The organism is Mycobacterium sp. ST-F2 (genome assembly GCF_001905655.1).
In the GTDB taxonomy this organism is placed as follows: domain Bacteria; phylum Actinomycetota; class Actinomycetes; order Mycobacteriales; family Mycobacteriaceae; genus Mycobacterium.
In genome coordinates this window covers 1-46767 of sequence record NZ_JMHT01000059.1, presented here as the reverse complement: position 1 = coordinate 46767, position 46767 = coordinate 1, and the positions used below count along the sequence as shown (strand labels likewise).

The 46767-nt window shown below is 66.0% G+C and carries 51 protein-coding genes and 2 pseudogenes; 27 read left to right on the top strand and 26 right to left on the bottom strand.

Features of this window, described 5'->3' with window-relative positions; all coding sequences use genetic code 11:
* The first annotated feature begins 452 nt into the window (after nt 1-452).
* The 7 genes from nrdH (at nt 453) to EB75_RS20585 (ending at nt 7353) form a co-directional block, all read left to right on the top strand.
* A complete protein-coding gene (nrdH, locus tag EB75_RS20615; protein WP_020104016.1) occupies nt 453-692 on the top strand; it encodes a glutaredoxin-like protein NrdH in 240 nt (79 codons plus the stop codon).
* 31 nt (nt 693-723) lie between these two features.
* Nucleotides 724-1176: a class Ib ribonucleoside-diphosphate reductase assembly flavoprotein NrdI gene (gene nrdI / locus EB75_RS20610; RefSeq protein WP_073697126.1), complete on the top strand. Its 453-nt coding sequence runs from the start codon at nt 724-726 to the stop codon at nt 1174-1176.
* On the top strand, nt 1143-3311 hold the full coding sequence (nrdE, locus tag EB75_RS20605; protein ID WP_073697125.1) for a class 1b ribonucleoside-diphosphate reductase subunit alpha: 2169 nt from the start codon (nt 1143-1145) through the stop codon (nt 3309-3311). Before nrdI ends, nrdE begins: the two co-directional genes overlap by 34 nt.
* 142 nt (nt 3312-3453) lie before the next feature.
* Complete coding sequence (locus EB75_RS20600; RefSeq protein ID WP_286150269.1) at nt 3454-4116, top strand: NUMOD3 domain-containing DNA-binding protein; 663 nt, start codon at nt 3454-3456, stop codon at nt 4114-4116.
* 157 nt (nt 4117-4273) lie between these two features.
* The gene (gene dctP, locus EB75_RS20595; protein WP_073697123.1) at nt 4274-5320 is read left to right on the top strand and encodes a TRAP transporter substrate-binding protein DctP; all 1047 of its coding nucleotides are present in this window, start codon (nt 4274-4276) and stop codon (nt 5318-5320) included.
* Nucleotides 5320-6216 (top strand): GGDEF domain-containing protein, encoded by an 897-nt coding sequence (locus EB75_RS20590; RefSeq protein ID WP_073697122.1) that lies wholly within the window; start codon nt 5320-5322, stop codon nt 6214-6216. Before dctP ends, EB75_RS20590 begins: the two co-directional genes overlap by 1 nt.
* Nucleotides 6217-6228: 12 nt before the next feature.
* Complete coding sequence (locus EB75_RS20585) at nt 6229-7353, top strand: threonine synthase (RefSeq protein ID WP_073697135.1); 1125 nt, start codon at nt 6229-6231, stop codon at nt 7351-7353.
* A gap of 45 nt (nt 7354-7398) precedes the next feature.
* Here EB75_RS20585 and EB75_RS20580 read toward each other — a convergent pair whose 3' ends face one another.
* From EB75_RS20580 to EB75_RS20555, 6 genes are all read right to left on the bottom strand, one after another.
* Nucleotides 7399-7815: a cupin domain-containing protein gene (locus tag EB75_RS20580; RefSeq protein ID WP_073697121.1), complete on the bottom strand. Its 417-nt coding sequence runs from the start codon at nt 7813-7815 to the stop codon at nt 7399-7401.
* Nucleotides 7816-7903: 88 nt separating this feature from the next.
* Complete coding sequence (locus EB75_RS20575; RefSeq protein ID WP_073697120.1) at nt 7904-8296, bottom strand: VOC family protein; 393 nt, start codon at nt 8294-8296, stop codon at nt 7904-7906.
* Nucleotides 8297-8388: 92 nt separating this feature from the next.
* Nucleotides 8389-9273 (bottom strand): exodeoxyribonuclease III, encoded by an 885-nt coding sequence (locus EB75_RS20570; RefSeq protein ID WP_073697119.1) that lies wholly within the window; start codon nt 9271-9273, stop codon nt 8389-8391.
* Nucleotides 9260-9931: a response regulator transcription factor gene (locus EB75_RS20565; RefSeq protein WP_073697118.1), complete on the bottom strand. Its 672-nt coding sequence runs from the start codon at nt 9929-9931 to the stop codon at nt 9260-9262. The genes EB75_RS20570 and EB75_RS20565 overlap by 14 nt, the downstream gene beginning before the upstream one ends.
* Nucleotides 9921-11564 carry a sensor histidine kinase gene (locus EB75_RS20560; RefSeq protein ID WP_083612468.1) on the bottom strand — a complete coding sequence of 548 codons (1644 nt, stop codon included), beginning with the start codon at nt 11562-11564 and terminating at the stop codon, nt 9921-9923. Before EB75_RS20560 ends, EB75_RS20565 begins: the two co-directional genes overlap by 11 nt.
* A gap of 39 nt (nt 11565-11603) precedes the next feature.
* A complete protein-coding gene (locus EB75_RS20555) occupies nt 11604-12992 on the bottom strand; it encodes a CitMHS family transporter (protein WP_073697117.1) in 1389 nt (462 codons plus the stop codon).
* A 287-nt stretch (nt 12993-13279) separates the two neighbouring features.
* Between EB75_RS20555 and EB75_RS20550 the strand changes: the two genes are divergently transcribed.
* Nucleotides 13280-13519 (top strand): hypothetical protein, encoded by a 240-nt coding sequence (locus tag EB75_RS20550; protein WP_073697116.1) that lies wholly within the window; start codon nt 13280-13282, stop codon nt 13517-13519.
* Between the two features lie 139 nt (nt 13520-13658).
* Here EB75_RS20550 and EB75_RS20545 read toward each other — a convergent pair whose 3' ends face one another.
* The 3 genes from EB75_RS20545 to EB75_RS20535 all read right to left on the bottom strand — a co-directional run bounded on the left by EB75_RS20545 (nt 13659) and on the right by EB75_RS20535 (nt 15421).
* A complete protein-coding gene (locus EB75_RS20545; RefSeq protein ID WP_073697115.1) occupies nt 13659-14345 on the bottom strand; it encodes a cation efflux transmembrane domain-containing protein in 687 nt (228 codons plus the stop codon).
* Nucleotides 14345-14686 (bottom strand): ArsR/SmtB family transcription factor, encoded by a 342-nt coding sequence (locus EB75_RS20540; RefSeq protein WP_073697114.1) that lies wholly within the window; start codon nt 14684-14686, stop codon nt 14345-14347. Before EB75_RS20540 ends, EB75_RS20545 begins: the two co-directional genes overlap by 1 nt.
* 150 nt (nt 14687-14836) lie before the next feature.
* On the bottom strand, nt 14837-15421 hold the full coding sequence (locus tag EB75_RS20535; protein WP_073697113.1) for a DUF1942 domain-containing protein: 585 nt from the start codon (nt 15419-15421) through the stop codon (nt 14837-14839).
* Nucleotides 15422-15842: 421 nt separating this feature from the next.
* On the opposite strand from EB75_RS20535, the gene EB75_RS20530 reads away from it, so the two are divergent.
* Nucleotides 15843-16238 carry a BlaI/MecI/CopY family transcriptional regulator gene (locus EB75_RS20530; protein ID WP_073697112.1) on the top strand — a complete coding sequence of 132 codons (396 nt, stop codon included), beginning with the start codon at nt 15843-15845 and terminating at the stop codon, nt 16236-16238.
* A complete protein-coding gene (locus tag EB75_RS20525; RefSeq protein ID WP_073697111.1) occupies nt 16235-17197 on the top strand; it encodes a M56 family metallopeptidase in 963 nt (320 codons plus the stop codon). Before EB75_RS20530 ends, EB75_RS20525 begins: the two co-directional genes overlap by 4 nt.
* Before the next feature lie 91 nt (nt 17198-17288).
* Here the strand turns inward: EB75_RS20525 and EB75_RS20520 are convergent, their stop codons facing one another.
* The 7 genes from EB75_RS20520 to EB75_RS30050 form a co-directional block, all read right to left on the bottom strand.
* Complete coding sequence (locus tag EB75_RS20520) at nt 17289-17849, bottom strand: hypothetical protein (protein ID WP_073697110.1); 561 nt, start codon at nt 17847-17849, stop codon at nt 17289-17291.
* A complete protein-coding gene (locus EB75_RS20515) occupies nt 17846-18439 on the bottom strand; it encodes a class I SAM-dependent methyltransferase (RefSeq protein WP_083612459.1) in 594 nt (197 codons plus the stop codon). Before EB75_RS20515 ends, EB75_RS20520 begins: the two co-directional genes overlap by 4 nt.
* A 68-nt stretch (nt 18440-18507) precedes the next feature.
* Nucleotides 18508-18714, bottom strand: a complete 207-nt coding sequence (locus EB75_RS20510) for a hypothetical protein (RefSeq protein ID WP_073697108.1) — start codon at nt 18712-18714, stop codon at nt 18508-18510.
* Between the two features lie 97 nt (nt 18715-18811).
* A complete protein-coding gene (locus tag EB75_RS20505; protein ID WP_073697107.1) occupies nt 18812-19012 on the bottom strand; it encodes a hypothetical protein in 201 nt (66 codons plus the stop codon).
* A gap of 106 nt (nt 19013-19118) precedes the next feature.
* Nucleotides 19119-19526, bottom strand: coding sequence for a heavy metal-responsive transcriptional regulator (locus EB75_RS20500; protein ID WP_073697133.1), 408 nt, complete (start codon nt 19524-19526; stop codon nt 19119-19121).
* Between the two features lie 211 nt (nt 19527-19737).
* On the bottom strand, nt 19738-20274 hold the full coding sequence (locus EB75_RS20495) for a hypothetical protein (protein WP_142239732.1): 537 nt from the start codon (nt 20272-20274) through the stop codon (nt 19738-19740).
* Nucleotides 20275-20277: 3 nt separating this feature from the next.
* Nucleotides 20278-20409, bottom strand: a complete 132-nt coding sequence (locus tag EB75_RS30050) for a hypothetical protein (protein ID WP_286150268.1) — start codon at nt 20407-20409, stop codon at nt 20278-20280.
* A gap of 24 nt (nt 20410-20433) precedes the next feature.
* Here EB75_RS30050 and EB75_RS20490 point away from each other — a divergent pair, with 24 nt between their 5' ends.
* The 4 genes from EB75_RS20490 (at nt 20434) to EB75_RS20475 (ending at nt 25180) form a co-directional block, all read left to right on the top strand.
* Nucleotides 20434-23034, top strand: coding sequence for a heavy metal translocating P-type ATPase (locus tag EB75_RS20490; RefSeq protein ID WP_083612457.1), 2601 nt, complete (start codon nt 20434-20436; stop codon nt 23032-23034).
* Nucleotides 23035-23149: 115 nt separating this feature from the next.
* Nucleotides 23150-24202, top strand: a complete 1053-nt coding sequence (locus tag EB75_RS20485; protein WP_286150267.1) for a sulfite exporter TauE/SafE family protein — start codon at nt 23150-23152, stop codon at nt 24200-24202.
* Nucleotides 24203-24220: 18 nt separating this feature from the next.
* Nucleotides 24221-24439 (top strand): heavy-metal-associated domain-containing protein, encoded by a 219-nt coding sequence (locus EB75_RS20480; RefSeq protein ID WP_073697105.1) that lies wholly within the window; start codon nt 24221-24223, stop codon nt 24437-24439.
* 33 nt (nt 24440-24472) lie between these two features.
* Entirely contained in the window at nt 24473-25180 is a 708-nt protein-coding gene (locus EB75_RS20475) for a hypothetical protein (RefSeq protein WP_073697104.1), read from the top strand.
* Between the two features lie 198 nt (nt 25181-25378).
* On the opposite strand, the gene EB75_RS20470 is transcribed toward EB75_RS20475, so the two are convergent.
* The 4 genes from EB75_RS20470 to EB75_RS28530 form a co-directional block, all read right to left on the bottom strand.
* Complete coding sequence (locus tag EB75_RS20470; protein WP_073697103.1) at nt 25379-25786, bottom strand: hypothetical protein; 408 nt, start codon at nt 25784-25786, stop codon at nt 25379-25381.
* On the bottom strand, nt 25773-27911 hold the full coding sequence (locus EB75_RS29745; RefSeq protein WP_073697102.1) for a hypothetical protein: 2139 nt from the start codon (nt 27909-27911) through the stop codon (nt 25773-25775). The genes EB75_RS20470 and EB75_RS29745 overlap by 14 nt, the downstream gene beginning before the upstream one ends.
* Complete coding sequence (locus EB75_RS20460) at nt 27908-29641, bottom strand: hypothetical protein (protein WP_142239731.1); 1734 nt, start codon at nt 29639-29641, stop codon at nt 27908-27910. Before EB75_RS20460 ends, EB75_RS29745 begins: the two co-directional genes overlap by 4 nt.
* A 137-nt stretch (nt 29642-29778) precedes the next feature.
* Complete coding sequence (locus EB75_RS28530) at nt 29779-31191, bottom strand: tyrosine-type recombinase/integrase (protein WP_286150266.1); 1413 nt, start codon at nt 31189-31191, stop codon at nt 29779-29781.
* Between the two features lie 233 nt (nt 31192-31424).
* On the opposite strand from EB75_RS28530, the gene EB75_RS29615 reads away from it, so the two are divergent.
* The gene (locus EB75_RS29615; RefSeq protein ID WP_073697101.1) at nt 31425-31607 is read left to right on the top strand and encodes a hypothetical protein; all 183 of its coding nucleotides are present in this window, start codon (nt 31425-31427) and stop codon (nt 31605-31607) included.
* 39 nt (nt 31608-31646) lie between these two features.
* Here EB75_RS29615 and EB75_RS20440 read toward each other — a convergent pair whose 3' ends face one another.
* On the bottom strand, nt 31647-32033 hold the full coding sequence (locus tag EB75_RS20440; protein WP_073697100.1) for a DUF5997 family protein: 387 nt from the start codon (nt 32031-32033) through the stop codon (nt 31647-31649).
* A 29-nt stretch (nt 32034-32062) separates the two neighbouring features.
* Here EB75_RS20440 and EB75_RS20435 point away from each other — a divergent pair, with 29 nt between their 5' ends.
* From EB75_RS20435 to EB75_RS20415, 5 genes are all read left to right on the top strand, one after another.
* Entirely contained in the window at nt 32063-32791 is a 729-nt protein-coding gene (locus tag EB75_RS20435; protein ID WP_073697099.1) for a LysR family substrate-binding domain-containing protein, read from the top strand.
* 209 nt (nt 32792-33000) lie between these two features.
* A complete protein-coding gene (locus EB75_RS20430) occupies nt 33001-33735 on the top strand; it encodes a TetR/AcrR family transcriptional regulator (protein WP_073697129.1) in 735 nt (244 codons plus the stop codon).
* A gap of 96 nt (nt 33736-33831) precedes the next feature.
* Nucleotides 33832-35343 (top strand): flavin-containing monooxygenase, encoded by a 1512-nt coding sequence (locus EB75_RS20425; RefSeq protein WP_073697098.1) that lies wholly within the window; start codon nt 33832-33834, stop codon nt 35341-35343.
* Between the two features lie 134 nt (nt 35344-35477).
* Nucleotides 35478-36440: a class 1b ribonucleoside-diphosphate reductase subunit beta gene (gene nrdF / locus EB75_RS20420; protein ID WP_073697097.1), complete on the top strand. Its 963-nt coding sequence runs from the start codon at nt 35478-35480 to the stop codon at nt 36438-36440.
* 114 nt (nt 36441-36554) lie between these two features.
* Entirely contained in the window at nt 36555-36791 is a 237-nt protein-coding gene (locus EB75_RS20415) for a hypothetical protein (RefSeq protein WP_142239730.1), read from the top strand.
* A gap of 10 nt (nt 36792-36801) precedes the next feature.
* Here EB75_RS20415 and EB75_RS20410 read toward each other — a convergent pair whose 3' ends face one another.
* Entirely contained in the window at nt 36802-37269 is a 468-nt protein-coding gene (locus tag EB75_RS20410; RefSeq protein ID WP_073697095.1) for a hypothetical protein, read from the bottom strand.
* 203 nt (nt 37270-37472) lie between these two features.
* Nucleotides 37473-37667 (bottom strand): hypothetical protein, encoded by a 195-nt coding sequence (locus tag EB75_RS20405; protein WP_142239729.1) that lies wholly within the window; start codon nt 37665-37667, stop codon nt 37473-37475.
* A 61-nt stretch (nt 37668-37728) separates the two neighbouring features.
* Here EB75_RS20405 and EB75_RS20400 point away from each other — a divergent pair.
* A pseudogene (locus EB75_RS20400) lies at nt 37729-37860 on the top strand (DUF3349 domain-containing protein); the annotation flags it as partial.
* A 66-nt stretch (nt 37861-37926) separates the two neighbouring features.
* On the opposite strand, the gene EB75_RS20395 reads toward EB75_RS20400, so the two are convergent.
* The 3 genes from EB75_RS20395 to EB75_RS20385 form a co-directional block, all read right to left on the bottom strand.
* Nucleotides 37927-38976 carry an NAD(P)-dependent alcohol dehydrogenase gene (locus tag EB75_RS20395; RefSeq protein ID WP_073697094.1) on the bottom strand — a complete coding sequence of 350 codons (1050 nt, stop codon included), beginning with the start codon at nt 38974-38976 and terminating at the stop codon, nt 37927-37929.
* 156 nt (nt 38977-39132) lie between these two features.
* The gene (locus EB75_RS20390; protein ID WP_073697093.1) at nt 39133-39408 is read right to left on the bottom strand and encodes a YciI family protein; all 276 of its coding nucleotides are present in this window, start codon (nt 39406-39408) and stop codon (nt 39133-39135) included.
* A gap of 1 nt (nt 39409) precedes the next feature.
* Nucleotides 39410-40096: a TetR/AcrR family transcriptional regulator gene (locus EB75_RS20385; protein ID WP_073697127.1), complete on the bottom strand. Its 687-nt coding sequence runs from the start codon at nt 40094-40096 to the stop codon at nt 39410-39412.
* Between the two features lie 224 nt (nt 40097-40320).
* On the opposite strand from EB75_RS20385, the gene EB75_RS20380 reads away from it, so the two are divergent.
* The 6 genes and pseudogenes from EB75_RS20380 to EB75_RS20355 form a co-directional block, all read left to right on the top strand.
* The gene (locus EB75_RS20380; protein ID WP_073697092.1) at nt 40321-42303 is read left to right on the top strand and encodes a dipeptide ABC transporter ATP-binding protein; all 1983 of its coding nucleotides are present in this window, start codon (nt 40321-40323) and stop codon (nt 42301-42303) included.
* Nucleotides 42303-43169: an ABC transporter permease gene (locus tag EB75_RS20375; RefSeq protein WP_073697091.1), complete on the top strand. Its 867-nt coding sequence runs from the start codon at nt 42303-42305 to the stop codon at nt 43167-43169. The genes EB75_RS20380 and EB75_RS20375 overlap by 1 nt, the downstream gene beginning before the upstream one ends.
* Nucleotides 43170-43180: 11 nt before the next feature.
* Nucleotides 43181-44185: an ABC transporter permease gene (locus EB75_RS20370; protein WP_073697090.1), complete on the top strand. Its 1005-nt coding sequence runs from the start codon at nt 43181-43183 to the stop codon at nt 44183-44185.
* A complete protein-coding gene (locus EB75_RS20365; RefSeq protein ID WP_073697089.1) occupies nt 44186-44842 on the top strand; it encodes a cysteine hydrolase family protein in 657 nt (218 codons plus the stop codon).
* A complete protein-coding gene (locus tag EB75_RS20360; RefSeq protein ID WP_073697088.1) occupies nt 44842-46449 on the top strand; it encodes an ABC transporter substrate-binding protein in 1608 nt (535 codons plus the stop codon). The genes EB75_RS20365 and EB75_RS20360 overlap by 1 nt, the downstream gene beginning before the upstream one ends.
* Nucleotides 46449-46767 (top strand): annotated as a pseudogene (locus EB75_RS20355) (N-acyl homoserine lactonase family protein); the annotation flags it as partial. The gene EB75_RS20360 and the pseudogene EB75_RS20355, both read left to right, overlap by 1 nt.

Here is a 46767-nt window from a genome sequence, read left to right as displayed (position 1 = left end):
TCGGTGGGTTCGGCCGTCCGCGAGCACTCACCCAATCTAAATGTCGGTGGCTGGTGCTAAACCAGTAGTTGGAGCGCGACACGCCCCCGGGTGTGATGTGCGACACGCCGAGAAGTTGTCTCGGTGTCGGCCTTACGACCTGGGAATTTCACGAATGTTGTTCAGAACATCTTGTATCTGCTGGCTTTGTCGGCCACTAGGTGTAGTGTTTGACGGACCGACAGGCCCCAACAACTTGAGGGTCGGCCGGGGCCGGAAAAGTCGGTCGGACGGGGATTCGCAGTGATTCTTCGACCTACTGACAACGCGGCCCGGGACGACCGGAGACGCGGGAATTTCAGGGGTTGCCGGGCCGCTGATCCAGATGGGGATATCAGCGGAAAGCGCTACCCCGTCAGTTGCCAGCCACGTTCAGTTCAGCTTCCAGGCGTTCGAAGAGGAGTCGTACCGAGATGACCGTCACCGTGTACACCAAGCCGGCATGTGTGCAGTGCAACGCCACCTACAAGGCGCTGGACAAGGCGGGCATCGCGTACGAGAAGGTCGACATCAGCATCGATGACGAGGCCCGTGAGTACGTGCTGGCGCTCGGTTACCTGCAGGCCCCGGTCGTCGTGACCGACAGCGAGCACTGGTCGGGCTTCCGCCCGGACCGGATCAAGGCGCTCAGCACCGTGGCGGTCACCGCCTAGAAACAACCAACCCGGGGGAGGAGAAGGAACAGTGAGCAATCTCGTCTACTTCTCCAGCGTGTCGGAGAACACCCACCGCTTCGTCCAGAAGCTGGACATCCCGGCCATTCGTATCCCCATTCATGGACGTATCGAAGACGGGGCCATCGAAGAGCCCTACGTCCTGGTGCTCCCGACCTACGGCGGCGGACGGGTCACCCCGGACATCAATGACGGTGGCTACGTCCCGAAGCAGGTCATCGCGTTTCTGAACAATGAACACAACCGGTCGTTGATCCGCGGCGTCATTGCCGCGGGCAACAACAACTTCGGTGCTGAATTCGCCTACGCGGGCAACGTGGTTTCCCGCAAGTGCGGCGTTCCGTACCTCTACCGCTTCGAACTTATGGGAACCCCTGACGACGTCGCTGCCGTCCGTGAGGGGTTGGAACACTTCTGGGAGGAACTGTCGTGCCACCAACCGTCACAGCTGCAGAACCGGTAGCCGCCACCACGCACGCGCTGCCCGGTGAGAGCGACTACCACGCTCTCAACGCGATGCTCAACCTGTACGACGCGGACGGCAAGATCCAGTTCGACAAGGATGTGCTCGCGGCGCGGGAGTACTTCCTGCAGCACGTGAACCAGAACACGGTGTTCTTCCACTCTCAGGACGAGAAGCTCGACTACCTGATCGAGAAGGAGTACTACGAGCGCGAGGTGCTCGACCAGTACAGCCGCAACTTCGTCAAGGGCCTGCTGGACCGGGCGTACGCCAAGAAGTTCCGTTTCCCAACGTTTTTGGGCGCGTTCAAGTACTACACCAGCTACACACTGAAGACGTTCGACGGGAAGCGCTACCTCGAGCGCTTCGAGGACCGCGTCGTGATGGTGGCGCTCACCCTGGCCGCCGGCGATACCGAGCTCGCCGAGAAGCTCGTTGACGAGATCATCGACGGCCGGTTCCAGCCGGCCACCCCGACGTTCCTCAACTCGGGCAAGAAGCAGCGCGGCGAGCCTGTGTCGTGCTTCCTGCTGCGCATCGAGGACAACATGGAGTCCATCGGCCGCTCCATCAACTCGGCGCTGCAGCTGTCCAAGCGCGGCGGCGGAGTTGCGTTGCTGCTCAGCAACATTCGCGAGCACGGCGCGCCGATCAAGAACATCGAGAACCAGTCCTCGGGCGTCATCCCGATCATGAAGCTGCTGGAGGACTCGTTCTCCTACGCCAACCAGCTCGGTGCCCGTCAAGGCGCAGGTGCGGTGTACCTGCACGCGCACCACCCGGACATCTACCGCTTCCTCGACACCAAGCGCGAGAACGCCGACGAGAAGATCCGCATCAAGACGCTCTCGCTGGGCGTCGTCATCCCGGACATCACGTTCGAGCTGGCGAAGAAGAACGAGGACATGTACCTCTTCTCGCCGTACGACGTCGAGAAGGTCTACGGGCTGCCGTTCGCCGACGTCAATGTCACCGAGAAGTACTACGAGATGGTCGACAACGGCGCCATCCGCAAGACGAAGATCAAGGCGCGCGAGTTCTTCCAGACCCTCGCCGAGCTGCAGTTCGAGTCGGGCTATCCGTACATCATGTTCGAGGACACGGTGAACCGGGCCAACCCGATCGACGGCAAGATCACGCACTCGAACCTGTGCTCGGAAATCCTGCAGGTGTCGACGCCGTCGCTGTTCAACGAGGACCTGTCCTACGCCAAGGTCGGCAAGGACATCTCGTGCAACCTGGGCTCGCTGAACATCGCGAAGGCCATGGACTCGCCGGACTTCGCGCAGACCATCGAGGTGTCGATCCGTGCCCTGACCGCGGTATCGGATCAGACGCACATCTGGTCGGTGCCGTCGATCGAGCAGGGCAACAACGACTCGCACGCCATCGGCCTGGGGCAGATGAACCTGCACGGCTACCTGGCCCGTGAGCAGATCTACTACGGCTCCGAAGAGGGCATCGACTTCACCAACATCTACTTCTACACCGTGCTGTTCCATGCGTTGCGCGCCTCGAATCGCATTGCGATCGAACGCGGTTCGAAGTTCGGTGGGTTCGAGAAGTCGAAGTACGCCTCGGGCGAGTTCTTCGACAAGTACACCGAGCAGGCGTGGGTGCCCAGGACCGACAAGGTCCGTCAGATCTTCGCCGACGCCGGCATTCACATTCCGACGCAGGACGATTGGCGTTCGCTGAAGGAATCGGTGCAGGCGCACGGCATCTACAACCAGAACCTGCAGGCCGTTCCGCCGACGGGCTCGATCTCGTACATCAACCACTCGACTTCGTCGATCCACCCGGTGGCGTCGAAGATCGAGATCCGCAAGGAAGGCAAGATCGGCCGCGTTTACTACCCGGCGCCGTACCTGACCAACGACAACCTGGAGTACTACCAGGACGCGTACGAGATCGGCTACGAGAAGATCATCGACACGTACGCCGCGGCCACTCAGCATGTGGACCAAGGACTTTCGCTGACGTTGTTCTTCAAGGACACCGCCACGACGCGTGATGTCAACAAGGCCCAGATCTACGCGTGGCGCAAGGGCATCAAGACGCTGTACTACATCCGGTTGCGCCAGATGGCTCTGGAAGGCACGGCCGTGGAGAATTGCGTCAGTTGCATGTTGTAGTGATTGTTCGCTGACAGCGGGTTTCATGACTGGTAGAACTCCGACCGGAGGCCTGATCTATGGGGTCAGGCTCCGGTCGGAGTCCGTTTATCGCTATGTCGGCCTCACGACGAAGACCGCGCAGGTACGCCTACGGCAGCACTTGAAGGCTGCCGCCGCCGGGACGAAAACGCCGTTCTATGACTGGCTGCGAAAGCAGCAGCGCGAAGATCTGATCGTGGATCCGCTGGACTGGACAGACGGACTCGACGAGCTTGGTGAGGCCGAAATCGCATGGATAGCTCTCCTGCGGCAGGAAGGGCATCGTCTGCTGAACCTCGCGGACGGCGGGCTCGGACCGACGGGTGTTGTGTGGACCGCGGAGATGCGGGAGGCCGCGAGGCTTCGATCGACCGGGCGGAAGGTTCCCAGCCGATTCGGTGAGGAGAATCCGTTCTATCGAAGAGAGCACTCCGCCGAGCAACGGGCGAAGTGGTCGGCCGCACGTAAGGGCACGAACGTAGGTGCTGACAATCCGAATTATGGGAAGTTCGGCGCTGACCACCCCAGTTTCGGTCATGTGATGTCGGAAGAGGCCAAGGCCAAGCTTTCAGAGCAGCGGAAAGGCGCTGGAAACCCCAATTTTGGTCGAAGTGCGAGTGAAGAAACGCGCGCCAAAATGTCAGCGGTCCGAAAAGGCCGGCCTATGCCGTCGAGTCGACGTAGCGCTCATACGAGATACCACACAAACCGGGGAATACAGAAAGACACCTGCCAGTACTGCATTGAAGACTCGGGTCGGCCTGATATCGGCGAAACGACTTGAATAGCACTGGATTTTCTCCGGACTAAGTAACGACGTACCGCTGTCGCACCTGCGGTGTGACAGCGGTAGTGGCTGGTCCGGGCGATCGAGCGGCAAGCCTTCGGGCAAACGCGCCGACTTGTGCCACGGGCTCCTATATTCGGTCTAGTATCCGGACGTGGTCCTGCGCGTCGCGTTTGCTGTAATCCTTGCCGCGGGGTTCGTTTATGGGTGGAACCGGCTCGACCAAATCCCGATTCTCGTGGTCGGACAGCCGACGTCGGTCGGTCCGATCCAGTCCGAGCTCGAAGCGCCGTTCTTCAAGAACCTTGCTGCAAACACAGGACTTCCGATCACCGTGACCTACCAGTCGAACGATGAACTCGGCCTCAAAGACACCTTCCAATTGAAACTCCTGAAAACGGGATCGCTTGATCTGGTGTCACTGCGGATGCCGCAGAACGTGGCGACGGAGCCGACGCTGCTGGGACTCGACCTCGTGGGTTTCACCACTGACGTCTCGAAGGCCCGTGCCGCTGCCCAGGCCTATTCTCCGATCGTCGATGCGCGCATCGACGACAAGTATCACGCGAAGCTGCTCGGCGTTTGGTCGTTCGGCCCGCAGGTCATCTTCTGTGGGAAGCCGGTCACCAAGCTTGCCGATCTCGCAGGCCTCAGGATTCGGGTGCCCAACGACACATTCGCTCCGATGCTCCGGTCGGTAGGTGCTCTCCCCATGGTGATCCCCTTCGAGGACGTCCAGAGCAACCTCCAGAACGGCGCCGTCGACTGCGCGATATCCAGTGCCGCATCGGGCTATTCGGCAGGTTGGGCTGACTACTCGACCCACCTCTATCTGCTCACCTTGGAGTTCGGCGTCAACGCATATGTGATCAGCGACAAAATCTGGGACAAGCTCACCGGCCCGCAACAACGCGTACTGACGGACGCTTTCGCACGTCACGTGGACAACATTTGGGATGAAGCGAAGCGTCTGGACGGCCAGGCGACGGCATGTCTGACCGGTGGACCCTGCCAGCTGGGCCCACCACGGCATCTGATTGCGACAGTTCCATCGGCATCCGACACTGCTGTCGTTGCACAGCGTTTCGACGATGTCACCTTCCGGGAATGGGCGGCCCGCTGCGACGCTGTCAACCCAGGATGTGCAGATCGGTGGCGGGCTGCGGTCGGCCCGGTGGTCTCGGCGAAGCCAGGAAAATAATGAAATTGCATCTGCGAATGGCGCCGAGCCTCGATGTGGCGGCAATGCTGTGTGCCTTGATTTTTGCACTCAACTTCTGTGTCGAAGTGTTGGTGCTGCGGGGCGAAGAGCGGAGCCGTCTGATCCTGCTGGTGGTCCTCGGAATTGTCTTGGCGCTGTGGGCCGGGGCGGAAGTCGCAATGTATGCGCGTGCCGGCAGGAACGGTTCCACTCGCCGAATTCTGGTATTGATCACCATCCAACTTGCAGTCGAGTGCTCGCGACTGGGATTGCTGGTGTGGGCGCCCGATTCCGACGTCAATCGTCCCAACTGGCAGGGACCCCCTGACAGTCGTCTCGAGATCGCATTGTTCCTCGTCTACGTCGTGATCTTCCTTGCGATCCTGCGCGCCATCCTGCGTCTGCATACCGAAGAGCTGCGGCAGATGGCTGTCGTCGACGCGCTGACCGGCGTCTTCAACCGCGGGCACTTGGAGACGCGTTTTCGTGACACCATCGCCCGCGGCGTTCATCCGATCTCGATGCTGCTCATCGACATCGACAACTTCAAGAAAGTCAACGATGTGTACGGCCATCGAGTCGGCGACCTCGTCCTCGTGGAGCTGGCCGCCCTTGTGGCGGAGAACGTGCGCTCGATCGATGCGCTCGGTCGGTGGGGCGGCGAGGAATTCGCGGTATTGCTGCCGGCCTGCTCGGCGTCCGACGCCCATCGTGTGGCCGAAGCCCTCCGAACGCACATCGCCGACCACGATTTCGCCACCGCTGGGTCCGTGACTGCGAGCTTCGGCGTCGCGGAGGCGCAGCCGGGCGAAGAATTCGAGAGTTGGTTCCAGCGCACCGATGCCGCTCTGTACCGAGCGAAGCAGGCGGGTAGAAATGTCATAGAGGTGGACTAACAGGGGGTGCTCGTGAGCACGGTCGGATCGAGCCTGGTCGACCGCAGCGGCCGCCGGTATCCCACTGACCAACCCCGATGGTGCGGTGACGACGGCAGCCCGCTGGTCTTCGAACCGCTGCCGGGCATCGGCCGCGAGCACATCGACACCGCGGTCAACTCGCAGTGGCGTTATCGCGCGGCGCTGCCAAATCCCTTGGCGCACATCGAGCCGGTAACCCTCGGTGAGGGGCGGACACCGCTGATTACCCGGACCGTCGACGGCATCGACGTCCGACTGAAGGTCGAGTCGATGAACCCGACCGGCAGCTTCAAGGACCGCGGCGTCTCGGTGATGACGACCGTCCTCCGCCACCAGGGGATCGACCGGGCTCTCGAGGATTCCAGTGGCAACGGCGGATCCTCGGTCGCGGCGTACTTCGCGGCAGCGGGGATCGAAGCCCACATCCTCGTGCCCGCTGCCACCTCGCCGAACAAGATCGTCCAGAGCCGGTGGCACGGTGCGCATATCGAATTGGTCTCCGGCACCCGGCAGGACGTGGCAGACGAAGCCGTGCGCCGCGCCGAAACAACGTTCTACGCAAGCCACAACTGGCACCCGTACTTCCTGCAGGGCATCAAACTGATCGCCTACGAGATCTGGGAAGACCTCGGATTCCGTGCTCCCACTGCGGTTCTGGTTCCTGCCGGTGCCGGCAGCCTGGTCCTCGGCTGCGCTATCGGATTCGGCGAATTGCACCGAGTCGGTGCGATCGACCATGTGCCACGAATTCTCGTCAGCCAGCCGGAGAGCTGCTGTCCGTTCGTCGCGTCCATCGAGCAGGGCCGGGACGAGGTCGCCGAAAAGCACTGGTCGACGACCGTCGCCGAGGGGACGGCCATCGCGAAGCCGGTGCGGGATCGCGAAGTGCTGCAAGCGATCCGGGGCACCGGAGGGACTGCCGTCGCGGTCCCGGAAGGCGAGTTGCTGCCCGCGGTAGGGGAGCTCGCCAGGACTGGGCTGTTCGTCGAACCCACCAGCGCCCAGGTCCTGCCGGCGCTGCGTCGACTGCTGGCGGCCGGAGAGATCACTGCCGCAGACACGGTCGTCGCAGTGCTTACCGGCTCAGGTCTGAAAGCCGGTCACCTGCTCACGTGACGCCACCGAACCGAAGGTCTGGCCCTTTCAGTGCGCGAAGCTTGATCAGGACCGTCGGATCGTCGCAACCAGGCGACGTGCCGTCCGCACGGCCACACGAGACACCCGGATCAACTGCCTGGGGAGCGGCGTACGCAGGGTGGCGTGCTTGCGGACGTAGTCCGGGACGTGCCACCGGTGGGTGGTACCGGCCTCGAACACCGCGGAATCGCCAGGGCGGAGCCAGATTCCGGTCTCCGGATCGCCGATGCGGACCTCACCGGCGACGATGTGCACCGTCTCCTCGGCGAAGAAGGTCCAGTCGAAGGTTCCGGCCGAGCAGTCCCAGATGTAGAACTCGACTGCCGAGTCGCCACTGGTGTGCCAGCGCCGCGACCGTGCCCGTGGCTGGCCCTCGACGACCCACGACGGATCGATCGGGCTATCCGTCAGGTCGTCGTCGGATGCGCGTGCTGACTGCATGGTGGGGAATCGTAGCGGTGGGCAAGATTCGCCGAGGTCAGTTGTTCGACTACCGGGACACCACGTATTCGGAGGCGCCGTTCTTTTTCTAGGTGGTGGGCTCCATCGCGAAGATCTGCCAGGAGTGCCCGTCGAGGTCGTTGTAGCTGCGGCCGTACATGAAGTCCTCGTCGTCGGTATCGCCCACAGTCGCGCCTGCGGCGATGGCGCCGTCCACGAGCTTGTCCACGCACTCACGGCTGTCGACAGCCAGGCACACGACGCACTCTTTCGTCTTCGACGCATCGGCAGTCTCGGCCGGGTGGAGGGAGTCGAAGACATCGCGCCGCGTCAGCATCGCGAACTGGTTCTCGCCCAGCACCAGCGTTACCGCGTTGTCGCTGCTGAAGGTCTCGTTGAACGAATAGCCGAGGCCGGAGAAGAACTTTCGCGAGCGCGCGACGTCGGCGACGGGCAGGTGGACGAAAATCATGGCGTGCATCAGGGAGCTCCTGTGGTCTGCGGCGCCTGGAGGCCGGCGCCGTCACAGGGATAGACAGCCGGTTCGCGCATAACTCATCGCGTAATCGGCGTTCAGGGGAAGGCGTACTGCACGACGACGGGCGCGTGGTCTGACAGACGCGCGTCGGGTGCGGCTTCCTTGTCGACGGCCACCGATACGGCGGTCCGTGCGAGCCGCGGCGTGGCCAGGTGGTGATCGATGCGCCAGCCCACGTCCTTGACGAACGACTCGCCGGCCCAGCTCCACCAGGACAGCGGCCCGGGGCGATCACCGTGCAGCGTCCGGACCACGTCGACGAGTGTGCGTGGCCCGATCTGCGCGTCGAGCCAGGCGCGTTCCTCGGGAAGGAAGCCCTCCATCTTCTGCGCGGGCCGCCAATTGGTCACGTCGTGCCGAAGATGGGCCAGGTTCAGGTCACCGAGCAGCAGGAACTCCCGGCCCGCCGCGAGCGCCGCCCGGCGGTTGCGGCTCAGCTCGCGCGCGAACGCCCCGAGGAAGCGCATCTTCCGGTCGTACTTGACGCCGCCGTCAGGCAGGTCGCGCATGTTGCCGGGCCGCTGCAGATGCGCGGGCAGGCCCCCCTTCGGCAGGTAGAGGCACGCCACGGTGAGGGGCGCGCCCGCAAGGTCGACCTCGAGATACCGGCCCTCGTTCGCAAACACCCCGAGGCCGCGGGTACGCGGCGGATGCGAGACCCAGGTCCGCACGTCCGACGGTGCGTCGCGCGTCAGGATCGCGACGCCGTTGCGGCCCGGAAGCGAGCCGCAGTCCATTGCGGCGTGATAACCGTCGAACACGCCGACCTGCTCGGGCGGGCAGCGCAGCTCCTGCAGGGCCACCACGTCGAGCTCCCGCCCGGCGAGCCAGGTGTCGAAGCCGCGCCGGCGCGCCGCCCGGATCCCGTTGACGTTGAACGTGGCGACGCCCAGCGGAGGGCGGGAGCTATGCGGGGGCATACCGCTGGCGGGGCCGGCCGGTGGATCCGTACTGCAGGGCCATCGTGAGGGTGCCGGCCCGCACCAGATCCGCGAGGTAGCGCCGTGCGGTCGCCGGCGCGATGCCGACCCGCTGCGCGATATCGTCCGCCAGCAGCGGCTCGCCGGCCTCCCGGAGCGCAGCCACGATGCGGCGTTCGGTCAGCGAGGCGTCATCTCGTTTGGCGGCCGGTCGTTCCGACCGGAGTACTGCGGCGGCCGAATCAACCTGCTCCTGCGTCACGTGTGAGCCATGGAGGATCCGCCGGTATGCCGCGTATGCGGCCAGGCGGCGCGCCAATTCCGTATTCGGAAACGGCTTGATCAGGTACTGCAGGGCACCCGCGGCGAACCCGGCGCGGACGTTGGCTGCCTCGTCCGCCGCGCCCAGGATGAATGAGTCGCAGCGCAGACGGCGCACCAGGTCGATGCCGGAGCCGTCCGGCAGGTAGACGTCGACCAGCGCCAGGTCCACCGGCGCCTTCGCCGCGTCGGCCCGGGCCACGATGGCCTCCGCCTCCGCGATGGTCCGTGCGGAGCCGACGGTCACCAGCCCGGCCATCGTGTCCACCACCGAGGCGTGCAGCGCGGCGACGCGGAAGTCGTCGTCCACCACAAGAACCCGAAGGTCATGCGCCATCGTCGACTACACCTCCCGGAATTGTGGCGAGCACCGTCGTCGGCTCGCCGCTCGTGCCGCCGCGCGCGGCGACGGTGACATCCCCACCATGTCCGCGCGCCACTTGCCGGGCAATGGCCAGACCCATCCCGCGCCCACCCGGCACTGTCGGGTCGGATCGAGTGGTGACCCCTTCCACGAAGGGATCGTCGACCGTGAAGCCGGGTCCGGTATCGGTCACCACGATCACCAGATCATGCCCGTCGCGCAGCAGATCGAGCTCCACCACCGGGACGTGTGTGTCCGGCGCTGTGTTCTCGGCCGCCGCGTCGATGGCGTTGTCGAGCAGATTCCCCACCACGGTGGTGGTGTCCACCGGATGAGCAAGGGCGCCGACCAGCGTGGTCTCATCGCCCACCCGCAGCAGGACCCCGCGTTCATGCGCACGCGCCGCTTTCGCGCCGACGAACGCGCGCAGGTGCGGCTCTTCCAGGCGCTCGAGACCGGGCACCGGCGCCACGCCGTCCCGCCCGGTGATCTCATCCAGATAGGCGAGCGCCTCGGCGGTTCGGCCGTCTCGAAGCAGTCCGGTCACCACGTGCAGGCGATTCGCCCACTCGTGGCGCTGAGCCCGTAACGCCGAGCTCATGGCCTGCACCGAGTCCAGTTCCCGGGTGAGTGCCTCGATGTCGGTGCGGTCCACAGCCGTGAGCACCGTGCCGAGATCAGTACCGTCGCGATGTACACGACGCGATGACACCAGCACCACTCGCTCGTTGACGGCCGCAGCCACCGGGACTGGCGTCGGTTCGGCTGCCACCGCGGATACGCGGGCAGTCAGCCCCAGGTCGGCGATGGGCACGCCGGGTCCGGCGGTGATTCCGAGGAGCTCTCGCGCCCGCTCGTTGATCACCCGGACGATCCCGCCGGCATCGATCGCGACCACGCCCTCCGCTCCCGAATGCAGTACCGCGTTCTGCTCGCGGATCAGCTCGGCCATCTCCTCAGGCTCCAGGCTCAAGGTCAGGCGGCGCCATCGTCTGGTCAGCAGAGCCGAGCCGGTGATCCCCACAGCCAGAGCGATTGCCACGAGCGTGATCAGCAGCGCCAGGCTGCGGTGGGCGGCCTCGGACACGCTGTCCGTCGGTACGCCCACACTTACCAGGCCGACGACGGACCCGTCCGATCCGCGGACCGGTGCCTTTGCCCGGACGGAATCGCCGAGCGTGCCCTGCTGCTGGGTCAGCTCGACCTCACCGCTGAGAACGGCCGACGGATCGGTGCTCACCGGCTGGTCGAGTTGTGACGGGTCGGGGTGGGCGATGCGGTAGCCGGCGTTGTCGGCGATCACCACGAAGAGCACGCCGGTGCGGGCGGCGATGGTCGCGGCCTGCTGCTGGAGCGGGGACGCTGCCAACTCCGCCGCGGAGGCGGGATGTCCGGCGCGGCGTGCCGCCGATTGCGCGGCTGCGGCGGCGCGGACCTCTGGATCAGAGGCCACGGTCTCCGCGATGGCCTGCGCGCGGCGGGCGAATTCCGCCCGGGTTTCTGTGTCGGTGCGGTGGATGATGATGCCGAAGCCGGCGGCCAGGCTGGCTGCCACGATGGCCATTTGCAGGATCAGGATCTGCGTGCGCAGTCTGATCTTCGGCATGGTCATTGCAGGCTAGTCCGCCGGCCGCCGCTCGGTGGGTCAGAGCGGGATCTGGCCGAGTGCGATGCCCACCACGAGCATGGCCAGTGAGACCACCGCTGCCCGCCACAGCACCTTCTTGTGATGGTCGGCCAGACCCACACCGGCGAGCGCGACCAGCAGAAGGATCGCCGGGACCAGCGGGCTCTGCATGTGGAACGGCTGGCCGGTGATCGAGGCCCGGGCCATTTCGGCTGCGCTGATGCCGTAGTGGCCCGCGGTCTCCGACAGCACCGGCAGGATGCCGAAATAGAAGGCGTCGTTGGACATCAGGAACGTGAACGGAATGGACAGGACGCCGGTGATCACGGCCAGGTGCGGACCCATCGAGTCGGGGATGATGCTGGTGACCCAGGTGGCCACCGCCTCGACCATGCCGGTGCCCTTGAACACGCCCGTCAGTACGGCCGCAGCCAGCACCATGCCCACCACCGACACGATCGACGACGAATGGCGGGTGATCGCGGCCTGCTGCTCGGCCACCTGCGGGAAGTTCACCATCAGGGCCACCGCGGCGGCGATCATGAACAGCACGGGGATGGGCAGGATGTCCAGGGTGAGCACCGCGAGCAGCGCGATGGTGATGGTTGCGTTGAACCACAACAGCTTTGGCCGCGCGAACTCTCCCGAGATGGCGCCCGAATCGTCGGCGGCACCCTCGAAGGCTTCGCCCCCGGCGCCGGTGGCCGCGTGGGTGTCCGGACCGAGGCCGATGCCGCCGCCCGCCGTTGCCAGCACACTGTCGCCGGCCAGAACCCGCTCGCGCACCACGATCGAGCCGATGCGCTTGCGCTCCATGAGCCCGAGGTGCCACGCGAAGGCCAGAGCGATGGCGATGCCGACGATCAGCGACGGGATCATCGGGACGAAAACCTCGGAGGGGGAAATCTTGAGCGCGGCTGCTGCGCGGGCCGTGGGACCGCCCCAGGGCACGATGTTCATGGTGCCGTTCGCCAATCCGGCGACCACCGTGAGCACCACCGGGCTCACCCCGAGTTTGAGGTAGAGGGGGAGCAGCGCGGAGACCGTGATGATGAAGGTGGTCGAGCCGTCACCGTCGAGAGAGACGATTGCCGCCAGCACGCCGGTGCCCAGCACCAGCCGCGCCGGATCGTGGCCCACCACGCGGATCACGGTGCGGATGACCGGGTCGAACAGTCCGACGTCGATCATGATGCCGAAGAACACGATTGCGAAGAACAGCATCGCGGCGGTGGGCGCCAAGTCTTTGATGCCGTCGGTGATCATTTTCCCGATCTTGGTGCCCGCGCCGGCGAGCAAGCCGAAGACCACGGGGACGGCGATCAACGCCACGATCGGTGTGGCGCGTTTGGTCATGATGACCACCATGAAGGCGGCGACCATGGTCAGACCGAGGGCTACCAGCATCAGTGCTCTCCTGGATGTGTGATGGGGGCTACATCAGAAGAGTCGGTGTAGTGGGCATCACAACACGAGCTTGTACGCATTAGTCGGGCTTTTGTGCGTTTTGCTCGGTGCTGCCACCCGGCCGTTCGGCGGACCGGTGTATCCCCCGATCGGTGGGAGAGCGGTTCCACCGGTGAACCGTCTGATCGGGGGAGTCTCAAAAGTCGCCAGTCGCGGAATAGTTGTCGGTGTCAGGGAGATGGTTCAAACCGGCTCTCACATAACAACATTCACGTACAGGAGACGCCATGAAGATCACGACGGCTCGTATCGCCGCTGCAGGAACGGGAATTGCCGCCGCGCTGTCCTTCGCCGCCATCGCCCACGCAGGGACCATGCCGGTCACTCATCCCGGCGAGCCGACCGTCGCGATGACGATCACCAACCATTCTGTCGCTAGTCTGAACTGTTGTATAGGAGTCCGACAATCCAGGGGAATTCACCTGTTCGCGGGGTCAAACTGCCCATGCTGGGCGACACAACAGTAGCTTGGCGCGTACGCTCGACAACCGTTGGGCGTCGGCCGTGCCGGTCAGCCTGCTGCAATTACGTTTGAGGTTTGGCGTTTGTTACCGGGGTCCGATATCGGTGGGCGCGGCTTGTCCTCTCCGGTGTGTCGGTGGTCAGTCAGTCGCAGCAGTCGCAGTCGTGATCGATCATGCGGGTGGATGCTGTTGTGGGGCAGCAGGTGTCGCCTTGCCAGGCGTTGATGCCTTCTTTGACCGCGATGACGGCGATGACGAGGGCGGCGATCGGGTCGGCCCACGACCAGCCGAGCAGGCTGTTGAGCAGTAGCCCGATGAGCAGGACCGCAGACAGGTAGGTGCATAGCAGGGTCTGTTTGGAGTCGGCGACCGCCGATAGTGATCCGAGTTCTCGGCCGGCGCGACGCTGGGCGTAGGACAGCACCGGCATGATGATCAGACTCGTTGCGGCCAAGCCGATCCCGAGCGGCGAGTGTTCGGCTTCCCCGTAGCCGGCCAATGACCGGGCTGCGTCGGCGGCGACGTAGGCCGCGAGGGCGAAGAAGGAGAACGCGATCAGCCGCAACGCGGTCTTTTCTCGCGCCTCGGGATCGCGGCCGGCGAACTGCCAGGCAACCGCGGCGGCAGATGACACCTCGATCACCGAGTCCAGCCCGAACCCGATCAACGCGGTCGAGGACACCCGCGTCCCCTCGGTCAACGCGACGATCGCCTCGATCACGTTGTAGCTGATGGTCGCGGCGACGAACCAGCGGATCCGTTGCGCCAGTACCCGTTTGCGGTGCGGCGTCGGTGCTGCCGGTGACGGCATGCCCAGTGGGGCCGACATCAGCAGCAGCCTTCGGTGTCGGCGGCGCAACAGCACGCCGGGTCGACCGCCAGGACCAGGCCGACGAGGTCGTCCAACGCCGCACCGATGCGCGGGTCGGCGAGTTCATATCGGGCGCGGCGGCCCTCCGGGACTGCCACTACGAGCCCGCACCCACGTAGGCACGTCAGGTGGTTGGACACGACCTGGCGCGACACTCCGATGCGGTCCGCCAGCTGCGACGGATATCCCGGCGCGGCCCGCAGATGCAGCAGGATTTGGGTGCGTGTCGAATCCGACAATGCGTAGCCGAAGCGTGACAGCGCGTCCGTGTGCGTCAAGATGTCCACCCCGTTCACCATACAGATTTTGCTGTATTCAGAAAAGGATGAACTGATCGCCAGGCAGGTCGCACGGTGCCGTGGCCCGCTACAGAGGTGGTCCGGCACCGCCGTTCTGCGAGCGCCCGTGCCGCAGAACGGGGTCGCCGTATATGCCCACCGCCGCGAGTCCTACATGGGTTTGTTGCAGCAGTCGCAGTCCCCGTCGCAGCAGGGGCAGTCGTCCATCGGCATGGGCATCGGCTTGGACATCATCGGCGCCATAGCCGCCATGTCGCACCACATCATCGCCGGCTTGGGCCCGCCAGTGGAATAGGCCACCATCATCGGGTCGGCACCGGTCACATCGAAATACACCTTGCCGGTGGCACTTTGCCCCGGCGCGAGGGTCGCCGCCGAAATGCCGGACGGGCTGGCCAGCTGCCACAGCACCGGGTACTGCGCATGGTGCTCGCCCATGGCGCTGAAGTTCGGGATCACCGGTGTCACCGCACCCGAGACCGCCCGCACCGTCACCGTGGCCTCCCACAACCGCCCGGCCAGCGGATACCCCGGGGCCGGGTCCGCGCTCGCGTGCAGGCCGGTCAGTGTCCAGTCAGCCACCGCAGTCCCACTGGCATCGGATATGTGCTGCTGCGAGCCCATCTGGTGCGGACATTTCTCGGCGGCCGCCGCGGCCAGCGGTGCTCCCATCGCCCCTAGGGCGAACAACGCGCCCGCCGCGACCACCATCCGTCGAACCATGTACACCTGCATGCTCCCTCTCGATTTATCTACGTATTTACTACGTACATTAGTACCAGGCGTGGGGCACGGTGACTGCAGTCGAGGCCGGCGGGCCTCAGAGCGGTCCTGTATACCGTTTGCACGCAATAGCTTTCATCACACCACCTGACCGAGCGGCGACTAGGACCGTGGCCCCCGAGAGGAAAGTACTCGCCCCGCGATATGGGGATCTATGACTACGGCGGAGCCGGCACTTGGCTCCCCGGGTAGGCAAGGGATCGGTCGTATGCCCGTTTTGCGGGCGGGTGCAGAGGGGCGTTCGGCCAGTGATCGAAATGATCTGCCGCGCTAGGCCGTCAATGGCGGCGGTCTGCGCACCGGGCCCGATCGCCGACCGCGGCGATGCCGGAGTCTCGTACAATACGATGTACGTACGTAGATAGTAAACGCGATGGCGGCGAGGAGATTGACGGTGGCACGCGGTTTCGGCGATTTGGAGGCGGTCGTCATGGATCGGCTGTGGGGGCGCGACGGTGCGACCACAGTGCGTGAGGTGTACGAAGAGATGCTGTCGGACCGCGACATCGCCTACACCACGGTGATGTCGACGATGGACAACCTGCACCGCAAGGGATGGTTGACCCGTGAACGGCTCGGCAAGGCCTACCTGTACACCCCGCAGATGACCCGCGAACAGTACAGCGCTCAGCTGATGCGCGACGCGCTCGGTGACGGCGGCCGCGCGGAGGTGGTGTTGGCACATTTCTTGGAGCAGATCAGCGACGACGAATCCGCTGAGCTGCGTAAGGTGCTGCGCCGTACCGCGTCACGGAAGACGGCACGGTGACCGTCGCGATCTGCCTGCTGCTGTACGCGGCGGTGGTGTGCGCCGCGGCGCCGCGCCTGGTGCCACTGTTGACCCGGCGCGGCAGCGCACCGGCGATGGCGGTGGTGTTATGGCTGGTGGTGTTGGGGACCGTGGTCGCGGCGTGGCTGGCCGCGGCGGGCACACTGGCCGTGTTCGTGGCCCGCACCTGGGATCGGCCGGATCCGCTGGCACTGTTGGCGTGCATGGGTGCGCTGCGGGCGGCGGCGACGGGGGCCAACGGGCCTGTCGTGCAGGTCGCCCTGATCGGCGCGGCCGCCGCGGTCACCGCCGTGGCCGTGGCCGCGGTCGTGCGGTTCGGGCGTTCCCTGCGGCGCTCCAGTGCCGGCAACCGGAGCCACGCCCAGTCGGCGCGCATCATCGGCCGCCGTGTCGCCGGGGTGGACGGCGTGGTCGTCGATGCCCCGCAGAAGCTGGCCTACTGCGTGGGTGGACGGCCCGGGATGGTGGTGATCACCAGTGCGGCGCTCGATTGCCTGGACCGGCCGCATCTGGACGCGGTACTGGCCCACGAGCAGGCGCACCTGGCCGGGCGCCACCACCTGCTGCTCGCCGTCACGCGGGCGTTGGCGAGCACGTTCCCGCGGGTGCGGCTGTTCGCCGTCGCGCAGTCCGACGTGGCCCGGCTGCTGGAAATGTGTGCCGACGACGCCGCCGCCGGCCGACACGGCGCGGCACCGCTGCTGGCGGCCATCGTGTCGCTGACCGGCACGGCACCATTACCGGCGGTGGCGCTGGGGGCCAGCAGCATCGGGGTGTGCGCCCGGGTGCAGCGGCTGACAAACCCCGATACGCCGGGCCGGCGCCTGGCAGCCCAACTGGTCCTGGGCACGGCCATCGCGCTGGTCGCTGCGATGCCGATGCTCCTGGCGTGGGCTACCTTGACCGGCGTCACGCCGTGCGGCCCGTTCACCGCCTGACTCAGTGGTCAGGGCACGCGGTCACACCTATCGTCGGACGGCGGTGCTGGGGTTGTGATCCACTGCAGCGCAAACGGTTTGGCATATTCCGCTAGCGTGGACCCATCATCCCGCCGCCCATCATGCCGCCTCCGCCCATCATGGGGCCCATCATCGCGGGCATCCCTTCGTTGACAAACCCGGTGACTTCCTGCGCGTGGGCGCGGATGGCGGCGGTCACCGCGGGATCGCTGGAGGTCTCGGTCGCCACGACCCCGGTCGGGGTCAGCGTCAGCTGCCGCTGGTAGTCACCGGCCCGCTGGAACAGGGTGGGCAGGCTCTGACTCATGCACTGCACTTCGACTCCCGCGCGCAGGTGCCCGTACATCGAAGAGACATGTTCGTGCAGTTGAGCGACCAGGTCGGGCGCGGAGGACTCGGTAGTGGTGCGGACCCCGCCGGGCACCTCTTCGACAGTGCGCCGCAACTCGGTGTGCCGGGCAAACATGGTCATGTAGCGGCTCATGTCCTCGCCGGAGACACCCATCATCCCAGGTTGCGCCCGGCCGGTGGGCATGCCAAACGTGGTGGTGCGCAGCAGATATCCCACCCCGGCCAGACCCCCAATGCCGGCGGCTACGGCGAGCATGGTGCGGCGGGTGAATTCACTCATGGGCGGCTCCGATCTGCGGTGTCCGACGGCATGTCGGTCTCGGGTTTGCGTGCGACGACGCGTTCCACCAGGCCGAGGGTGAATCGTTGCGCCTGTTCGACTTTCAGGCCGGCGGGTTCCAGGTCCCGGGACGGCCGGCGCAGGAAGTGCTCCCCGCCCAGCGGGACGGTGAACAGTTCCAGCATCCGCTGCACGCCCCGGACCGGCGCTGCGCTGCTGGCGACGTGGTCGGCCAGCAGGACCCGTCCGCCTGGCCGCAGCACCCGGGTCATCTCGGCGATCGCTCGGGTGTGATCGGGGATGGCGCACAAGCCGAAGGTGCACACCACGGTGTCGAAGCTGGCGTCGTCGAACGGCAGCTGCTGGGCGTCGGCCTGCCGGAGCGTCGCTGTTCGCCCCAGCGTGTCGGCGCGCTCGCGGGCCAGGGCGAGCATGGGTGCGCTCCAGTCGATGCCGGTCAATGTCGCCTCGGGCGGGTATTCGGGCAGGTTGAGCCCGGTGCCGACGGCGACCTCCAGCACCTCGCCGCTGGCCCGGCTGCACACCCAGTGGCGGGAGTCGCCGAACAGGTGCCGGTCGAAAAATCCCATTTCCCGGTCATAGGAGCGAGACTTCTTGTCCCAGTACCGGTTCCACCGCCTGGACTGATTCGGCGTGCTCACCGCAGTGGCCGGTCCGCCGTCGCGGTGCGCTCAGCCTCCAGCGCCGCGATCTGAGCGCGCAAGGCGTCGACCTCGCTGCGATCGACGGCGCCGGCGGCCGGAGTCGCCGAACCGCCCCGCTGACCGCGCATCATCATGTACATCATCAGCCCCATGCTGACCGGGCAGGCCAGCACCGCGAGCGTGTAGAACAGCGACGACATCGCAAACTCCTTGTCGCGCAGCGATTCCAGGTTCAGGGACCGCCCCTACCTACGATCTACGTACCTACATAGTAGACACTTGGTCGGGCGATGGCCATCACCACACCCAGCGGCATCCCGCGCCGACCAACATCGGGCCGGCGTGGGTCGCGATCATCAGCACAAAGAACGCGGCCGCGACCGCGACGACGGCCAGCGCGACCCGGGTGGCCTGGTCGAATCGGGGTGCCGTGGACGGTGCCGGCCCGCCCGCCTGTGCGCTGTCGGCGCCGCCGGACGGTGCGTCGATTCCTGTCATGTCGAATCCTCCTGAAGCAGTTTCTACTATCTACGTACATAGATAGTAGATCTGTGGGCGGGAGCGCGCCACGTCGTCACGGTCACAGCGTGATCGCCGAGCGCGCTCAGTCCCGTTCGGCCAGATCGCTTTCGAGGATCCAGCACACCCCGGCCTCGCTGGCCGGTTCGGCGACACGCGCATGCTCAAGCAAGGCAGTCAGGTGCGATTCCAGCGCCGATAACTCGGCCAAGGTGGCGCGCACCTGGTCGAGCCGGTCGGTCAGCACGCCCACCACGTGTTCACAGGGCGCGTCACCCTGGTCGGCGATCGTGACGACCTGGCGCACCTCACGCAGCGACAGTCCCGCCGCCTGGGCGCGTCGGACAAAATCCAGCCGGCCGACGAACTCGGCGCCGTAGTCCCGGTAGCCCGATGGTGTGCGGTCCGGAGCGGGCAGCACACCGGCCTGCTCGTAGAACCGGATGGTCTTGGCGCTCGTTCCACTGAGGTGGGCCAGTTCACCGATCTTCATCACACCGCCAATGTTCGCCAGCACTTCGACTTGACCTTCCATCGTACGGGAAGGTTTAACGTCGGGGCAGGACCTAGATAGGCCACGAACGAAACCACGAGGTGATGCACGGTGCGGACATGCGTCGATCAGCGCCGACCGGCAAGCTCCGCCGCCGGCGGGTCAGCTCACGGCGGGAAGCGCGGGTGAAGGACTACCTCGGCCTCGCCGGCTACGGGGCGATGCTGGCGGGGCTGCTCGCCGGCGGTTGGCTGTTCGGCCACGCGCTTGCGCCACCATCGACCGCTGCCGCCGAGCCTGCCCCTGCTGCCGCCCCAACCTCGCCGGACCGGGTGGCGCCGGCGGCGGCACCCCGCGCCGACCCGGTGAGCACCACCAGCACCAGCACCATCCCTGAGCCTGCCCTCATCACCAGCGACAGCGCGCTGTCCGACACCATCCCGGCGCCGCAATCGGGCACGCCGGCCGCGGCAACGACATCGGGTTCGGCGCACACGCGCGGCGTGGGCACACCGACATCGAGCACCACCACGTCGAGCACGGCCACTATGCCGAGCACCACCACGGCGGGCCCGAAGATGCCCGGAAACATAATGTCGGGCGGCAAAATACCGCGCTCGGGCGGGATGTCGAACACCGCCGGGAAGCCCGGCACGGGAATGCCCGGCACGTCGGGTTCGGGAACACCGAGTTCCGGCGGCACCGGAACGACCGGCGGGTCAACCGGTAGCGGGGGGACCGGTGGCACGGGTCACACGTCGCCGCCGGGTACCCCGGGCACGACGACGTCGGGCGGGACACACACCCCCGGCAGCGGCGGCACGGACGCCGGCGACACAGACCACGGCACAAACGACGCCGGCACCGGCGGGTCGGCACACACCGACCATCCAAGCAAGGAGAAGCAATGACGGCCACGATCGACAGCGGCACCGAGGACGGCGCACTCACGCAGCGGGTCGAGTTGGCGATCGGCGGGATGACCTGCGCATCGTGCGCGGCCCGCATCGAACGCAAACTCAACAAACTCGACGGGGTGAGCGCGGCAGTCAACTACGCGACCGAGAAAGCCCAGGTCGAGTTCCCCGCGCTGATGTCGACGGCCGAGGTGATCCGGGTGATCACCGATACCGGCTACACCGCGACACCACCGAAAACCGAAGCTGCACCACAGGATTCGCCGGAGCCTGATGATGGCTACGACGAGCACACCCGGTCGCTGCGGCAGCGGATGCGGGTATCGGTGGCGCTCGCGCTGCCGGTGATCGCGCTGTCGATGATCCCGGCGCTGCAGTTCACGTTCTGGCAGTGGGCCGAGCTGACGCTGGCCGCCCCGGTCGCAGTGTGGGGCGCGTGGCCGTTCCACCAGGCCGCCTGGGCCAACCTGCGCCACCGCACCGCCACCATGGACACCTTGGTCTCCATGGGCGTGATCGCGGCCTTCTCGTGGTCGGTGTATGCCCTGTTCCTCGGCGGCGCCGGGCACGAAGGGCTGCACCACGGGTTCAGCCTCACCGTCGAGCCCGGCATGGCCGGCCGCAACATCTACCTGGAGGTGGCCGCAGGGCTGACCGCGGCCATCGTGACCGGCCGGTTCTTCGAGGCCCGCGCCAAACGCCGCGCCGGCTCGGCGCTGCGCGCGCTGCTGGAAATGGGCGCCAAAGACGTCGCGGTGCTGCGCGGCGAGCAGGAGATCCGCATCCCGGTCGACCAGCTCGCTGTCGGCGACCGGTTCGTGGTCCGCCCCGGCGAAAAGATCGCGACCGACGGCGTCATCGAGGACGGCTCCTCGGCCGTCGATGCCAGCATGCTCACCGGCGAATCGGTGCCCGTCGAAGTCGGCCCCGGCGACACCGTGGTCGGGGCCACCGTCAATGCCGGCGGACGGCTGATCGTGACCGCCACCCGGGTCGGCGCCGACACCGCGCTGGCACAGATGGCCAAACTGGTGGAGGACGCCCAGAACGGCAAAGCCGAGATTCAACGTCTCGCCGACCGGGTATCGGCGGTGTTCGTCCCGATCGTGATCGCCCTGGCCGTACTGACCCTCGGCGTCTGGCTGGGCCTGGGCGCGGGCGCGGCCACGGCGTTCTCCACCGCGGTGGCGGTGCTGATCATCGCCTGCCCCTGCGGGCTCGGGCTGGCCACCCCAACCGCACTGCTGGTCGGCACCGGCCGCGGCGCGCAACTGGGCATCCTGATCAAAGGCCCCGAAGTGCTCGAATCCACCCGCCGTGTGGACACCATCGTGCTGGACAAGACCGGCACCGTCACCACCGGCAAAATGAGCCTGACCAGCGTGCACACGACGACCGGGGTCACCGAGACCGAGGCGCTGCAGATCGCCGGGGCGTTGGAGGACGCGTCCGAGCACCCCATCGCCACCGCGATCGCCCAGGCCGCCATTCAGCGCGTCGGGGACCTGCCCCGGGTCGACGGTTTCACGAACCTGGAAGGGCTCGGGGTCCGCGGCCGCGCCGACGGTCATGACGCGCTCGTCGGGCGATCCAGCCTGCTCAACCAGCACGGCATCGCCCTGCCCGATGACCTGGCCACCGCGAAACGGGCCGCCGAAGCCGCGGGCCGCACCGCCGTCGTGGCGGCCTGGGACGGGGCGGCCCGCGCGGTCCTGGTGGTCGCCGACACCATCAAACCCACCTCCGCCGAGGCCGTCGCCGGCCTGCGCAAACTGGGCCTGCGCCCGGTCCTGCTGACCGGGGACAACGCCCTGGCCGCCCGGGCGGTGGCCGACGAGGTCGGCATCGACGAGGTGATCGCCGAAGTCCTGCCGCAAGACAAGGTCGCCACCATCGTCGACCTGCAACGCGACGGCAGGGTCGTGGCGATGGTCGGAGACGGCGTCAACGACGCCGCCGCCCTGGCCCAGGCCGATCTGGGTCTGGCGATGGGCACCGGCACCGACGTCGCCATCGAAGCCAGCGACCTGACCCTGGTCCGCGGCGACCTGCGCGGCGCGGTCGATGCCATCCGGCTGGCCCGGCGCACCCTGCGCACCATCAAAGGCAACCTGTTCTGGGCTTTCGCCTACAACCTGGCCGCCCTGCCGCTGGCCGCCCTCGGGCTGCTCAACCCCCTCATCGCCGGCGGGGCGATGGCGCTGTCGAGCGTGTTCGTGGTGTCCAACAGCCTGCGGCTGCGGCGCTTCACAACCGCCTACCCCGCCGACCGCGCCCCCAAGACACGCCATGACCCAGTCAGGTCGCCGAAAGCCCCTGCGGCACAACCCTCCTCACCGCCGAGCGCTGCCGCGGTACCCGGGGAGCTGGCCCAGTTGGCCGCCATCGCGGCCCGCCTCGAATCAGCTGTCGGCGCGCTGGCTCAGCTGCGGGGCAGCACCCCCGACCCGGCCGCCGCGACACCGCACCACAACGGGCAGCACGGGGCGGACGCGCCCTCACCCCTGCCGTCACCCCACGAGCAGATCGATGAGCTGCAGCGGCTGCGCGCGCAGATCGACGACCAGCTCAACAGGTTGCAGAACCCGTAGCCCGATACACCCCAACGTAACTTCATCTACTATCTTGGTACGTAGATAGTAGATCGGTGGCAGGGCCCGACCGGGCCACCCCGCCGAACCGAACCGATGTGGAAGAGGACGATTCGTGAACCTGCTCGCCGTCTTGATGACCGGCCTGTTCGCCGGCGGTGTCTCGTGCGCCGCCGTGCAGGGTGGCCTGCTCGCCGGGTTGATCACCCGCCAACACGCCGCCCGCGGCGACAGTGCCGGCGGCGCACCAGTCACCGTCACCGAAACCGGTTCGTGGACACAGCGTCTCGGCGACGACCTGGCCCCCGTCGGCGGGTTCCTGGCCGGAAAGCTCGCCGCGCACGCCGCGCTGGGCGCTGCACTGGGTGCACTCGGGGCCGTGGTGCAGCTGTCGGTCGGTGCCCGCACCGGGCTGCAGATCGCCGCCGGCCTGCTGGTCATCACCTTCGGACTGGCTCAGCTGGGGGTACCGGGTTTCCGCCGCATCGTGATCACCCCGCCGGCGTCCTGGAGCAGGATCGTGCGGGGTCGCGCCCGGTCGCAGACCGCGCTGGCGCCGGCCCTGCTCGGCGTGGCGACCATCCTGCTGCCGTGCGGGGTGACCTTGTCGGTGGAGGCGCTGGCGCTGGCGTCAGGCTCGCCGTGGCAGGGCGCGGCGATCATGGCGGTCTTCGTCGCCGGCACCAGCCCCCTGTTCGCGATCCTCGGGTACGCGGCACGCAAAGCGGCCGGACTGTGGCAGGGCCGGCTGGTCACCGCCACCGGTGTCGCGGTCCTGGCGATGGGCCTCTACACCCTCAACGGCGGTCTGGAACTGGCCGGCTCACCCCTGGCCGCCAGCCGGATCAGCCACGCCTTCGCCGGGAACACCGCAGTCGCGGACGCGTCCACGACCACCGTGATCAACGGCCATCAGCAGGTCGTGATCACCGCCACCGAGTCCGGCTACAGCCCCCGCGTCACCAAAATCGCTGCGGGCCTGCCCACCACCCTGGTCGTGCACTCCAACGGCGCCAACGGATGCGTGCGCTCCTTCGTCATCAACGACACCCAGACCGTGCTCCCGGTATCCGGGGACACCCGCATCGAGCTGGGCACCCCGGCCGCCGGTGACCTGCGGTACGCCTGCGGCATGGGCATGTTCACCGGAACCATCAGCGCCACCTAACCCCCAGGAGGACACCCCATGGCCACCACCCACGTGTTCAGCGTCAGCGGAATGCACTGCGCCAGTTGCTCACTGCTCATCGACGACGCACTCGAAGACCTACCCGGAGTCCAGGACGCACACACCGACCTGAAAGCCAACCGCGCCACCGTGCAACTGGACACCACCCTCACCACGGCCCAACAGGTCATCGACACCATCACCAACCTCGGCTACACCGCGACCCCGCAACCGTAACCAGCACCCGAGTACCACGAAACGCAGACTGCCATGGGATCCAAGAACAACACGACATCGGCCCGCGAGGCCCGTGAGGCACGAAAAGCCCTGGCGGCGGCCCGATCCGGCGGACGGCGCGCCAGCGTGCTGTGGATCGCGGCGTCGGTTGCCGTGATAGGTGCACTGCTGGCCGTCGTGATCATCGGGGCGCGCAACCATCGCGCCCCCAGCACCGCAGCGCCGGCGAACAACGCCCCCGCAGCAGCGGCAGTCGGCGCCACCACCATGCCGCCGTGGCCCGCGCCCGCCGATGCCTCCGCCGCCGCCACAGCGGCCGGGTTGCCCATGCTGGGCAGCGAAGGCTCCGTCGAGCACATCCACGCCCACATCGATGTCATTATCAACGGTCATCCCGAGTCCGTACCGGCTGGTATCGGCATCGACCGCGCCCACCGGCTGATCAGCCCGCTGCACACCCACGACACCACGGGCGTCATTCACATCGAGTCCCCGGTGAAGCGACCCTTCAGCCTCGGCGAGTTCTTCACCGAGTGGCAGGTGAGCCTGTCCGCCGACAACATCGGCGCGCTGCAGGCCGGCGACGGAAAGAGCCTGCGCGCCTTCGTCAACGGCAACCTTCAGACCGGCAACCCCGCCGCCATCACCGTCGGCGCCCACGATGAAATCGCGATCGTCTACGGGCCGCCGCAGCCCGGTGAAACCGTCCCCGCCACCTACCCCTTTCCCGCCGACGAATGAGCTGAGCGCAGGACGACCCCCGCCCGGGGCCAGGTCGCGGCGGCCGCACGCTACGACGCCCGGACGTGCGGGCCCCATCCGGTTCCGCTGGACCGGTCATCGCTGGTCCCGAATCGTGGTGTACCGAATCCTGTTGGGCCAGAATCGGTCACACGAGGCCGTACTGCGGCCGCGGCGCGCAGACCGCACCGCGGCCATCTAACGTTGCGGCCTCCGGCGCGAAGCGATATCGGTCACCGGCCGACTTTGCGTGCTCGTCGCTCGTTCCATGGACAGCAGCTGGATCACGTTGGCGTACAGCTTGATCTGCTGCTCCAGCTCGGTGCAGTGCGCTTGCAACGCGCGGTGTGCATCCTGCAGATCAGCGAATGCGGCGGCGGTACCCCGGAACGGAGCCGGCGTCCTGCCCTCGTTGCGGACGCGCGCTTGAAACATCTCTCTGAGATCGACGTGCTGATGGGTCAGGTGCCACCGCGCCACACCGGCCTCAACGGCCAACTGGGATACGTTGAGACGCCCAGTGGAGCGCAGCGGCGTGCCAGCCATCAAGCGGTCCATGGCGGCGAGGATCTTCTTGCGAACAGGGTCGGTTTCAGTGGCCGTCATCGTGCTCCCTGATGATCATGTCGATGCGAGCGAGTTCTCGTTGTTCTCGCTGATGCCGCAGCGGTGGGGCGGCGCGGTCGGCCACCGTTTCGGCGAGCCGATCCCGGTGTCGGCGGACGGTGGCTATGTCGCGGTCGGTCCGGGCGATGTTGCGGCAGTCGGGCCGGCAGTCGTCGACGTCGGGTGTCACCATCGGATCATCACGAGCCCCACGCAGCTGACACGCGGCCTTCGTCGCGTCGAATACACAGGTCATCCCTTCGCCGTGATAGATCTGCAGTAGAGGGTTTGCTAGCAGATCACGAGCCTGCTTTTTATGGGTCAGGGCGTATCCGGCGAATTTTCCGTTGGCGCCGCTCAGACGCTGCCGGTAGGCCTGTGAGGCCGGTCCGGATACGCGTTCCCCGTCACTCAAAGCCTGTTCATCGTCGGCGAATTGTTCCAACCGGGCCAGGAAGTCCTCGAATGCCAGCTCGTCGGGGAAGCCCGAATCGTAAGCACCGGCGTAGCCCTGAATCATGCGGGTATGCACGTGACCGTATTGGACGGATGCGGCGACCAGCCCGCGAGGTCGACGGCGGATAAACCACGCCAACGTGCGGCGGAACCGGCCGATCGACAGTTGGCCGTGCGGGTCCGATGGAATGGGATCGATCTGGTGGTGGGCACACAGCTCGTCTACGAATTCGATGAACCGGTGCACACAATCGGTGGCGACCTGGGTGTTTAGTGCTAATCCCCCGGCACGGCGTTGCACGTAAATGCGGGTCAGGTCAATCCTATTGGTGAACAGCAGGTCTTCGTCATGCAGCCGTTCAAGTACGGCGACCGCTCGCGCGACGGGCTGCGCCACTACCCAGGGGTCCGCCCTCGGTAGACCGGCGGGCACCTTGTTGCCGTTCTCGTCGACGGCGTTTTTGAAGTACACGCCCGACATCAGGTACATGTCGTTGGCATCGTCGCGGTCGATGCAACCGCGACGCAGGTTCAAGACTTCCGCGGGCCGAGCACCGGAGAGGTAGGCGACCACGATCAGGCCGGCGGTGTGTAAATGCCGCACTAGGTAGCGAGTCTGGTTGTAGGAAAAGCGTCCGGGATGCCACGGTCGTCCAGCCAGTGTGGCGGTAACCGGAGTGGACAGATACGCGTCATCATCGATCGGCAACCCGGAGGTGGCGAGCACCGACCGGGCGGTCGCGTAGGACGCATTGGGCAGCCGTGGAATACCGATGAGCCTGCCGATATAGGGAAAGTTGATTTCCCGCTCGCCGACATCGTTGATCCTGCCCGGCAACAACCCTTGCTCTTGCCGAACCGTTTCGGTGTAATCGGTGACCACTTTGATCGCCCCACCTTGCGGCAGCCGTGTCCTGTCCTGCTCGTGCACCGGCGTCACGTCCGGCCCGCGTGCGTGCAGGAACAGGAACTCCTCGCGGGCGGCGATGATGTCGTCGGCATAATCTTCGACAAATCGCAGCGCCCACAGCAGCAGTGCCCCCATGGTGTCCTCGTTGATCCGTGGAGTGAGGTTCTCCATGTAGGAGCGGACGTTGCCGAGAAGCGTGCCGGGTGACTCACCACCCCAGGGCGGCATTTCGGGCAGCCGCATCGATTCCGGTAGCACCGAGCGATACCCCCAGAGTCGACGAACCTCAATGACGCATCGGTGCATCTGCTCCACGCTGTCCTGGGTGCGCTTCACGTATACCAGGTACTCGTCGAGCATCTCGGGTGTGACATCACAGAACTGCGCAATACAGTGTTTATGCAGCCAATTCAGGAAGATCCGCAGCGGGAACCAGCACATCCTGACGGTGTACAACGACGGGCGAGTGGCTGTTGTGCGCCGCAGCTGCATCGGCGGGTCGGTGTTGATCAGCACCCACATGTAGTGTTTCGCATCTTCTAGCAACGGTTTTGGAGCCAGTTTGAAGTTAATGCTGATGATCTTCGAGCTTTCTTCGAAGATTCCTTGATCGAAGTGCCACACGTTGTCCGCGTACCGGGACAGCTCGGCGGCATCGGCATCTGGACGCAGGACCCGCCGCAAGAGAACCAGGGTGGCCGCATCCGGGTATTCAACGTGGTCATCGTGCAACGCAGCGCGCCGACGCTGTGTCGTCATCGCATGTCCAGTTCTCGGTTGAGGAAGCGGCCCACCATTTCTCGATGGGCATCGGTGGTCGCCGCTCGCGCGGCACTGAGCTGCTCGTCGTCAAAACCAGCCAGCAGATCGGACAACTGGGCATGCGGAAGCGCAAACCGTGTCGTCCATGCCAACGGAGTCATGTGGTGGCGCCGCTCAGTGAGGCGATCGAGCACCAACGTCTGCACCGGTAGATGTCGAGGCAATGCGCGAGCGCACGGACAACTCAAGCACAGCATGAACGATGCCCGACACGGTTGACCAGGGTCACCGTATGGCCCGTGCTGATTGTCAATGCACGCATTCATCACGGTGTCCAACGTGCCCTGCAGCATCCGGCGAACATCGCTGTGGGACAACGACAATTTCGACGCCAACGCCGTCGGATCGGCGTGCGCCTGAGCAACTTCGGCCGTCGACAGCGCGGCCATCAGGGGAAGCGCGCGAGCCTTGGCCACCTGGTCCTGCAAGGCATCAGCAACAACGCGCCGGTACTCAACCAGGTTGCCGCGATTTCGCCCCAGATAGTCATCGACGAGGGTCTGTTCGGTGTGCGCCACCGGTTTCTGGTGCAGCTCAAGGTAGGTCATCCGCAATCGAACCAGCGACACTTCCAGAGGTTTGGCGGACGCACCGTCGACCGCATCGAGCAGCAGGCCCTGTTGTCGCGACCACGGACGAACCCATCCCTCGGCCGAGCCGTGCGCACGAATACCCCGACCGTTGTGCCCATTTGCACAGTAGGCAACCATCAGCCGACCACTGCCCTCGATCCGCCGGCTCGATGCGGTCAACTCATGCAACAACATGTACACGCCGAAGGCGGTATGTAGTTCATCGCGGCGGGACATCGAGGTCGGGTCGTCGGGGACGCTGATCCAATCCGGAACGGCGGCAAGTGCCACATCCATGTCGGCGCGGCTGCCGCGGCGGGGCTTACGCATCTCGACGATGGCCGTCTCGGGTCCGCCGGCGTTGCCGTCGGCACGATGGTGTCGGGCCGGACATTTCATGATGACGTACGGATTCTGGCCCGTCAGCACGGCCAACAAGACGGCACCGGCGCTGACTTCCAGCGGATTCAAATGTGCCCATCGAATGATGTCCCGGGTCCCGCCGAAACCGCGCACCCACTTGGCCGTCAGCTGCGATTTGCTTGGGAAGTCGCCGCCGCGGCGTGGCACATCGGCATGGCGTTCGACATAGTCGAGCAATTCAAACCGTCGGGTCGGATCGTCGAGGTGACCCGACCGGTACTGCTCCAGCAGCACACGGTTGGCTCGGATGCGTTGCGCGGCACGGCGCAAGTCCGCGCGTGCCGCTGAGGCGATCCGCTGAAACTCGGCGCGGCTGTAGCTCTCGTGGCGCTTACCTGTACGCAGTGGCCGCGGGTGTGGCTCGGCGAGTTTGGCCACCATCGCCGGTTCCCACGAATCAACCTGGCGCAGCATCAATTTCACTCCGCGCAGCTCCTCGGTAAGCTTCGAGGGCACACCCGATGCACGACGCGCGGCCAAGAAGCCGTCGATGTGACGCGGAAGAAGGTCCGCCCTGCGCACCGGTGGACGCGGCAAACCCGCGAGATACTGCGTGAACACGCGAATCGCGCGGAACGCGTCCCCGATCGACGACATCGACCGCAGACCGCCCCCTGGTCCCGTGCGTTTGGCGAACGCCTCGGCAAACGTGCGCTGCAGCTCTGGGCTCACCGTCAATAGCGAAAAGTCGAAGTCTTTCGGCTGGCTGTTACCGTCCTCGAAGCAACGCACGGTGGTTCCGTCGGCGAGAACACCGCGCAGTGTTGTCTGGCCAGATTGCGGAAGCCGCGCGGCACGACCACGGCGATTCATCGGCGCGCCACCGGATCTCCGAGAACCATCGAGTGACTGTCGAAAAGCTCGGCCAACAACCCCGACACGGGTAACCCTTGCGTCTGAGCTAGTAGCACCTCCACGTCGAGGGATCGGAACGGTTCCAGGTATACGTTTCTGGTGGTTTCGACTCGACGGTGTCCCAACATCGTCTGCACCAGATGCCAGGTATCACCGAATTGGACCCGGAAGTCGCGTGCCTCCTCGTCCGAAAGATGGGCCAGTCGCGACGAATAGACCAACTTGCCTACCGAGAACCACCGCAGGGCGAACGAGTGCCGCAGCATGTGTGGCGTGCAGGTGAAGTTCTCCAAGCCCTTCGCTGCGATACGGTCGTTCGCCTCTGCGAAGGTGTGATGCCATCCGTGTGGATCGCGCGGGAGGCCATTTTCGTTCAGCCACAACCATATTGGTTCCAGGCCACCCTGCGTGCGACGGAACAGTCTGCGGCGCAACGCTGGACCAGTGGTATTCCAAGCGCGATCGGTGAATCCGCCGTTACCGTCGGGCAGTCTCACCGATCCAGGACGTTTCGTGGCGCCCACCACGATCGCATCGCTCAATTCCGCGTAGCGGCTACTGTCTTGGGCGCCGCGGACAGCTCGGGCACGGGCACCCTCCACGTAGGCACATATCCCGGCCAGCACGTTCCGCGGCATCCAAAACGGGTGCCCGTAACCACCTTTGGCGCATTTGTCGGCCAGGTGACACTTGTAGAACGGCCGGCCCGCACCGAGTGTTGGAATTTCATCGATCGTGACCGAGGCCCATTCCGACAGCCGCAACCCTGTTCCATACAGACCATCAAAGAAAGCCATGTCCCGTTGCTCGTTTCGAGTTCGGCACGAGCGGTCCCTGCGGCCGCGAAGATCGCGGCCACGCAACCCAACGTCGCGCCATCGATCTACCGCAGCGGGATCGAGCCATCTGACCCTGGCCGAACGCTTTGACGGAGGCGGATCAACGTAGAGGAATATGTCGGCGACGTCTGCAAATCGCTCCGCGGCCCAAGAATAGAATTTCTTGCAGGCTGCAACGTCCTTCGAAAACGTCGAAGCGCCAACAGGAACCGGGTTATTCGGGTCGGTGCGCCTCCAGAACTCAAAATCGTCTACATCGTCTTCGGTCGCGTCAGACCACACGCATCCCCTGGCCTCCAGGAAGTTGAGCCATAGACACAGAGACTGCGCGTAATCACGGTTAGTGTTGCTAGCCAGCGTGCGCATCCGCGCCGACGACAAGAACGCATTGACCCGGAGGTCGACCACCCCATCGCTGCGTATCAAAAAGCGTTGTCCATCGACGGCCCGCCAGCGCACCATCAATTCGCCCAAGTCAGCAATCGGACCTGTCAACTCCGACGGCCAATCCTGAGCAAGCAGGTCCATGTCGTACCGAACCACTGACCATGTCTGCATTGTCGGCTCCCAGCCCCGAGGGTGGACGGAGCCTACCAACAACAAGTCAATGGCTATAGAACATAGGCACCGACAAAGTTCAGTTTCTGCTGAACGACGGGACAAGCCCCAACGGCACATGGGTCGACGGCCCCCAGCGGATGCTCGCACCTGGTGCGACCGAAATTGTGACAGCCGTTGCGCCACAAGGTGACTCACTTGACATGCACGTCGCCTACCGGGTGGGTGTCGGCGGCCCGACCGCCACCTACGAGGTTAGCAACTCGAAGGCCAACACCAATGTCGGAGGCACCGGCGTCAGCGGCTTCCTCGGCAAGAACTACTGGATCAATCACAACTTCACCAGCCACTATCCCAACACCAATGTCGCCTTCGACCTCTGGTGAGTGCACGCGCTGACAAGTGGTGGCCTGTGGCCACCATGATCAGCCTTCGCGGGCCTGGTCCGCGTGCAGCGCCTTGATACGCCGCTGCTCGCGCAGCACCTGCTGGTAGCTCTCGCGTTCGATGATCAGCCAGTCCGGCTTCTCCTCGATCAGCGCGTCGATCTCCGCGGTGGTCAGCGCCTTCTCGACGCCTCCGCGCGCGAGGCCGGCGATCGAGACGCCCAGCTTGGCGGCGACGAGGTTCTTGGGGTGCGGCCCGTTCTTACGGAGGTCTTTGAGCCACTGCGGCGGGTCTGCCTGCAGGGCTGCGAGCTCAGCACGGGTGATCGCGTTCTCCTGGAACTCCGCAGGCGTCGCGGGCAAGTAGACGTCCAGCTTCTTCGCCGCGGTTGCGGGTTTCATGGACTGCGCGTTGGGCCTGCTCATGGGCATCAGCCTATCGGTAGCCTGACGCGGTGACCTCGCTCTCCCTGACCCTCGGGTACGTCCCCGGTGGGACGCCCGCGAAGTGGGCGCGAATCTGGGCCGAGCGCCATCCCACGGCTGCGTTGGTGCTGCACGCCGTCGCCGCGGCAGACGCAGCCGACGCGGTGCGGGCCGGCACCGTCGACGTGGCGCTGCTCCGGTTGCCGGCCGACACGACGGGCTTGGCCGTCATCCCGCTCTATGAGGAGACGACGGTGGCCGTCGTGCCGACCGATCACATCCTCACCGCCGTCGACGAGATCGCCGCTGCGGACCTCGACGGCGAGCCGACGCTGCTTCCGCTCGACGACATCGTCGGCTGGGCCCAAGCCCCCGGCAATCCGGTCGAGTACCGGCCCGAAACCACCGAGGGCGCAATAGAACTCGTCGCGACCGGGATGGGTGCCCTCATCGTGCCGCAGTCGCTGGCGCGGCTGTACCACCGCAAGGACCTCACGTACCGACCGATCACCGACGCGCCCACCTGCGCCGTCGCGCTGGCGTTCCCAGCGGGGCAGCAGACCGAGTTGGTCGAGGAGTTCATCGGCATCGTGCGGGGCCGCAAGGCCAGCTCGTCACGAGGACAGGCCGAGCCGGCGCCGAAACGCAGCGCGCGGGAGAAGACCCTGGCGAAGCAGGCCGCCCGGGCTGCCGCGGGCAAGGGTGTCGTGGGCAAATCGGCGCGCAAGCCGGGCAAAGCGCAGCGCGGTCGGCGCTGAGGCGGCGCGGCCTGGCGGCCGGTTACGGCAAGCCGAACACGAAAATGGGTGCGCCAGCTGGCCATTGAACATATGTGCTGGTCCGGGCGGGCGAGGTTGTGCTCGCCCGGTACAGTGGCGGGGTGCGCAGGCCATCTCTTCCACGCACCGGCATCCAGGCCGGGGTGAAAGTTCCTGGTGTGCCGGGCGTGAATGTTCCGTCGGTCACCGTGCAGGTGAAGGTCACCCCGCCCAAGGGCGCGCCCGAGAAGGTCGACGCGCGCAGCGAGCGCTGGCGTGAACATCGGCTGAAGGTCCGCGAGGAGATCGTGGACGCGGCATTCCGGGCGATCGACCGGCTCGGGCCGAACGTGAGCGTGCGGGAGATCGCCGAAGAGGCCGGCACCGCCAAACCCAAGATTTACCGGCACTTCGCCGACAAGTCCGACATGTTCTCGCAGATCGGCGAGCGCATGCGGGACATGCTGTGGGCGGCCGTCATTCCGTCCATCGACATCGAGCACGATTCGACCGGCCAGATCATCGGCCGCGCCGTCGAACACTATGTGGACCTGGTGGACCAGCACCCCAACGTGGTGCGTTTCCTGTTGCAGGGCCGGTTCGCCGACCAGTCCGCCGCCGCGATGACGACCGTCAACCGGGGCCGGGACATCACCCTGGCCATCGCCGCCATGATCAGCGGCGAGCTCAAGGACATGGACCTGGACTCGGCCATCTTCGAGCTGGCGGCGTTCACGCTGTTCGGTGCGGCCGCGTCCGCGACCGACTGGTGGCTCGGCGGCAGTGACGAGACGCCGCGCCGGCTGCCGCGCGACCAGTTCGTCGCGCACATGACCACCATCATGATCGGTGCCATCAACGGCACCGCCAGGCTGCTCGGCGTCCGGTTCGATCTGGAAAAGCCGGTGCACGACGCGGTGCGCCGCGAAGAATCCGTCGGCTGACGAAGCCACTGCTCTGCCGGGTGCGTTGACACCCCGGCGCTCTGTCCGGAGACTGTGAAGTATCCGGTACCGCCGTTCCCAGGAAAGAGCAGGTTCATGACGCTCTCCGAGCAGTCTGCTGACATCGAGGTCCGCACCGAGCCGATCGTGACGCGGGCGGTGATCATCGGGTCCGGCTTCTCCGGGCTGGGCATGGGCATCGCGCTGCGCAAGCAGGGCTTCGGCGTCAACGACTTCCTGATACTGGAGAAGGCCGACGAGATCGGCGGCACCTGGCGCGACAACACCTACCCGGGCTGCGCATGCGACATCCCTTCGCACATGTACTCGTTCTCCTTCGAACCCAAAGCGGACTGGTCGCACATGTGGTCGTTCCAGCCGGAGATCTTCGACTACCTCAAGGGCGTCACCGATAAACACAACCTCCGCCGCAACATCCGGTTCAACACCCACGTCGACCGCGCGCACTGGGACGAAGACGAGCGCCGCTGGCACATCTATGACGGCAGCGGCCAGGAGTACATCGCCCAGTTCCTGATCTCCGGAGCCGGCGGGCTGCACATCCCATCCGTGCCCGAGATCGAAGGCCGCGACGAATTCACAGGTGCCGCTTTCCATTCCGCGCAATGGGACCACAGTGTCGACATCACGGGTAAGCGCGTCGCGGTGATCGGCACCGGTGCCAGCGCCATCCAGATCGTGCCCGCGATCGTCGACCAGGTCGCCGAGCTGCACCTGTACCAGCGCACCCCGGCATGGGTCATGCCGCGGCCCAACAACGCTTTTCCAGAGTGGATGAAGGACGTCTTCCGCCGGGTGCCCGGTGCCCGGGCGCTGATGCGGGACGCCATTTACTGGATTCACGAAGGCGTCGGCTTCGCGATGACCAAGCAGCCGCGACTGCTCAAAATCGGTGAGCTGCTGGGCAAGTGGAACATCAACCGCAGCATCAAAGACCCGGTCCTGCGTCGCAAGCTCACCCCGAACTACGTGGCCGGCTGCAAGCGAATCCTGAACTCCGACACCTACTATCGCGGCATCGCCAACCCGAAGACGCACGTCTTCACCGAGGGCATCGAGCGGATGACGGCCGACGGCATCGTCACCCGCGACGGTGTGGCGCACCCCGTCGATGTGGTGGTGTGGTGCACCGGTTTTCACGTCACCGACTCGTATACCTACGTCGACATCAAGGGCCTCGGGGGAGAGGACCTGGTCGACCGGTGGAACCGCGAAGGCATGGCCGCGCACCGCGGCATCACGGTGGCGAACATGCCGAACCTGTTTTTTCTGCTCGGTCCGAACACCGCGCTGGGCCACAACTCCGTGGTGTTCATGATCGAGTCGCAGATCCGCTACGCCGCGCAGGCCATCGCCGCGGCCGACAAAGCCGGCGCCGCCGCACTGATGCCGAGCCGGCGCGCGCAGGACGAGTACAACGCTGAGCTCCAGCAGAACCTGGCCGGCACGGTGTGGAGCACCGGCGGTTGCCGCAGCTGGTACATGGACGAGCACGGCGTGAACCGCACGCTGTGGAGCGGCATGACCTGGCAGTACTGGCTCGAGACCCGGAAGTTCAAGTCGACGGAGTACGAATTCATCCGGTGAATCGACCTCGCGGGCGCGACACGAAAGCACTATGTCTTGCGGTGTTCGTTGATGTCAGACACCAGGGGTAGTGTCGTGGCACCAGCAAGGCAAACACAGTTCCAGCTTGAAATGGGGTCACGGTGTCTGAAGGTATGAAGCTGATCGACCGGGCCTCCGCGATCAACTGGAACCGAGTGCAGGACGAGAAGGACGCGGAGGTCTGGGACCGCCTCACGGGCAACTTCTGGTTGCCGGAGAAGGTGCCGGTGTCCAACGACATCCCGTCCTGGAGCACGCTGACCGCGAGCGAAAAAGAGCTCACCATGCGGGTTTTCACCGGTCTGACGCTGCTCGACACCATCCAGGGCACCGTCGGTGCCGTCAGCCTGATCCCCGACGCGCTCACCCCGCACGAGCAGGCCGTCTACACCAACATCGCCTTCATGGAGTCGGTGCACGCCAAGAGCTACAGCAACATCTTCTCGACGCTGTGCTCCACCGTGGAGATCGACGAGGCGTTCCGCTGGTCGGAGGAGAACCCGAACCTGCAGCGCAAGGCGCAGATCGTCATGGACTACTACCGGGGTGACGATCCGCTCAAGCGCAAGGTGGCCTCGACGCTGCTCGAGAGCTTCCTGTTCTACTCCGGCTTCTATCTCCCGATGTACTGGTCCTCGCGCGCCAAGCTCACCAACACCGCCGACATGATCCGCCTGATCATTCGCGACGAGGCGGTGCACGGCTACTACATCGGCTACAAGTACCAGCGCGGTCTGGCCCTGGTCGACGAGGCCAAGCGCGAAGAGCTCAAGGAATACACCTACGACCTGCTCTACGAGCTCTACGAGAACGAGATCGAATACACCCAGGACCTCTACGACGGCTCTGGGCTGACCGAGGACGTCAAGAAGTTCCTGCGCTACAACGCCAACAAGGCGCTGATGAACCTCGGCTACGAAGCGCTGTTCCCTCGCGACGAGACCGACGTGAACCCGGCCATCCTGTCGGCGCTGTCCCCGAATGCCGACGAGAATCACGACTTCTTCTCGGGCTCGGGTAGCTCGTATGTCATCGGCAAGGCCGTCAACACCGAAGACTCGGACTGGGACTTCTAAAAGCGCAGTTCAGTGCACTGATTGCGGGGTGTATCGGCTTGCCGAATGCGCCCCGCGGTTATTTGGCTCGGCGTTAATATCGTTCTTTACGCGTCGAGAACAGGCGGACCGATCATGGCGCGATCGACATCGAACTCACGTCTTCTCGCTGCCGGCGCCGTGTGCGCGGTGGCGCTCGCGACCGCGGCGCCGGCCGCGGTCGCTGACGACACGATTGTGTGCGAGCCGGGACAGGTGATCGTCGCCGGTCAGTGCCACGTTCCGTCAGACCAGAACAACGACCATCCAGGCGACCCGGGTGGAACGACGACCACGGGTGGCCACATCGGCCCAGGTGGCCACGGGCACTGACGCCGGGCCGTCAGGCCAGCGGCGGTACCGGCTGGATGACGAACCCGAATTTCGTCAGCGGCTCAAGTGATTTGCGTGCCTCGAGGCTCGCCACCGCGAACGTGATGATCCCCGTCTGGTCGCTGACCGCGGAGGCGAACAGGGCCATGAAATTGCGCTGCAGCGCCGAGGTCATGTCGCTGTTGGCGGTCCATTGCGAGATCCACAGGCCATTGGTCAGGCCAGGGTTCACCGCACTCGCGCAGGTGCCGGCGCGGACCGCACCCGGCCAGTCACGCGCGGCGATCGCGGGATCGTCCTGGCTGAAACTGCCTGCCTCACATACGGATTTCTGCCAGTCGTTGAGGACGCCGGTGACGCCGGCGGACACCGGGGCCGGTTCTGGATCGGCATGGGCCACGCCGACCGGCAGCACGGCGACGGCCACGCCGGCGAGAGCCAGCTGGGACAGCGGAGCGCGGCGGCGGGTGGGCGTCATGATCAAAGTATTAGTGCGTCACGGTAAATTTCGTCAACTTGTTGGAATGCCGCGATGCGCGCCGCGAGCGTGCGTACAGATCACCGGATCTGCGAATTCACGCGCTGTCTGCACCCTCGAGGTCGGAACATTGACTCTGCGATTGCGGCGTAAAAGTCCGAATGCGCTACGCCCACAACGCAGGATCAAGCCAGGACGACGGGTCAGTCCGCGTTGGACTCCCGGCCGCCGACGAAGGCGAGCAGAGCGGCATCGCCGGAGCGGATGACGTCGACGCGCTCACCGCCGTCGCACTGAAACAGCCCGATGGTCAATTCGTGTGCGCCGCGGCCGATGACCCGCCAGACACCGCCCGCCAGCTCCCAGCGTTGCAGGATGTCTACCGGATCGTCGGGCACAAGGGAGATTGTGGCCGGTACCCCGAGAGCAGACGCGAAAACCCCCGATCCCGTGGTTCCCGCCGACGTCACCCACCATGACGCCGGCCCGGAGAACGTCGCGCGGGTGGCTGCCAAACTGGCCGCTGCCGGCTGGCCGTTGGCCGGTATGGACCTGTTGCCTGGCGCCGGCCCCGGCACAGACGGCCGATAACGCGTTACGCCGAGGATTGCAGTCACTATTTGACTGCAATCCTCGGCGTTGACGAGAAACTCGCGGCTAGATGGTCGCGGTGTCGATCACGAAGCGGTACCGCACATCGCTGGCGATCACGCGCTCGTAGGCCTCGTTGACGTAGGAGGCCTCGATGATCTCGATCTCCGGGGTGACGTCGTGCTCGGCGCAGAAGTCGAGCATCTCCTGGGTCTCCGGGATACCGCCGATCAACGAGCCCGCGAGGGTGCGTCGCATGCCGACGAGCGGGAACACCGGCACCTCGAGCGGCTTCTCCGGAGCGCCGAGCTCGACGAGGGTGCCGTCGGTCTTCAGCAGGTTCAGGTAGTGGCCCATGTTGAGGTTCGCCGACACCGTGTTGATGATCAGGTCGAAGCTGCCGGCCAGCTTCTTGAAGGTGTCGGGGTCGTTCGTGGCGTAGTAGTGGTGTGCGCCGAGACGCAGGCCATCTTCCATCTTCTTGAGCGACTGGCTCAGCACCGTGACCTCGGCGCCCATGGCGACCGCGAGCTTCACACCGACGTGGCCCAGGCCACCGAGGCCGACGATGGCGACCTTCTTGCCCGGCCCGGCGTTCCAGTGCCGCAGCGGCGAGTACAGGGTGATGCCGGCGCAGAGCAGGGGAGCGGCCTTGTCCAGCGGGATGCTGTCCGGGATGCGCAGCACGTAGTTCTCGTCGACCACGATGGCGGTGCTGTAGCCGCCGTAGGTGGGGGTGCCGTCACGGCCGGTGGCGTTGTACGTGCCGATGTTGCCGCCCTTACCGGTGCAGTACTGCTGCAGGCCGGCATGGCAGTTGTCGCACTCGCGGCACGAGTCGACGAAGCAGCCGACGCCGACGTGATCGCCGACCTTGTACTTGGTGACCTCTGAGCCGACGGCGGTCACCACACCGGCGATCTCGTGGCCGGGTACGACGGGGTAGTTGGCCGGGCCCCATTCAGACTTGACGGTGTGGATGTCCGAGTGACAGATGCCGGCGAACTTGATGTCGAAGGCGACGTCGTGCGGGCCGATGTCACGGCGCTCGATGGTGGTCTTGGTCAGCGGGCTGGTCGCTGAGGTCGCGGCGTAGGCGGAAACGGTCGTGGTCATGCTTGTCAGTCCTCTTCATTCTCGGCTTGCCTAGCGGCGGTTACCTACTAGAAAGATTAGCGAAGGTAACGAAATGTGGGGCAATGCGTCAGGCCCTGACCACACTCAACGGCGGCCGGCACCGAACTAATCCCGGATCCGGCTGTGAATTTTCGGCTAGAGCCCGGTCGCGCGGAAACCGGCATTGAAGCTCACGCGCTCGTAGGTCGCGACACCGGCGTGCACGTAGGGGTCGCTGGCGGTGAGCGCGTCGGCTTCCTCGGCTGACATGTCCGAGGCGATCAGCACGGCGCCACCCAGGGATTCCAGCCGGCCGGCCAGCAGGATGCGGCGCTCTTCGACCAGCTTGCCGAGCCATTCGAGATGCGCCGGTCGCGCCTGGTCGACGACATCGAGGGGCTGGGTGTAGGTGATGTTCAGTACGTGAAACACGCTATGAGGTTATCCGGCGGCCGACGTGCCATTCGATGACTTGCCCGGTGCGCTCGCGTAGCGCTGGTGTCGCGGAGTCGAAGACACCCAGTACCCGCACGCAGGCATCGGCGACCTGCACGGGCAGTTCTGATCGCTCGGGGCCATGCGGCACCGACCACATGTTGACCAGCGATTCGACCAATCGAAACGGCAGATCGGCGGCTGCCGGATGGACCCCGGTCCGCCGTAGCACTGCCTCGCTGACCGCCAGATAATGCTGCCGCAGCCGTTCCCGGTCGGACCAGAATGGCTCCAGGCGCTCGCCGCGCAGTTCAGGGAGCAGGTAGAGCGCTCCCAGATTCCAAGTGCCACCGAGCAATTGGCCTCCGTCGAAGGCGGCCAGCGCGTGGAGGTGCTCGGTGGCGGTCAGGGTCGGGGTGGCGCCCAGCAGACTGGGAATGAATGCCAGCGTCGGGGCGACGGTCTGGCTCAGTACGGCGCACAGGATGTCGTCTTTGGTCTTGAAGTAGTGGTACAAGGAGGCCTGCCTGACGCCGACCGCATCGGCAATGGTGCGCGTCGAGGTGCCTGCGTAGCCCAATGTGGTGAACAATTCGCTTGCCGCATCAAGGATTTCGTCTCGTCCAGTGATGCCCGGGCGTCGCTGGGTCCGCAGTCGAGGCCTTCCTGTGCGGGTGGTCGACATCCATTCATCGTGGTCCATGGGCGGCGGTCATCGATACCGGCGGCCAGTATCTGTCATGCGACAGAAACCTACGATATCGGCCGGTTACTTACGGCCCCTGGTTGCTTACATCGTGCTTACTTCCGCGACACCATGCGGGATGGTCCGGGGGGAAAACTGTCAACTGACAGGCCAGCGGTCACGGATGTGCCAAGGCATGGCGATCAGAACGCAGGAGAGCGCACATGGGCACTGCTGTATCGGTGGTGGACGCCACGCAGGTCGCCACCTCTTCGTCGTCGAACCCTGACGCGGTGGCGACCGTGGCGGGCCTGCATGTCACGTTCCAGCGCAACGGGCGTGAGGTACACGCGCTACGCGGCGTCTCGCTGACCGTACGGCGCGGTGAAATCCTCGGTTTGGTGGGCGAATCAGGTTCGGGGAAAAGCGTATTGGGGTTCGGCATGCTCGGGCTGCTCCCGGCGTCCGCCCGGATCGACGGCAGCATCGCGGTGGCCGGCTCCGACATGGTGCACGGCGACCCGAAGGTGCTGCGGAGGGTGCGCCGCCTAGATCTGGGCGCGGTGTTCCAGGATCCGATGACGTCCCTCAACCCGACGATGCGGATCGGCAAGCAGGTCGCCGAGGCCGCGGGCAGCGACGATGAAGCGTTGCGCCTGCTGACCGCAGTCGGCATTCCCGACCCGGCGCGGCGGATGCGAGCGTACCCGCACGAGCTCTCGGGTGGCTTGCGGCAGCGCGTGATGATCGCCATCGCGATCGCCGGCTCGCCGGATCTCATCATCGCCGACGAGCCGACCACCGCCCTGGACGTCACCGTCCAGGCCCAGGTCCTCAGGCTGCTGCAGCGACTCCGCGACGAAATCGGTTGCAGCATCGTCTTCATCACGCACGACCTCGGGGTGGCGGCGCAGATCTCCGACCGCATCGCCGTGCTCTACGCCGGCCGCATCGCGGAGGTCGGCCCGGCCGGCGAGGTGCTGGGGTCGCCTGCGCACCCCTATACCCGAGGGCTGCTGCGGTCCCGGCTGACGCTGGAGACCGCACGCGACCGGCGGCTGGCGGCGATGCCGGGCTCGGTGCCGAGCCCGCTGACACCGCTTCCCGGATGTGCGTTCAGCCCGCGCTGCGAACAAGCCACGGCTGATTGTGAGACGACGTCGCCCGAGCCGGTTTCCGTCGGCCCCGGACGGATCAGTGCCTGCCTGCTCACCCCCGAGCAGCTGGCGTCAGATCCGACGCCGGAGTCCGGCTCCGGGCTGGAAGCCGTTGCAGCACAGCCGCCCCGGGCTGCCGCAGATCAACCTGACGCCGTCACTGTGACCGACGCGACCAAGACCTTCACCGTGGCGCCGCGCGGCAAGCTCCAGGCCTTGCGCGGAGTGACGCTGCGGGTGGGACACGGTGAGTCGGTGGCCCTCGTGGGAGAGAGCGGCTCGGGAAAGTCGACGCTGTTGCGGGTGATCGCCGGACTGGAGAAGGCGACAACCGGGACGGTCGAGGTGGCCGGGCAACAGCGCCCGCAGATGGTGTTCCAGGACGCAGGTGCCTCACTGACGCCGTGGCTGTCGGTCGGCGAGTTGATCGCCGAGCGCTTGCGTGGCAAGAAACTGTCGCGGGCCGCGCGGCGCGATGCCGTCATCGAGGTCCTCGAGCGGGTCGGCTTGCCTGCGGAGGTGGCGAAATCACGCGCAGGTCAGCTTTCCGGTGGCCAGCGCCAACGGGTTTCGCTGGCACGCGCCACTGTCGTCCCACCCGCTGTGCTGTTGTGCGACGAACCCACCAGCGCCCTCGACGTGTCGCTGGCCGCCTCGGTGCTCAACCTGATCGGGGACTTGCGGCGCAGTCTGGACATGTCCGTGGTGTTCGTGACGCACGACCTGTCGGTGGCGCGGGTGGTCGCTGATCGCATCGCGGTGATGTACCTCGGCCGCATCGTGGAGATCGGGCCGGCCGAACAGGTCATCGGAAATCCGACTCATCCGTACACGCGTGCGCTGGTCGACGCGATCCCCGACCTCGGCCGCGAATCACGGGTATTGCCAGGCGAACCCGCGAGCCCGCTGTCACCGCCGACCGGGTGCGCGTTCCATCCCAGATGCCCGATCGCCGTCGACGCCTGCAGCGGCGACGAGCTCGACGTCCGACTGGTCGGCAAATCCGTTGGCGCACACCAGGTCGCCTGTATCGAAGAGAAGGTGCGCTGATGGCCATCGCGATCCCCGCCCCGAGCCTGACCCGCGGTCGGCGCCTGAGATTGGCGCTGCCGCAGTCCCGGTCGACGATCGTCAACCGCGCGGGATTCGCCCTCGTGATCCTGGTGACCCTGGCCGTCGTCGCGGTGCCTCTGGTGTCTCCGCATGACCCGCTGATCCCGGTCGGGATGCCGCTGCAGGCTCCGGGCGAGCACGGGTTCCTGCTCGGCACCGACAGCGTGGGACGCGACATCCTGTCTCGCGTGCTCTACGGCGCGCGGTCGAGTTGGCTGGCCGCGCTGGCAGTGGTCGCGCTGGGCCTGCTGATCGGCGGGCTCGTGGGCCTGATCGCCGGAACAGCCGGGGGCTGGATCGACGCGACGTTGATGCGCATCACCGACGGCTTCCTGTCCCTGCCCGCTCCGGTGCTGGCGATCGCCGTGGTCGCCGCGCTGGGTCCGAGCTTCCTCCACACCCTGGTCGCAGTGTCCATCGTGTGGTGGCCGTTCTACGCCCGCCTGGTGCGCGGGGAGGTGGCGCGGCTGGCGGCGCGACCACACGTCGAGGCCGCAAAACTGGCCGGTGTCAGCCGATTTCGGCTTGCGGGACGGCACCTGCTGCCGGGGGCGGTACCCAATGCGCTGGTCGCTGCCAGCCTCGATATCGGCACGCTGATCCTGACCCTGGCCGGCTTGTCCTTTCTCGGGCTCGGCCAGGCCGCGCCGGCGCCGGAGCTCGGCGCCGACTCCGCGCGCAACCTGAGTTACTTCCTGCAGCAGTGGTGGATTCCGGTCATGCCGGGACTCGGCGTGCTGGTGCTGGCGCTGGTCGCCAACATCTCCGGCGACTGCCTGCGCAACTTGATGAAGACGACGTAGGTGGGTGAAACATGAAGACGTTCGTGGCCTCGCGGTTGGGGTCGATGGTGGCAATCCTGGTGGCCCTCACGGCAGTGATGTTCGTCCTGCAGAACATCTCGCCGCTGGATCCGGTGAAAGCGCAACTCGGCGCACAGGCCTCGGCTGATGCGGTGGCGGCACGGCGCGCGGCACTGGGACTGAATGACCCTGTGCTGGTGCAGTTCTGGCACTACCTGGTCGGAGCTGCCACGGGAGATCTGGGCACGTCGTACCGGACCCGGCATGCGGTGATGGCCGACCTCGGGTCGTTCGTGCCCGCAACCTTGGAGCTGGCGCTCGCCGGCCTGCTGATCGCCGTCGTGCTCGCGGTGCTGCTGGCGTTCAGCACGACCTTGAAATGGCGCGGCGCCAATGTGCTTCGGGCCGTGTTGTTCACCGGTTCCTCGGCGCCGATGTTCCTGCTCGGCATCCTCGGTCTCATCGTCTTCTATCAGGACCTCGGCTGGGTACCGGCCAACGGCCGGATAGCCGTCTCGAATCCGCCGACGGGGCCGACCGGCATGCTGACGGTCGACGGTCTGCTCAACGGTCGGTTCGATGTCGTGGCCGACACCGCGCACCATCTCATCCTGCCGGCGTTCGTCATCGCGATCGGCCCGGCCGTCGCGATCGGCCGCGTCCTGCGCAGCAGCCTGCTGGCCGACATCGACAGCGACTACGCGCGGACGGCCCGCGCCAAGGGACTGTCCGAGACCCGGATCCTGGCCAGGCATGTGCTGCGCAACTCGATCGGCGCCGCCCTGTCGATGACGGGACTCCAAGTGGGCCTGATGTTTTCGGGTGTCTTGGTGGTCGAGCAGGTCTTCGGCTGGCCCGGCATCGGGCAGTACATCGCGCAGAGCATTCCCGTCGCGGATTTCCCGGCGATCGCCGGGGTGACGCTGATGCTCGGCGCGCTCTACGTCGTCATCAACACAGTGGTGGACCTGCTGCAGGCCGCCGCCGATCCGCGTATCGCCGTCACAGGAGGTTAGGTGCCGAAACAGCCGCTCATCGTAGGTAATCCGGTCCTGGTCGTGGTCGACATGCAGGAGTGCGGCGACATGCCGGCCGAACTGGTCGGCATCGAGCACATGGCCGGGTACGACGGCCGGATCGCCCGGGCTCAGCGCCTGATCGCCGCCGCCCGCGCCGCGAGCATCCCGATCGTCTTCTTCCAAGAGGTGCACCGCGCCAACGGGATCGACTTCGGCCGTGAGCTCGACGGCGCCGAGGGGGAACACTGTGTGGACGGCCGCCCGGGCACCCCGCTGCACCCCGCGCTGCTGCCCGACCTCGACGGACCCAACCACGAGTTCCACATCGTCAAACGCCGCTATTCCGGTTTCATCGGAACGGATTTCGAGATCGTACTGTCCGGCCTACGGGCCTCGACGCTCATTCTCATCGGCGGGCTCACCGACGTCTGCGTGCACTACACCTTCGCCGATGCGCACCAGCGTGACTTCTACGTCCGCGTCGTGACCGACTGCGTCGGCGGCTCGTCGACCTATCGGCACGACGCAGCGCTCGACGCCATGGAGTACCTGCAGGCCGGTGCCATGCGCACCACCGACGAGATCATCACTGCCTTTTCCGATATGTGTCCGTCCGAGTTGTCCAGCCCCGCCCTCGAAGGAGTTGCCCGATGATGAAGAGCCACAAGGTCCCCGGTCGTGTGCGCGGAGGCTGGCGGATCGCCGCTGCCGGTGCCGCCGTGATGCTGACCCTGAGCGGTTGCGGTGGTTCGAATTCCGGCGGCGGCGGTACGCCCAACGCCGCGCCCACCGACAAGGTTCTGCATCTGTCCTTCCTGCAGGACCCTGGGCAGCCGCCGGACCCTGACATCTACTACGCGGGCCAGGGTCTGTTGCTGACCACGAACACCTACGAAGGTCTGCTGCAGTACAAGGCCGGTGTCGACAAGGCCGTCCTGGAACCGCTGCTGGCCACGAGCTGGACGGCGTCGCCGGACAACAAGGTGTTCACGTTCAAGCTGCGCGAGGGCGTCAAGTTCCACGACGGCACCCCGTTCACGTCGGCGGCGGTCAAAGCGTCGTTCGATCGCCGGGTGGCCGTCAACCAGGGCCCGGCCTACATGGTCAAGGACGTCGAATCGGTGACCACGCAAGGGGATTACGGCGTCACCATCACACTGAAGGCGCCCAACTCGGCGTTCCTCGATTACCTGGCCTGCCCCTATGGCCCTCGCATGCTCAGTCCCGAGGGCCTGAAGAAGAACGCCGGCACCGACAACGCGCAGGGCTACCTGACCACCCACGACCTCGGCACGGGTCCATTCGTGCTGACCGACGCCCAGGTCGGTTCGCACTACGCGATGGCCGCCTTCGGTGAATACTGGGGCACCAAGCCGTATTTCGAGAAGATCGAGCTTCCGGTCATCACCGACGTGTCGGCACAGCAGCTGCAGTTCAACAACGGTCAGGTGGCCGCGATCCTGCACGATCTGCCGTCCTCGGCGGTCCAGTCCTACCTGAACAACAAGTCGTTCACCAACTACTCGCTGCCGACCATGATGTCGAACTACGCGTACATCAACCCGCGCAAGGGCATGATGACCGACGCCAAGAACCGGACCGCGGTGATGCAGGCGATCGACGTCGACGAACTGGTGAAGCAGACGTACTTCGGACGCGGCAAGAAGGCCGAGCAGATCTACCCGCCGAACATGATGGCCGCCGAATACGGCAAGCAATCGGTCCCGCATGACACGTCGGCGCTGTCGGCCATCGCAGGCAAGCTGCCTGCCGATCAGAAGACCGTGACCATCGGCTACGACTCGAGCAACCCCGATAACCAGTTGATCGGCAACCTGATTCAGACCCAGCTGGCCGCGGCGGGCCTCACCGCCAAGGTGCAGGCGTATCCGACGTCGGAGATCTACGGCTGGGTCGGCACCGACGGGCAGTCCGCGCCGGAGATCATGACCTATCTCGGCTGGCCCGACGCGCCGTCGCCGTACACCTGGGGCCACATCTCGTGGGATGCCGACGGCGGTCTGAACTTCTTCGGGTGCTCGGCGCCGCCGGTCACCGCGGCACTGGCCGCGGGCCTGCCGACGGACTCCGAGGCGGACTTCTCCACTGCCGGTGTGGAAGCGGTCAAGACCGGATGCTGGCTGAACATCGCTGACGTGAACGACTTCATGGTGGCCCAGCCCTGGCTCAAGGGCGTCGAACAGGCACACGTGGTCACCAACCCGAATTCACTGCGCCTGAACGCCCTCTCGGTCGGCTGATGGCCACTCTGGTCGGCAAGCCCGGGGTGCGGCGGATCATCCTGCTGACCCTGGGCTGGGAGGAGCTGCCGAAGTCGGTGTCGGTGTACGGCGCACCGCCGGAGGAGCGCATGCGGGAGCCGGTGCCCGGCGTGTTGCTGCAGACCGACGGCGGTTGGGTACTGCTCGACACGGGATTCAACACCGCGCTCGTGCGGGATCCGGCGCTCTACCGGCGGTTCTTCCCGACCGTCGAGTACCGCCCCGTGTTGCCGGGACCCGGCGAGCCGATCGAGCAGCGGCTGGGGGGGGGCGGGGGGGGCTTTCGACGGCACCCAC

What these genes read in the sequence shown, in the direction of transcription:
- EB75_RS20580 (WP_073697121.1), bottom strand. Translation starts at nt 7,815, where the DNA reads ATGCAGTCAGCACGCGCATCCGACGACGACCTGACGGATAGCCCGATC.
- EB75_RS20560 (WP_083612468.1), bottom strand. Translation starts at nt 11,564, where the DNA reads ATGCCGAAGATCAGACTGCGCACGCAGATCCTGATCCTGCAAATGGCC.
- EB75_RS20590 (WP_073697122.1), top strand. Translation starts at nt 5,320, where the DNA reads ATGAAATTGCATCTGCGAATGGCGCCGAGCCTCGATGTGGCGGCAATG.
- EB75_RS20500 (WP_073697133.1), bottom strand. Translation starts at nt 19,526, where the DNA reads ATGAAGATCGGTGAACTGGCCCACCTCAGTGGAACGAGCGCCAAGACC.
- EB75_RS20575 (WP_073697120.1), bottom strand. Translation starts at nt 8,296, where the DNA reads ATGCACGCCATGATTTTCGTCCACCTGCCCGTCGCCGACGTCGCGCGC.
- EB75_RS20375 (WP_073697091.1), top strand. Translation starts at nt 42,303, where the DNA reads ATGGCCATCGCGATCCCCGCCCCGAGCCTGACCCGCGGTCGGCGCCTG.
- EB75_RS20440 (WP_073697100.1), bottom strand. Translation starts at nt 32,033, where the DNA reads ATGAGCAGGCCCAACGCGCAGTCCATGAAACCCGCAACCGCGGCGAAG.
- EB75_RS20480 (WP_073697105.1), top strand. Translation starts at nt 24,221, where the DNA reads ATGGCCACCACCCACGTGTTCAGCGTCAGCGGAATGCACTGCGCCAGT.
- EB75_RS20380 (WP_073697092.1), top strand. Translation starts at nt 40,321, where the DNA reads ATGGGCACTGCTGTATCGGTGGTGGACGCCACGCAGGTCGCCACCTCT.
- EB75_RS20565 (WP_073697118.1), bottom strand. Translation starts at nt 9,931, where the DNA reads ATGGCGCATGACCTTCGGGTTCTTGTGGTGGACGACGACTTCCGCGTC.
- EB75_RS20425 (WP_073697098.1), top strand. Translation starts at nt 33,832, where the DNA reads ATGACGCTCTCCGAGCAGTCTGCTGACATCGAGGTCCGCACCGAGCCG.
- EB75_RS20505 (WP_073697107.1), bottom strand. Translation starts at nt 19,012, where the DNA reads ATGACAGGAATCGACGCACCGTCCGGCGGCGCCGACAGCGCACAGGCG.
- EB75_RS20550 (WP_073697116.1), top strand. Translation starts at nt 13,280, where the DNA reads ATGAAGATCACGACGGCTCGTATCGCCGCTGCAGGAACGGGAATTGCC.
- EB75_RS20535 (WP_073697113.1), bottom strand. Translation starts at nt 15,421, where the DNA reads ATGCAGGTGTACATGGTTCGACGGATGGTGGTCGCGGCGGGCGCGTTG.
- EB75_RS29615 (WP_073697101.1), top strand. Translation starts at nt 31,425, where the DNA reads ATGCACGTCGCCTACCGGGTGGGTGTCGGCGGCCCGACCGCCACCTAC.
- EB75_RS20555 (WP_073697117.1), bottom strand. Translation starts at nt 12,992, where the DNA reads ATGCTGGTAGCCCTCGGTCTGACCATGGTCGCCGCCTTCATGGTGGTC.
- EB75_RS20385 (WP_073697127.1), bottom strand. Translation starts at nt 40,096, where the DNA reads ATGTCGACCACCCGCACAGGAAGGCCTCGACTGCGGACCCAGCGACGC.
- nrdH (WP_020104016.1), top strand. Translation starts at nt 453, where the DNA reads ATGACCGTCACCGTGTACACCAAGCCGGCATGTGTGCAGTGCAACGCC.
- EB75_RS20545 (WP_073697115.1), bottom strand. Translation starts at nt 14,345, where the DNA reads ATGTCGGCCCCACTGGGCATGCCGTCACCGGCAGCACCGACGCCGCAC.
- EB75_RS20395 (WP_073697094.1), bottom strand. Translation starts at nt 38,976, where the DNA reads ATGACCACGACCGTTTCCGCCTACGCCGCGACCTCAGCGACCAGCCCG.
- EB75_RS20530 (WP_073697112.1), top strand. Translation starts at nt 15,843, where the DNA reads ATGGCGGCGAGGAGATTGACGGTGGCACGCGGTTTCGGCGATTTGGAG.
- EB75_RS20370 (WP_073697090.1), top strand. Translation starts at nt 43,181, where the DNA reads ATGAAGACGTTCGTGGCCTCGCGGTTGGGGTCGATGGTGGCAATCCTG.
- EB75_RS20515 (WP_083612459.1), bottom strand. Translation starts at nt 18,439, where the DNA reads ATGGGATTTTTCGACCGGCACCTGTTCGGCGACTCCCGCCACTGGGTG.
- EB75_RS28530 (WP_286150266.1), bottom strand. Translation starts at nt 31,191, where the DNA reads ATGGACCTGCTTGCTCAGGATTGGCCGTCGGAGTTGACAGGTCCGATT.
- EB75_RS20470 (WP_073697103.1), bottom strand. Translation starts at nt 25,786, where the DNA reads ATGACGGCCACTGAAACCGACCCTGTTCGCAAGAAGATCCTCGCCGCC.
- EB75_RS20490 (WP_083612457.1), top strand. Translation starts at nt 20,434, where the DNA reads ATGACGGCCACGATCGACAGCGGCACCGAGGACGGCGCACTCACGCAG.
- EB75_RS20360 (WP_073697088.1), top strand. Translation starts at nt 44,842, where the DNA reads ATGAAGAGCCACAAGGTCCCCGGTCGTGTGCGCGGAGGCTGGCGGATC.
- EB75_RS20570 (WP_073697119.1), bottom strand. Translation starts at nt 9,273, where the DNA reads ATGCCCCCGCATAGCTCCCGCCCTCCGCTGGGCGTCGCCACGTTCAAC.
- EB75_RS20520 (WP_073697110.1), bottom strand. Translation starts at nt 17,849, where the DNA reads ATGAGTGAATTCACCCGCCGCACCATGCTCGCCGTAGCCGCCGGCATT.
- EB75_RS20540 (WP_073697114.1), bottom strand. Translation starts at nt 14,686, where the DNA reads ATGGTGAACGGGGTGGACATCTTGACGCACACGGACGCGCTGTCACGC.
- EB75_RS20415 (WP_142239730.1), top strand. Translation starts at nt 36,555, where the DNA reads ATGGCGCGATCGACATCGAACTCACGTCTTCTCGCTGCCGGCGCCGTG.
- EB75_RS29745 (WP_073697102.1), bottom strand. Translation starts at nt 27,911, where the DNA reads ATGACGACACAGCGTCGGCGCGCTGCGTTGCACGATGACCACGTTGAA.
- EB75_RS20410 (WP_073697095.1), bottom strand. Translation starts at nt 37,269, where the DNA reads ATGACGCCCACCCGCCGCCGCGCTCCGCTGTCCCAGCTGGCTCTCGCC.
- nrdF (WP_073697097.1), top strand. Translation starts at nt 35,478, where the DNA reads ATGAAGCTGATCGACCGGGCCTCCGCGATCAACTGGAACCGAGTGCAG.
- EB75_RS20475 (WP_073697104.1), top strand. Translation starts at nt 24,473, where the DNA reads ATGGGATCCAAGAACAACACGACATCGGCCCGCGAGGCCCGTGAGGCA.
- EB75_RS20510 (WP_073697108.1), bottom strand. Translation starts at nt 18,714, where the DNA reads ATGTCGTCGCTGTTCTACACGCTCGCGGTGCTGGCCTGCCCGGTCAGC.